The organism is Phycicoccus ginsengisoli (assembly GCF_054779295.1).
On sequence record NZ_BAAGYN010000001.1, the window covers coordinates 453024 to 508338 of the forward strand.

Below are 55315 nucleotides of genomic sequence, written 5' to 3' on the forward strand. Positions count from 1 at the left end.
CCACCACCAAGAGGACCGGCAAGCCCACGGCTCCCCCCGGGCGTCCGACGACTCCACCACCGCGGAAGTGAGTCGGGAGCCTGCCCGCCCGGCGCGCCGGCGGGCTGGTGGCGCTGGACACCAACGGCGCTGGACACCAACGGCGCTGGACACCAACGGCGCTGGACACCAACGGCGCTGGACACCAATGGCCCTGGACACCACAGCGTCGTGGCCGCCGCCCCCGGAAGGGCGGCGGCCACGGCCTCCACTGGTGGAGTCAGGCGGTGACCGGGTCGGTCACAGGTCCACGGGGCGCAGGACGCGCGAGATGCCGTGGGCGATCTGGACGTTGCCCTTGTTGATGTTCGGCCGCACGACCCAGGCGTTGGCGTCGTTCGGGTCGGCGTCGACCAGGGTCACCCAGCGGTGGTGGCGCACCTCCACCGTGAGGGTTCCGCCGGACGCGGTGGTGAGCACCGCGCCGTCGGACGCCCGGGCCGCGCGGTAGTCGACCGTCGCACCCGGAACCACGTGGTAGAGCAGGACCGCCTCGACCGTGTCGATGCCGAGCGAGGCGACCGCCGCGAAGACCGCGCTCTCGCTGGTGTAGTGCTGGCCGGTGAGGTCGGTCGCCAGCGCCCTGAAGGCGGCGTCCGTCGGCAGGAACGCCGTCAGCGGCACCGACCCGTCGGCGAGCACGCCGACCGGGGAGCCCGGCTTGGCGGCGAGCACGGCGTGCACGGCGTTGTCGACGATGTCGAAGTCGTTCCAGTTGCGGTCGAAGCCCGATCCGTCCTTGGCGAGCACCGCAGCGAGGCTGCGGGTGCCCGTGGGCGCCGGCTCTCCCGTCCCGTGGGCGGAGGCGGAGCCGGCCCCGACCAGGGACAGTGCGCCGGCGAGCGTGGCGGTGGCCAGGGCGGCCACGATGCGTCGTACGTGCATGAGGGTCTCCAGTGTGTGTGCGGACAGCGGCTGCGTCCGGGGTCCTGCCGTGGCCGCCGCCAGCACCACTCCCCGGTCATCCCTCGCCCCCTGTTCGGAACCACCGACGGACCGGATGGGTGGCGCCGAGCCGGTCCGCGGCGGACGGCCCGAGCGGCGCTCGCGGCGGACGGCCCGAGCGGCGCTCGCGGCGGACGGCCCGAGCGGCAGTCGCGGCGGAGGGGGTGAGCGGGCCGGCGGAATGGATGCGGGGTCCGCGGCTGTTGGAGGGTAGGCTGGTCCCACAACTCAACAGCGGATGTGTGAGCACCCCTGCACTCGCAGGAGCACGGGGGTGATCGGTTTCGACATTGGTCGGTTGTCCAGGGGAAGCGGGTCGAGGATGCAAGGTCATCTCGTCAACGCTCCTTGCAAACCAATAGGTGCCAATTCCAAGCGCACCGACTTCGCCCTCGCCGCCTGAGCGAGCCACGAAGTCCGTCAGCCTGAGCTAGTTCCCGTCTCAGTGTCTGGCGTCAGCTAGGGAACTCGCTGCGCAGTCATGCCGAGGGGCTGCGCGGGACTCTCACTCGGCTGGGCCTGTCAGGGGACGCGTGCGTGCGAGCCCTGGGGCCGAGAAAATCCGCAGCGCACTGCACCCGGAGAAGCCCTGGTAAGTCGTCAGTGGACGCGGGTTCGATTCCCGCCACCTCCACCACCGTGGTGCTCGCACATCGCCGTTGAGCCGCAAGGGCCCGGTCACGTCGTGACCGGGCCCTTGCGCGTCCCCCGGCTTAGGGTGGGGCATGGCCCAGACCCCGGTGCGCGAGCGGGCGCTGCACACCGCCGGGCGGTATGCCGAGCGGCTGGGCTGGTGGACCGTCGCGAACTGGGTGCTGCTCGTCACGGCCGTGCTGGGGCTGGCGCTGACGGCGTCCCTCACGACGCTCGCGGAGGACGTCTACGAGTCCGTCGTCGACGCGAACGGCGTGGCCGTGCTCGACCAGCCCGCGCTCGACCAGGCCGTCGCGTGGCGGTCGCCCGGGCTGGACCGGGTGGTCACGGCCTACACCGACGTCGGAGGGCCGGTGGGCATGCCGGTCCTGACCCTGGTCGTCGTGGCCCTCATGGTCTGGGCCTGGCGGTCGTGGACCCCGGTGGTGCTGCTGGTCCTGGCGGCTGCCGGGTCGTTGGCCCTCACGGTCGCCGGCAAGGACCTCGTCGGCCGGGCCCGGCCGCCCCAGATGTTCGCGGTCCCGCCCTACGAGTCGTCCCCGTCGTTCCCCAGCGGCCACACGCTCAACGCCACCGCCATCGGCGCCGTGGTCGTCTACCTGCTGCTGCGCAAGGTGCACCACGCCTGGGCGCGCACCACCGCGGTCGTGCTCGGAGCGGCGTTCATGCTCACGATGGGGCTCAGCCGGGTGTTCCTCGGGCACCACTGGCTGTCCGACGTGGTCATGGGCTGGGTCCTCGGGCTCGCCTGGGCCACGGTCGTCGTGACCGCCCACCGGATGTTCCTCGCAGTGCGTCGCGAGGCAGCGCGCAGGGGTGCACCCGCCACGACCTGACAGGCCGTGCAGGGCTGCTCAGCCCGGCTGGCTCCCCGCGCGCTGCTGCTCGACCTGGGCCCGGACCTCGTCCATGTCGAGCGCCTGCACCTTGCCGATGACGTCCGCGAGCATGGGCGCGGGGAGCGCACCCGCCTGCGCGAAGACCAGGATCCCGTCGCGGAAGCCCATCAGGGTGGGGATCGAGGTGATGTTGGCGGCGGCGGCGAGCGCCTGCTCGGCCTCGGTGTCGACCTTGGCGAAGACGATGTCGTCGTGCTGCTCGGACGCCGCCTCGTAGACGGGTGCGAAGCGCTTGCACGGCCCGCACCACTCGGCCCAGAAGTCCACGAAGACGGTGCCGCCCTCGAGGACGGTCTTCTCGAACGTGTCGGCGGTCAGCTCGACGCTTGCCATGTCAGCTCAGCTCCCATCGGACCGCGACGGTCGCGGTCACTGTGTTCTCGCCCAGCTCGAGCGAGGGACCCCCCGCGCCGGCCGCCATCCGGGCGAACCGGGGCTGGGCACCACCCTCGACAACGTCGCTCACGCGCACAACCTTCCCCAGGCCCCTGCCGGCCAGCGCGGCATACTGCTCGGCCTTCGCCTGCGCGTCCGCGAAGGCGGCCTCGCGGGCCGCCGCCAGCAGCGGCGAGGGGTCGGCGAGGTCGAGGCCGACGTGGTCGATGGTGAGGGCGTTCCCGGCCGCCCCGGCGAAGGCGTCGACGAGGGCTCCGACGAGGGCGGGGTCCCGCACGGTCAAGGCCAGTCCCTGCTGCGCGGTGTAGCCCACGACGGCGGTGCCGTCGCGGTCGTACCGCGGCTGCACGCCGCTGCTGGTGGTGCGCACGTCCCCCGGCGCCACCCCGTGGTCACGGGCCGCCTGGGCGAGGGCGGCCGCGCGGGCCGCGGCGTCCGCCAGGGCCGCGGAGACCTCGGTCGCCTCGCACCGGACGCCGGCGCTGACCCGCACGACGTCGGGCGGCGAGGAGGTCCGTCCCGAGCCGGTCACGTCGATGTGGTCCGTCATGGAGCAAGCCTAGGCTGGAGGACATGGACACCGAGCAGATCCGGCAGTACTGGGACGAGGCCGCGCAGGAGTACGACAGCTTCGCCGACCACGGGCTGCTCGACTCCGACGTGCGGTCCGCGTGGAAGGACCTGCTGCGGACCTGGCTGCCCACGACGCCCTCGGACGTGGGTGACCTCGCCTGCGGCACCGGCACCATGAGCGCCCTGCTCGCCGAGCTCGGCCACCAGGTCCGTGGGATCGACCTCTCGGGGGAGATGGTGGCCCGGGCCCGCGCCAAGACCGCCCCCTTCGGCGGTGCGGTCCGGGTCGAGCAGGGCGACGCCGGGGAGCCGCCGTGGTCCGAGGGCAGCCTCGACGTCGTCTTCGCCCGGCACATCCTGTGGACCCTGCCCGACCCGCAGGCCACGTTGCGCCGGTGGGCACGCCTCCTGCGGCCCGGCGGCCGGATGGTCCTGATCGAGGGCCGCTGGGGCGTCGAGGCCGCGGAGAGGGAGCCGGGTATGCCGTGGGCCGCCGGCGTCCCGTCGCAGGAGCTCGCCGCCGTCGTCCGCGAGCTCGTCGGCGAGCCGAGGGTGCTGCCCCTGTGGGACACCGTCTACTGGGGCAAGGAGCTGGAGCACGAGCGCTACCTGCTCACCGCCACGGCCCCGGGGTCGACTCCGGCAGGGGAGTCCTCCTCGACGACGCGGGCCGCTGCCGGGTCGGGCCGGTCATGAGCGAGGACGCGGCCACGGGGCCGGCCGAGGCCACACCCGTCCGGCGGGTCGGGTGGGTCTTCGGTGTGCTGGCGCTGCTCACCATCCCCTGGACCGTGTGGCTCGCCGTCCAGCTGCCCAGCTCGCGCCCGGCAGCCCACTACGACCTCGCCTGGGGCGGTTTCGACGCCGCCCTCGTCGTGGTGCTGCTCGCCACCGGCTGGGCCGCGGTCCACCTCACCCCCTGGCTGCCCGCCCTCGCCGCGGTGAACGGGACGATGCTCGTCGTCGACGCGTGGTTCGACGTGGTCACCGCCCCGACGACGACGGAGCGGTGGCTCGCGCTCGGCATGGCCGTCGTCGTCGAGCTGCCCCTGGCTGCCGTCTGCCTCTGGCTCGCCGTCACGGGACAGCACCTGCTGCGCCGGCGGCTGCTGCGCCGGGTGTGGCGGCTGCAGCGCAGGGCGATGCGCACCGGGGTGCTGACCCCGGCCGCCGTGGACGCGGGGGAGGTCCGGGAGCCCGGGGTCGTCGGGCAACCCGGCGCCGTCGATCCTCCTGACCTGCAGCGTTTGTAGCCCATTTGCGGCATTGGTCCGGAGGGTCCACGCTCACCGGGTGAGCGCGACGACGAAGTCCGAGGCCGAGGTCCCCGCCGACGAGCCGGGAGGTGGCCGGCTCCAGGCCGGCCTCAAACCGCGGCACATCACGATGATCTCGATCGCCGGGGTGATCGGTGCCGGCCTCTTCGTCGGGTCCGCGAACGCCATCGCGACTGCCGGCCCCGCCGTGCTCCTCGCCTACGCGCTCGCCGGCACGCTGGTGGTGCTCGTCATGCGGATGCTCGGGGAGATGGCCACCGCCCAGCCCGACACCGGCTCGTTCTCCACCTACGCCGACCGGGCCCTGGGGCGGTGGGCAGGCTTCTCGATCGGCTGGCTCTACTGGTGGTTCTGGGTCATCGTCATCCCCGTCGAGGCCACTGCCGGCGCCCTGATCCTCGGGGACTGGTTCCCGGCCGTGCCGCAGTGGGTGTTCGCGCTGGTCATCACCGGGCTGCTGGTCGGGACGAACCTGTTCAGCGTCGGCAACTACGGCGAGTTCGAGTTCTGGTTCGCGCTCATCAAGGTCGTGGCGATCGTGCTGTTCATCGGCGTCGGCATCCTCGCCATGCTGGGCGTCCTGCCGGGGTCGCACACCTCCGGGGTGGGCCACCTCTGGCAGGACGGTGGGTTCATGCCCAAGGGCCTCGGCGCCGTGTTCTCCGCGATGCTCATCACGATGTTCACGTTCATGGGCACGGAGATCGTCACCATCGCCGCCGCCGAGTCCCCGAACCCCGAGACCGGCATCCGCAAGGCGGTCAACTCGGTGATCTGGCGGATCAGCCTGTTCTACCTCGGCTCCATCCTCGTGGTCGTCGCGCTGGTCCCCTGGAACGACAAGGGACTCTCGGCCGGGGGGTCGGGCTCGTACCAGTTCGCCCTCGAGCGGATGGGGCTCGGCGGCCTCAAGACGGTCCTGGAGTTCGTCATCCTCACCGCGGTCGCGTCGTGCCTGAACTCCTCGCTCTACACGGCGTCCCGGATGGCGTTCTCCTTGTCGAGCCGTGGCGACGCGCCGTCGGCCTGGTCGCGCACGACCGAGCGCGGCGTGCCGGCCTGGGCGATCATCGCCAGCTCGGTGGTCGGCTTCCTCGGCGTCATCGGCAACTACCTGCTCCCGGAGGCGATCTTCGGCTACCTCCTCGCGAGCTCGGGGGCGATCGCCCTGTTTGTCTACCTCGTGATCGCCCTGTCCCAGCTGCGGATGCGGCGCCAGCTCGACGAGGCCGGCCACGACCCGGCGGTACGGATGTGGCTCTACCCGGGCCTGACCTACGCCACGATCGCCTTCATCGTCTTCGTCCTCGTCCTCATGCTCGTCCAGGAGGGCCACCGGCTCGAGCTGGCGCTGAGCCTGGCGCTCGCGGCCGTCATCGTGGCCGTGGGGGTGCTGCGGACCCGCGGGGAGCGACACGCGGAGGCCTCGCCTGCCCAGCAGCCGGTCGCGGTTCGGCGTACCACGGAGTAATCAGGAGAATGCCGGCATGACCGCCGTGCCCTCCGTGTCCAACTCCATCACCGTCCGGCTCACGCTGCCAGCCCGCGCGACAGCGGTCTCCGAGCTGACCGGGGTCATCGAGGCAGGTGGCGGCCTGGTCACGGGTCTCGACGTCACGGCCTCCGGGGCCGACCGGCTCCGGGTCGACGTGACGGCCGCGGCCCGCGACACGGCCCACGCCGACGAGCTCGTCGAGGCGATGCGCGGCGTGCACGGCGTGGACATCGGCAAGGTGTCGGACCGCACCTTCCTCGTCCACCTCGGGGGCAAGCTCAAGATCGAGTCCAAGGTGCCGATCCGCAACCGCGACGACCTGTCGCTGATCTACACCCCGGGCGTCGCCCGCGTCTGCATGGCGATCGCTGAGAACCCCGAGGACGCCCGGCGCCTGACGATCAAGCGCAACACCGTCGCCGTCGTCACGGACGGGTCCGCGGTGCTGGGGCTGGGCAACATCGGACCGCTCGGGGCGCTGCCGGTCATGGAGGGCAAGGCGGCCCTGTTCAAGCGGTTCGCCGACATCGACGCGTTCCCGATCTGCCTGGACACCCAGGACACCGAGGAGATCATCCGCACGGTCAAGGCGATCAGCCCCGTGTTCGCCGGCATCAACCTCGAGGACATCTCTGCCCCCCGCTGCTTCGAGATCGAGCAGCGGCTGCGCGACGAGCTCGACATCCCCGTCTTCCACGACGACCAGCACGGCACCGCGATCGTCACGCTCGCGGCACTGCGCAACGCGCTGCGGGTCGTCGGCAAGGAGCTCGCCGAGTGCCGGGTGGTCATGTCCGGGGCGGGTGCCGCCGGGACCGCGATCCTCAAGCTGCTGCTCAAGGCGGGAGCCCGTGACGTCGTCGTGGCCGACCAGTTCGGCGTGCTGCACCCCGACCGCGAGGACATCGCCTCCGGTGACCACCCGCAGCTGGCCTGGTCGGCGGAGCACACCAACCCCCGGGGCGTCAGCGGCACGCTGAGGGCCGCGGTCGCGGGCGCCGACGTGTTCATCGGCGTCTCGGCCCCGCACATCCTCACGGGAGACGACATCGCCGCGATGGCCGACGGTGCGATCGTGTTCGCCATGGCCAACCCCGAGCCCGAGGTGGACCCGACCGCCGCCGCCCAGCACGCCGCGGTCGTCGCGACGGGCCGCTCGGACTTCGCCAACCAGATCAACAACGTGCTGGTGTTCCCCGGCGTCTTCCGGGGGCTGCTCGACGCAGCCTCGCGGACCATCGACGAGGACGTCCTGCTCGCGGCCGCCACGGCCCTGGCGGACGTGGTGCACCCGGACGAGCTCAACGCGGCCTACATCATCCCCAGCGTGTTCCACCCGGACGTGTCGACCGTCGTCGCGGCTGCCGTCAAGGCCGCCGTCCTCGGCACGTCCCCCGAGGCCGTCGAGCGCGCGGCGCTCGCGACCGACGACGGCGAGCTCATCGGCTGAGCCCGGCCTCGCGACAGCCCGCCGCGGCGGGGTCCCCCTCGGAGCCCGGGCTCGGCCGGGGTCTGTGCCCCGGGCAGGGACTCGCGCGGTCAGCCGCGAGGGGTCAGGCCGAGCTCAGCAGCCAGCAGCTCGAGGCTGCGCAGCTTGGCGTCGAGGTCGGGCGTCGGGGCCACGAGGGTGACCTCGTCGGCCCCCGCCTCGTCGGCGAGCGCGATCAGGCCGGCGGCCACCTCGGCCGGCGGCCCGGCATACACGCGCCCCTCCAGGCTCGGCGCGACGGCTGCGAACTCCGGGCTGAGGCGGTAGGCGCGGATCTCCTCCGCGCTGGGGCGCGTCGTGGCGCCGCCCCGCAGGCGCTGCATCTGCAGCGCCCAGCCTGCGCGGAAGTCCGCGGCCACGTCGGGGTCCTCCGTGGCCAGGGCGAGGACCGAGATGATGACGCGCGGGGTGTCGCCGAGCGGTCCCGGCCGGAAGTCGCGGCGGTACGCCCGCAGCGCCTCGACCGCGAGCCCGGGGCTCATGTGGTGGGCGAAGACCGTGGTCATCCCGTTGACGGCGGCGAACGAGGAGCCCCAGCCGCTCGAGCCGAGCATGAGCAGCTCCGGACTGGTGTCGACGACGGGCGTGGCCCGGACGGCCTCGAAGGGGTGGTCGTCGGGCCAGCTGTCCGACAGGAACGCGATCAGCTCGGCGGCCTGCTGGGGGAAGTCGTCGGCGGTCAGGGCCTCCCGCGACCGCCGCAGGGCGAAGGCCGTGAGCTGGTCGGTGCCCGGCGCCCGCCCGAGGCCCAGGTCGATCCGTCCCGGGTGCAGCATCTCGAGGGTCTTGAACCACTCGGCGACCTTGAGGGGGGAGTGGTTGGGGAGCATGATCCCGGCCGCGCCGACCCGGATGCCCGAGGTGAGCGAGGCGAGGTGGGCGATGAGGATCTCCGGCGAGCTGCTCGCCAGCCCGGCGAAGCTGTGGTGCTCGCTGATCCAGTAGCGCGCGTAGCCCAGCCGGTCGGCCGCCCTGATCGTGCGCTCACTCCGGGCGATCGCCTGCTGCGCGGTCAGGCCCGACGGCACATCCACGAAGTCGAGGAGGGACAGCGGGCGCGGGCTTCCGGGGGTCGGCGAGGTCACGTCCGGTGCCAACACCGGTCACGCGCCGGCGATTCCGCCCGTCTACGCTGCACCGCGTGAGCGAGACGACGACCCGGACCTCCTCGACGCGGTCGACCTCGGTGGCGCGCGTCGGGTTCGCGCTGCTCCTGGTGGTCCACCTGTGCTGCCTGTACTGGCCGCGCGTCGACGTGCAGGGGCCGGTGACGTGGACCGACAAGGTCGTCCACGTCCTGCTGTTCGGTGTCCCGACCGTGGTCGGCCTGCTCGCGGGGCTGCGGCCCGCGTGGCTCGTGGGCCTGCTCGCCCTGCACGCCCCGGTCAGCGAGCTCGTCCAGCACTACCTGCTGCCGCACCGCGACGGCGACGTCTGGGACGCCGTGGCGGACCTGTCCGGCGTGGTGCTCGGCGTCACCCTCGTGCTGGTCTGGAGGGCTCGGCGCCGCTGGTAGACTGGTCGGGCTCAGTTCGGCGGCGCCTGGCAGCGCCACCCGTGGCAGTGGAGCCACACCGATGTCCCCGAGGCCGACTGACGCCCACCGGATGACGACCGTCGATCCGGTCCACCGGGCCCGTGTGGCCTGAGGCTCGTCTTCCCCGGTTGCCCTCGCCAGGTGGCTCGAGACGTGTCTACCTCGAGTACCTGAAGTGAGCTGAACACCTGTGCCCAAGAACCTGCGATCCGCCGCGCCCAAGAAGGCCCGCTGGACTGCCGACCAGAAGGCTGCCGCGAAGAAGGGTCCCAAGAAGGCCCACCGCGGACAGTCCACCACCCGTCCGGCGCGCGACGCCGACCGGCTCGTGCGTCGTGAGTACGACCGTGACGACCGCCCGGCGAAGCGGTTCGACCGTGACGAGAACCGTGGCCCGCGCCAGTACGACCGTGACGACCGCCCGGCAAAGCGGTTCGACCGTGACGACCGCCCGGCGAAGCGGTTCGACCGTGACGACCGCCCGGCGAAGCGGTTCGACCGTGACGACCGTCCCGCGAAGCGGTTCGACCGTGACGACCGTCCCGCGAAGCGGTTCGACCGTGACGACCGCCCGGCCAAGCGGTTCGACCGCGACGAGAACCGTGGCCCGCGCCAGTACGCCCGCGACGACCGCCCCGCGAAGCGGTTCGACCGCGACGACCGCCCGGCCAAGCGGTTCGACCGCGACGAGAACCGTGGCCCGCGCCAGTACGCCCGCGACGACCGCCCCGCGAAGCGCTTCGACCGCGACGAGAACCGTGGCCCGCGCCAGTACGACCGCGACGACCGTCCCGCGAAGCGCTTCGACCGTGACGACCGCCCGGCCCGTCGCTTCGACCGCGACGACCGTCCCGCCCGGTTCGAGGACCAGGTGGACCCGGAGGCCCAGCGCATGGAGGCCGACACCTGGGTCAAGGCGACCCGCAAGTCCGTCGAGGGCCCGGTGACGGTCGACGCCGACAACGGCTTCGCCGCCCTGGGTCTCGGCGAGCGTCTCGTCGAGCGGCTGGCCCGTGACGGCATCACCACGCCGTTCCCGATCCAGGCGGCGACGATCCCGGACGCCCTCGCCGGCCGTGACGTCCTCGGCCGTGGCCAGACCGGCTCCGGCAAGACGCTTGCCTTCGGCCTGCCGATGCTGGCCCGCCTGGCCGAGCGCCCCAAGGCCGCCCCGCGGCGCCCCCGCGCCCTGGTCCTCGTGCCGACCCGCGAGCTGGCGATGCAGGTGTCGGACGCGATCGAGCCGCTCGTGCACGTCGTCGGCCTGCGCCACAAGCTGGTGGCCGGTGGCCTGTCCTACACGACCCAGATCAACGCGCTGAACCGTGGCGTCGAGGTGCTCATCGCCACGCCCGGCCGGCTCAAGGACCTCATCGAGCGCGAGGCCGTCGAGCTCGGCGACATCGAGGTCGCGGTCCTCGACGAGGCCGACCACATGGCTGACATGGGCTTCATGCCCGAGGTCACGGCGATCCTCGACCGGATGCCGGAGGGCGGCCAGCGGCTGCTCTTCTCGGCGACGCTCGACAAGGGCATCGACTCCCTCGTGGAGCGCTACCTCACCGACCCGGTGACCCACTCCACCGATGACGCCAAGGCCTCGGTCAGCACGATGGAGCACCACGTGCTGCTCATCGAGCCGGTGCACAAGAAGGTCATCACCGCGGAGGTCGCCAACCGCGAGGGCCGCACCGTCGTCTTCGTCCGCACCAAGCTGGGCGCCGACCGCGTCGCGATGCAGCTGCGTGAGCAGGGCGTGTTCGCCGCGGCGCTGCACGGCGGTCTCGGACAGGGCGCCCGCAACCGCGTCCTCGGTGCGTTCCGCGACGGCAGCCTGCCGGTGCTCGTCGCCACGGACGTCGCGGCCCGAGGCATCCACGTCGACGACGTGTCGGTCGTCCTGCAGGTCGACCCGCCGGCCGACCACAAGGACTACCTGCACCGCTCGGGCCGCACCGCCCGCGCGGGCGACAAGGGCACCGTCGTGACCCTCGCCCTGCCGCACCAGCGCAAGACGATGGAGCGGATGGCGCGCGAGGCCGGCATCGACGCCATGCCCACCCGGGCCGTCCCGGGTGACGAGCGGCTCGCCGCGACCGGCGCCACAGCCCCGAGCGGGGTCCCGGTGTCCGAGGAGCGGTTCAAGCGGCTCCTCGAGGGCGAGAAGCGCCAGCACCGTGGCGGCCCGCGTGGGCCCCGCAGTGGCGGCCCGCGGGGTCGCCAGGGCGGGCGCACCTTCGGCGGCGCGCGTCGGGCGCCGCGCGACTGACCTCGGCGTCACCTGTTCAGCCACGGCCCCGGTCCTCGTGACCGGGGCCGTGGCTTTGTGGGCAGAATGGGGGAGTGGAGACCAGCGAGCTGTCCGGCAGCCTCGTGCTGGCGACACCCCAGATCGAGGAGGGGGTGTTCGCCCGGAGCGTCGTGCTGCTGCTCCACCACGACGCGGAGGGTGCGCAGGGCGTCGTCCTGAACCGGCCGCTCGACGCGCGCGTCGACGCCGTCCTGCCCGAGTGGCAGGACCACGTCACCTCGCCGCAGGTGCTCTTCGAGGGCGGCCCGGTCGGGCTCGACAGCGCGCTGGGTCTGGTGACGGTCCCGGGGGACGTCGAGCCCATGGGGGTCAAGCGGCTGTTCGGCGGGGTCGGCCTGCTCGACCTCGACACCCCGCCCGAGCTCGTCATGCCCGAGGTGGCCGGCATGCGGATCTTCGCCGGGTATGCCGGGTGGGCCCCGGGGCAGCTGGAGGACGAGATCGAGGCCGGGTCCTGGTACGTGGTCGAGGCGGAGGGCCGCGACGCCTTCGACGACGACCCGCGGAGCCTGTGGGTGCGGGTGCTGCGACGTCAGCGCGACCACCTCGCCTTCGTGGCCACCTTCCCGGTGGACCCGGAGATGAACTGAGCCACCCGGCATACACTCGGGGGATGAGCGAGCCCCAGATCCCCCTGGACGACCCGCACGCCCCACAGGCACAGCCGGAGCCGCAGCGGCAGACGAGCACCGCCGTGCTCGAGCGCGAAGAAGTGCAGGAGCAGCTGCAGGAGCCCGGCGACCACGAGCGGTTCTCGCACTACGTGCGCAAGGAGAAGATCCTCGAGAGCGCGTTGTCCGGCGAGCCGGTGACGGCCCTGTGCGGCAAGGTCTGGGTGCCGGGGCGCAACCCCGACAGGTTCCCGGTGTGCCCGACGTGCAAGGAGATCTACGAGGGCCTGCGGGCGCCGCAGGACGGCGAGGACTGAGCCACCGGCGCGGTGCGCCGAGGCCCTCCGGGGTCGCCGGCGCCCTCCGGGCAGCCACCCAAAGCATGGGCGACTCTTGACCTCCCGCTGTGGTTTGCCGCAGTGCCGCAGAGGTTCCGGCTCCTAGCGTGCGACGCAGAGCCGCCCGCCGCACCGGGCGTGGTGGTCATCCCGCGAAAGGACGCCCATGAAGCTTCGTTCCCGACTCGCGCTCTCCTCACTGGTGCTGGGCGCTGCTGCCCTCGCGCTCGGCCAGGGCAGCGCACTGGCCCAGCCCATGGCGGGGGAGTCCACCGTCGCTGCCGAGTGCGCGACGCACTCCGACCCCGTCAACGCCGCCCGCTCGGCCCAGGGCGGCAACCGCAAGGACGGCAACGAGCTGTCCGCGGCGCAGGTCCGGGCCTACGAGGACGCGTTCGCCAGGGCCATGGCGGCCAAGGGCTACACCAAGAACGCCAACGGGTCGGCCCGCAAGCCCGGCGGTGGCGGCGCCTTCAGTGCGACGACCGTCAACGTCTACGTGCACGTCATCACCAGCGGCACGACCGGCGACGTGTCGGGTCTGGTGGACCGCCAGCTGAGCGTCCTCAACAGCGCCTACAGCGGCACCGGCTTCTCGTTCGTCAAGGCCGGCGTGGACAGGACCAGCAACGCGTCCTGGTACAACCTCTCCCAGGGCAGCAGTGCCGAGCGGGCGATGAAGACCGCGCTGCGCAAGGGCACGATGGACGACCTGAACATCTACACCGCGAACCTCTCCGGTGGCCTGCTCGGCTGGGCGACGTTCCCCAAGTCGTCGTACGACGTCATGGACGGCGTCGTCGTCCTCGACCAGAGCCTGCCCGGCGGCACGGCCTCGCCGTACAACCAGGGCGACACCGCCACCCACGAGGCCGGTCACTGGTTCGGGCTCTACCACACGTTCCAGGGCGGCTGCACCGGTCAGGGGGACTCGGTGTCCGACACCCCCGCCGAGGCCTCGCCGGCGTACGGCTGCCCGACCGGGCGCGACAGCTGCCCGAGCTCGGCCGGCCTCGACCCCATCAAGAACTTCATGGACTACACCGACGACGGCTGCATGAACACCTTCACGGCCGGGCAGACGACCCGGGCGCAGAACGCGTGGGTGACGTACCGGCAGGGGAGGTGACCGCGGGCACGCTCGGCGCGATCCTCGGCGCGATCCTCGGCACGTCGCGCCGGGGCGACCCGCCCTAGCACACCCCCGAGGCCCCGGCGGACAGGCCGGGGCCTCGGCATGTCGTTGCCGGGCAACGGTTATCGTGGCTGGCCTATGAGTACCGCCGCTGCCTCCCACCTGTCACCAGCATTCCCGGAGCGGGCGGCCTGGGGGACGGCGTCCAAGCTCCGCGCCTGGCAGCACGAGGCGCTCACGACGTACCTCCGGGCGACCCCGCGCGACTTCCTCGCCGTGGCGACCCCGGGCGCCGGGAAGACGACCTACGCGCTGCGGCTGGCCACCGAGCTGCTCGGGCGCGGCGTGATCACCGCGGTGACGATCGTCGCCCCCACCGAGCACCTCAAGATCCAGTGGGCGGAGGCGGCAGCCCGGGTCGGCATCCACATCGACCCGAAGTTCTCGAACTCCTCGGCCCGGCACTCCAGCGAGTACGACGGCGTCGCCCTGACCTACGCCCAGGTCGCGAGCCGGCCGTCCCTGCACCGCACCCGCACCGAGGCCGCGACCACCCTGGTGATCCTCGACGAGGTGCACCACGGCGGCGACAACCTCTCCTGGGGGGACGCCATCCGCGAGGCCTTCGAGCCCGCGACCCGGCGGCTGGCCCTCACGGGGACGCCCTTCCGCTCCGACACCTCGCCGATCCCGTTCGTGCGCTACGAGATGGACGGGGCCGGCATCCGCCGCTCGGCCGCCGACTACACCTACGGGTATGCCGAGGCGCTGCGCGACGGGGTCGTGCGCCCCGTGCTCTTCATGGCCTACGGCGGCGCGATGCGCTGGCGCACCAAGGCCGGCGACGAGATCGCCGCACGGCTCGGCGAGCCACTGACCAAGGACGCCATGGCGCAGGCCTGGCGCACCGCCCTCGACCCCAAGGGCGAGTGGATCCCGGCTGTCCTCGCGGCCGCGGACAAGCGGCTCACGGAGGTGCGGCGCGGTGTGCCCGACGCCGGGGCACTGGTCATCGCCTCGAACCAGACGAGTGCCCGCGCCTACGCCCGGATCCTCGAGTCGATCACCGGCGAGAAGCCGACGGTCGTCCTGTCCGACGACGCCGGCGCCTCCGCACGCATCGAGGACTTCGCCTCGAGCGAGTCACGGTGGATGGTCGCGGTGCGGATGGTGTCCGAGGGCGTGGACGTGCCGCGGCTCTGTGTCGGGGTGTACGCCACGTCCACCTCCACGCCGCTCTTCTTCGCCCAGGCGGTGGGCCGGTTCGTCCGGGCGCGTCGCCGCGGCGAGACCGCCTCGGTGTTCCTGCCGTCGGTGCCCGTCATCCTCGAGCACGCGGCGCGGCTGGAGGACGAGCGCGACCACGCCCTCGACCGTGTCACCAAGGACGGCGACGATGCCTCGATGTGGGCGGAGGAGGACGCCCTCGTCGCCGCGGCGAACCGCACCGCCAGAACGGCAGGCCTCGACGAGAGCACGTTCGAGGCGCTGCAGTCCGATGCCGAGTTCGACCACGTCCTCTTCGACGCCAAGCAGTTCGGACTCGGCGCCGCGGTGGGGTCGCAGGACGAGCAGGACTACCTCGGGCTGCCCGGGCTGCTCGAGCCGGACCAGGTCGCCCTGCTGCTGCACGAGCGGCAGACGGCGCAGAGCAGCCGCCGGCCCAAGGCCGCGCCCCAGCCGGTGTCGGCGCACCGTGCCCTTGCGGCCCAGCGCAAGGAGCTCAACGGGCTCGTCGCGGCATACGCCCGCAAGACCAACGCACCCCACGGCGTGGTGCACAACGACCTGCGCCGCGCCTGCGGCGGGCCCTCCCTCGACGCGGCGACCTCCGACGAGGTGGCCGCGCGGATCGAGAAGGTGCGCGCCTGGCTCGTCGGGCGCCGGTAACCGCTCGCGAGGGGTGGAACCGTGGCCAACGCCTACGTCGAGAGCAGGATCACCGTCACCCGGACGGTCCTCGTGGTGCTGGGCGTCCTCGTCGCGGCCCTGTTCACCTGGGGCGCCGTCGCGGTGCCCGAGCCGAGGTGGTTCGCGGCCCTGCCGATGGACGTGCTCGGCATCGGCCTCGTCCTCGTGGGGAGCCGTCGGCGCGTCGTGACCCGGGGCGGCGCAGGGGGCGTGCTGCTGTCCCTCGGTGGGCTGGTCATCGCCGCCTCGGTCGTCGTCTCCTTCGCCCTCGGCAACGCCACCTGACCGCGAGCCGCGCGGTCGGGGACCGGCGGCGTGCGCCGACCTGCTGACGCGCCGGGCGCGCAGGGCTAGCGTGGGCCGGGACGGCGACTCCGTCGCCGAGGACGGAGCAGCGCCATGGCCAACCACGTGTACTCCATCTCCGAGGTCGTCGGCACCTCACCCGACGGCATCGAGGCAGCCGTCGACAACGCCGTGACGCAGGCCGCGCGGACGGTGCGCAACCTCGACTGGTTCGAGGTGCAGAGCGTCCGGGGCCAGATCGCCGACGGTGCCGTGGCGCACTGGCAGGTGACCGTCAAGCTCGGGTTCCGCCTGGAAGCCTGACGCCGGGCTGGGCCGGGCCGGGCCGGACTCGGCCGGGCCGGACCGGGCGCGCACCGGCGCGGGCGCGAGGTCGCCCCCCGTACTCGCGGGGCCCAGTTGCGGCCATTTCCGCACGCGGCGAGCCGCACGGGTGGAACGATCGGGGACGACGACGCCCAGTGCTCAGGAGGTCGGATGCGGCTCGGTGCGCTGGTGCTCCAGGAGCAGCCGTGGCGGGAGGCGCGGCACACGTGGACGTGCCTGGAGGAGGTCGGCTTCGACGCGGCCTACCTCTCCGACCACCTGACCCACGCCACGACGGCGGAGCCGTGGTGCGCCGACTGCTGGACCACCCTCGCTGCCGCGGCCGGCGTCACGACGACCCTGCGCCTCGGCACGCTGGTCGCCTGCCTCGCGGTCCGCAGCCCCACCGCCCTGGCCCGCTCGGCGGCGCGGCTGCAGGACCTCAGTGACGGCCGCCTCGTCCTCGGCCTGGGCCCCGGTACCCCCGCCGACGTGCGGGCCGACAGGGGCGAGGCCGTCACGGTGAACGACCTCTGGCGGCGTTACGAGGAGTCGGTGTCGGCGCTTCGGGCACTGTGGCTCGGCGGGTCGACCTGGGAGGGCTCGGTCGTCCGGGTCGACGGGGTGCACCCGCCCCCGCAGGCGACAGGGCTGGGGCCGCCGCCGGTCCTCATCTCGGGGGTCGGCCCCCGGGCCTACGACCTCGCCGCCCGGCAGGGCGACGGCTGGGTGGCCGTCGGGAGACCGGCCCTCGCCGCCCCCGACGGCGCCGGCTGGTGGGGGGCGCTGGCCCGCCAGTCGCACCGGGTCGGGGCGGCGTGCGAGCGCATCGGGCGTGACCCGGCGACCATCCACCGGGTCGTCGTCGTCGGATCGGGCCTGGTGCGTCCGCTGGCCACGGCCCAGTCGCTGGCCGACGTGGTGGGGGAGGCCGAGCAGGCGGGCTTCGACGAGGTGGTCGTCCACGCCCCGGCGAGCCTGCGGGAGGACCCCGCCTGGGCCGACCCCGACGTCGTCGCCGAGGCGGTCAGCTCGCTGCGTCGTTGACCGGGCCGCTCCCGGGCGGCGACGCCTGCACGAGCGGCAGGGTCCGCAGCGGTATGCGCGTGGCCAGCGAGATCGCGGTGCTGGCCCGGACGACGTGGCGGTCGTCGACCACGGCGTCGATCACCCGTTGGAGGTCGGCGTTGTCGCGCGCGACCACCGAGATGAACAGGTCGCCGGAGCCGGTGATGGTGTGGGCCTCGAGCACCTCGGGGATGCGGGCGAGGTGCTCGACGACGGGGGAGTGGCCCCGGCCCTGCCGGATCTCCAGGGTGCAGAACGCCGAGACCGGGTAGCCCATCGCCGCGGGGTCGAGCTGGGGGGCCCAGGACCGGATGACCCCCCGCGTGGCCAGCCGGTCGAGCCGGGCCTGCACCGTGCCCCGGGCGACACCGAGCTCACGGGACGCCCCGAGCACGCCGACCTGCGGACGCTCGGTGAACAGGGTGAGCAGGCGTCGGTCCAGGTCGTCCAGGGGCATGTGCACATTGTCCACTGGGATCCGCATCCCGGCGACCAGTCTGCGCACTCTGCGCAGCCGACCGGCACACGGTTGCACACCCTGCCCACGGGGCGGCACCCTGCCGCCATGACGACCACCAGCGACACCAACCTCGACCTCACGCCGCAGGAGCGCGAGGCCAACCTCGACCTCGAGCAGCTCAAGCAGCTCGTCGGCCTCGTCGAGTACGACGAGACGAAGGACCCGTTCCCGGTCACCGGCTGGGACGCCATCGTCTTCGTCGTGGGCAACGCCACCCAGGCTGCGCACTACTACCAGTCCGCCTGGGGCATGGAGCTGGTCGCCTACGCCGGCCCGGAGAACGGCCAGCGCGACCACAAGTCGTTCGTCCTGAAGTCCGGGTCCATCCGGTTCGTCCTCAACGGCGCCGTCAGCCCCGACAGCCCGCTGATCGAGCACCACGCGAAGCACGGCGACGGGGTCGTCGACATCGCCCTCGAGGTCCCGGACGTCGACAAGTGCATCGCCCAGGCCCGCTCCGCCGGCGCCCGCGTCGTGCGCGAGCCCGAGGACCTCACCGACGAGCACGGCACGGTCCGGATCGCCTCGATCGCGACCTACGGCGAGACGGTGCACACCCTCGTCGACCGCTCCCGCTACGACGGGCCGTACCTGCCCGGCTACGTCGCCACGGAGTCGACCTGGGTCAAGCGGGACGGCGCCCCCAAGCGGCTCTTCCAGGCCCTGGACCACATCGTGGGCAACGTCGAGCTCGGCAAGATGGACGAGTGGGTGACCTTCTACAACAAGGTCATGGGCTTCGTGAACATGGCCGAGTTCATCGGCGACGACATCGCGACCGACTACTCGGCCCTGATGTCCAAGGTCGTGGCCAACGGCAACCACCGGGTGAAGTTCCCGCTCAACGAGCCGGCGATCGCCAAGAAGAAGAGCCAGATCGACGAGTACCTCGAGTTCTACGCCGGCCCCGGTGCGCAGCACCTCGCGCTGGCCACCGGTGACATCCTGCGCACCGTGGACGAGCTGCGCGCCAACGGGATCGAGTTCCTCGACACCCCCGACTCGTACTACGAGGACGAGGAGCTGCGCGCTCGCATCGGTGAGGTGCGCGTGCCGATCGAGGAGCTGAAGGAGCGCAAGATCCTGGTCGACCGCGACGAGGACGGCTACCTGCTGCAGATCTTCACCAAGCCTCTGGGCGACCGCCCGACGGTGTTCTTCGAGATCATCGAGCGGCACGGCTCGCTCGGCTTCGGCAAGGGCAACTTCAAGGCGCTCTTCGAGGCCATCGAGCGCGAGCAGGACGCCCGCGGGAACCTCTGAGCCCCAGCGCCCTTCGGGGCCCGGAGCCGGTGCGCTGCGTGGTCACCACGCGGCACACCGGCTCTCCGCGTGCGGCCGGCGAGGGCGGCCCGGTCAGCCGACGGTTGCCGCCTCACGCCGGCCCGTCCTCGACGGGCTTGGCCTGCAGCACGGAGTCGTTGCCGCTCATGGCGTTTCACCCCACGCGCGCCACCATGCCGTCACGCGTCGAGTCGCGGTGCAGCGGGAGATCGAGCGCGTGAGAGGCTTGTCGTCATGAGCACGCCATCGAGCCCGGGCTGGTACGACGACCCGGAGGACGCCGCCCGGCTGCGGTACTTCGACGGCGTGGTCTGGACCCAGCACACGACGCCCAAGAGCACCCGCCCGGCAACCACGGCCGAGCAGGCGGCGGCGGCCGGAGCAGAGGCCGCCCGTCAGTGGGTGTCCCCCGGCGGGCACGGGTCGCACCCCGGGGCGCCGGGCGGTGGCCCGCGATCGGCCGCGGGCCCCCAGGCCGGTGTGCCGGGAGGTCAGGGGCGCGGGCCGGGCACACAGCCGGGCCGCCCCAACCCGCAGTTCCCGGGGGCGCCGCAGCAGCACCAGTGGAACGCGCCGCCGGTCGGCCAGGGCTGGGCGACGGGGCCGACCACGCCGGACGGACAGCCGCTCGCGAGCTACTGGCAGCGGGTGGGGGCCTACCTCATCGACGCCATCCTCACTGGGCTGGTCAGCGCCCTGCTCGGGGGCTGGATGCTCTACCGGGCGATGCAGCCGTTCTTCGACGGGTTCGGCGACGCCGTGCGCTCCGGTGACGCGGCGACGATGGAGCGGATCACCTCCGACATCGACTACGGCTACCTCGCCGGCTTCAGCCTGGTCGCGGCAGTCGTCGCGTTCGCCTACCAGGTCTTCTTCCTGACCCGCAGCGGTGCGACGCCGGGCAAGTCGGTGGCCGGGATCTCCGTCCGGCTGCGTGAGCGACCCGGTCCGCTGACGCTGGCGTCGGCGGCCCGGCGCGCCTCGGTGCAGACGCTGCTGGGCCTGCTGGGCAACGTGCCGCTCCTGGGCACGTTCGCCTCGATCGCCGCCCTGCTCGACCTGCTCTGGCCGGCATGGGACTCCCACCGGCAGGCGTGGCACGACAAGGTCGCCGCCACCAACGTCGTGGTCGGCAGGCAGCCGCGCGGCTGACCGGGCGCGACGGCCCTCGGGCCCTCAGGAACTCAGGCTCTCGGGCCCTCAGCCCCCGGCGACGACCGTCCCGCTCACCTCACCGAGGCCGATCCGCGAGCCTGCGGGGCCGGGCGCCCAGGCGCGCAGCACCAGGGTGTCGCCGTCCTCGATGAAGGACCGGGCGCTGCCGTCGTCGAGGGTCACGGGCTCCGTGCCATTCCAGGTGAGCTCGAGGAAGCTGCCGCGGGTGCGTGGTCCGGTGCCCGAGATGGTGCCGGAGCCGAAGAGGTCGCCGCTGCGCAGCGAAGCGCCGTTGACGGTCAGGTGGGCGAGCATCTGGGCGGGTGACCAGTAGATGTCGCGGTACTCGGGTCGGGACACCACCGTGCCGTTCCAGACCACCTCGTAGTGGATGTCCAGCCCCCGGGCCGCGTCGCCGGTTCCGCGCAGGTACGGCAGCGGCTCGGGGTCCTGGCCGGGCAGGTCGACACGGGCGGACCCCAGGGCGTCCAGCGTGACGACCCACGGCGAGATCGAGGTGGCGAACGACTTGCCGAGGAACGGGCCGAGCGGGACGTACTCCCACGCCTGGATGTCGCGGGCACTCCAGTCGTTGAGCAGCACGACCCCGAAGAGGTGGTCGCCGGCCTGGTCGATCGGCACCGGGTGGCCGACCCGGGACGAGCCGCCGACAACGAACCCGAGCTCGGCCTCGATGTCGAGCTTGCGGCTGGGCCCGAAGGTCGGGGCCGGGTCGCTCGGCGCCTTGCGCTGCCCGCTGGGCCGGACGACGTCGGTACCCGAGACGACGACGGTCCCCGCCCGGCCGTGGTAGCCGATGGGCAGGTGCTTCCAGTTGGGGGTGAGCGGCTCGGAGTCCGGTCGGAAGATCCGGCCGACGTTGGTCGCGTGGTGCTCGCCGGCGTAGAAGTCGACGTAGTCGGCGACCTCGATCGGCAGGTGCATCGTGACCTCGGCGAGCGGGACGAGGTGGGGCCGGGTGCGCGCCTCGTGCACCGGGTCGGTGAGCACCTCCCGCAGCCACGACCGGGCGACGGTCCAGGCCGGCCGGCCGAGCTCGAGGAACGCGTTGAGGCTCGGCTGCTCCCAGGCGGCCGTGAGGTCCGGGCCGTCGCCCACACCGACGCTGTCCCGTCCGACCCGCGCCACCTCGCTGACGTCCAGCACCCACTCGCCGACGCGCACGCCGACGCGGGGAGCGGTGCCTTCCGTCGAGAAGACGCCGTACGGTAGGTTGTCGAGGCCGAAGGCGTCGTCGTCGGCGAGGTCGATCCAGGACGTGGTCATGCGTGCTCCTCCAGGAGGCCCAGGGCGGCCAGCTCGGTGATCGGGTCGGTGACACCGCAGCAGCCGTAGGCCGGGAAGAAGGCGCGCACGATGGCGGCGTCGGCGGCACTCATGCGGGTGACGTGGGGGACCAGGACGGCCGGGTCGCGTTCTGCCAGCAGGGGCACCAGCTCGTCGACGTCGTCGCCGTTGAGGGCCCAGCGCACCGCGACCAGGACGTTGAGCAGCCCGTGCTGCTCCTGCCCGTCAGGGGTGCCACGCACGGCATGGTGCAGGCCACCGGTGAGCTTGAAGCCGAGGTCGTGGTCGACGGCGGTGCGCACGAAGGTCGCGAGCTCGCGTTCGTCGGGCCACGCCCACGTGTCGGTGGCCCCGGTGCGGAACTTCGCCTGCAGCGGTCGGTCGTCGGAGGCGTCGGCTGCGATGTCGGCGACCGCCTGGGCCTGCGCGTCACCGCGCGGCACCTCCAGCGTCAGCGGTATGCCGGGGGTGGGCGCCTCGCGCCACGACGGCTCCCAGCCGCGCTCGACCCCGACGACCTGGACCCCCGCGGTCGCCTGCAGCAGGGCCACGGCCTCGACCACCTGGTCGACGGGGACCCCCGGGCGGCCGATGACCGCCACCTCCACCGGGCGGGAGTCGGCGGCGGCGGCGCCCGCGCCCGCGCCGGCGACCAGGGGCGGCAGGTCTCCCGCCGCGGAGGCGGGGACGAGGAGCGGACCGACGAGCCCGGCATACCAGCTGGTGCGGTGCACCCGGTGCATCCGCACGGCCTCCTCGAGGGGGGCGTTGCCCGGCGGGAAGACCGCCGCGTCGTCGACGAGGCCGGCGAAGAGGCCGGGCTCGGCAGGGCGGGGTGCGGCGGCGTCCGACAACCTCGTCATGACGCGCACCCTACTGGCGCGCGTCGGCGCCGCGCGGACCGGCCGCGCGGCGCCGCCCCGGCCTCGGTGGGCCGGTGGCAGGACTCTCAGGCGCCCATGGTGTCGTCCATGTCGCCGAGCGCACGCGCCGCCTCGCGCAGCGACCCGACCGCGTCCACGAACGGCACCGGCTCGCCGGCCGGCAGCGGCCCCACGGCGGTCAGCGGGACGAGCTGGTCGCCCTCGCCGCCCTCGTAGCTGAGCCACAGCGCCTCGAAGTTGAGCGCGGGCACGCGGTAGAGCCGCAGCTGGCACTCCCGCTCGTCCTCCCCGGCCCGGGCGACCGCGACCTCGAGGGCGGCGCGGAACGGCTCGAGGTGGTGCGGGGACGCGGACATCCCGCGGACCTCGCCCTCCCGGCTGTCGTCGACGTCGAACCACGCCTGCGGTACGCCCTCCAGCGTCTCGTAGACCCGCAGGCCGACCTGCGTACCGGTGGGCGCCTCCTTGCGCCGGCCGGTGAGGGCGTCGAGCCCCACGACGTGGAGCGGCTGGGCCAGGCCGAGCGAGGCGCTGGTGTCGCCGGCGGACTCGCGGGCGGCCTCGGCGTGCGGTGCCTGCTTGAGCTTGAGCAGCGGCCGCACGTCCCAGATCTTCCGCAGGATCGGCTCGGCCACGAGGATCGGGATGATGGGCAACCTGAAGTACCTCTTCGTGTAGTACGTGTGGGTCCAGGTGCCGCTGCCCTGGTAGTTCGTGGAGAAGTCGGCGACGCTCAGGTGGGACGTGCCGTAGATCGGGTCGTCGATGTCAAAGTACTCGTGGCCGAGGAACCGGCTGTAGCCGTAGATGCACATGAAGTGGCCGCCGCCCCCGCTCCAGCCGATGCGGGCGCCCACGGGCCGGCCGGCGTCGATCTCCGCCTTCACCTGGGCGAAGGTCGCCGCGCCGGTGATGCTGACGAAGTTGTCCGTGCGGGTCAGGGCGCGGTCGAGGTACCACGGCACGTTGGCCGCGGCGGGGACCGGGGTGTTGCAGGCGTCGGTGCGCCCGAGCTCGGCGTTCGCGACCCGGCACTGGGTCCACGAGCTCCAGAACCAGTAGTAGTGCGACACGCTCGTCGCGGTCGCGGCCCAGCACCAGTTGGACTGGGTCTGCGGCTGCATGTGGAACCCGAGCTGGCGGGACTGGAACAACGTCCCCCACCAGTCGAGGTCCCACAGCAGCGATCGGTACGGTCGCGACGTCGCCGCGACCAGGTCGTCGATGGACATGGGTCGAACCCCTTTTCTCGAGGGTGCCGCCACCGCGTCGGTGGTCTTTGGAGGGGGTTGCCCCGAGTGTGGCCCGATCCCTTGCGGTTGGGCTCATGCAGGTGCAGTAGCCACGAGCCGGGACGTCACCCGCAGCCGCCGGCGGACTGGCGCCGGGAGGCAGCCCGGTCGGGCCACGAGGCCCGGCGCCGTCGTGACATGCTCGGACCCAGCACCCTTTCGACGACGAGAGAGCGAGCGATGGCGCACTACCAGGCGATGGGCAGCATCCCGCCGAAGCGGCACACCCAGCACCGGCGTCCGGGCGGTCGGGGCAGGCCCGGTGAGCTGTACTACGAGGAGCTGATGGGGGAGGAGGGGTTCTCCTCGGACTCCTCGCTGCTGTACCACCGCAACATCCCCTCGACGGTGTCCGGGGCGCGGGAGTGGGTGCTGCCGGACCTGGCGACGACGCCGAACCACCCGTTGCAGCCGCGGCACCTGAGGCTGCACGACCTGTTCACGCCCAGGCAGGTGAAGGACACCGACGTGGTGACGGGGCGCCGGCTGGTGCTGGGCAACGGGGACGTGCGGATCTCGTATGCCGTGGCCGGTGCGCCGAGCCCGTGGTACCGCAACGGGATCGGGGACGAGTGCGTGTACGTCGAGCGCGGCCGGGCCCGGGTCGAGACGGTGTTCGGGGCGTTCGACGTGGCCGAGGGCGACTACCTGGTCATCCCGCGGTCGACGACCCACCGTTGGATCCCCAAGCGGTCGACCAAGGACCCGCTGCGGGCGTACTGCATCGAGGCCAACAGCCACATCACCCCACCCAAGCGCTACCTGTCCAGGTTCGGCCAGCTGCTGGAGCACGCGCCGTACTGCGAGCGGGACCTGCGGGCGCCGCAGGGGCCGCTGCTTGCCGAGGACGTGGGGGAGAAGGCGACGGAGGAGTCCGAGGTGTTCATCAAGCACCGGGGGAACGGCCCGTCGGGGATCGTCGGCACGGTGCACGAGCTGCCGTTCCACCCGCTGGACGTCGTGGGGTGGGACGGGTGCCTGTACCCGTACGCGTTCAACGTGCGTGACTTCGAGCCGATCACCGGGCGGGTGCACCAGCCGCCGCCGGTGCACCAGGTGTTCGAGGGCTGGAACTTCGTGATCTGCAACTTCGTGCCGCGCAAGGTCGACTACCACCCGCTGTCGATCCCGGTGCCGTACTACCACTCCAACGTCGACAGCGACGAGATCATGTTCTACGTCGACGGCGACTACGAGGCACGCAAGGGCTCGGGCATCGGCAAGGGGTCGATCTCGGTGCACCCCGGCGGCCACGCCCACGGCCCGCAGCCCGGGGCGTCCGAGGCGTCGATCGGGGTGGAGTACTTCGACGAGCTCGCCGTCATGGTCGACACGTTCCGGCCGCTGGAGCTGGGGGAGGCGGGGCTGGCCGTCGACGACGGCAAGTACGCCCTGTCCTGGAGCGCCGGCACCTCCCGTGCCGGCGCCTCCCGCGACGGCTCGGACTACTCGATCGGCTGACCGTGGAGCAGCAGGGCGGCCCGGGCGCCGGAAGGACCTCGGTGGCGCTGGTCCGCCTCGTCGACTCCACCTGTGGCGTCGTCGTGCACGTGCTCGGTGCGCACCCGTCGCGGCCGGCGGACCTGGACGTCGTGGTCGAGGTCGTCGGCGCGGTGCGGGGGAGCTGGCCGGACGTCGTCTCCCGCGACGACCTCGCCGAGTGGTCGGCCGGCCTCGACGAGCTCGAGCAGGGGCGCCCCGTCTCGTGGCGTGACGGCGGCCGCGGCGTGGCCCTGCGGCTGACGCCGTGGCCTGACGGACGCGGCGTGGACGCGCACGTGTGGGACGAGGCGCGCACCGGCATCGAGGTCTCGCTGCCGGTGCGGCCCGGGGCCGGCTGGGTCGCCGAGCACCGGGCGCTGCTCGGCGCGGTGCGTGCGGCCCACCCCTGAGCCGCTCGGCCGGGGGCGAGCCGAGCGTGCTCGCCCGCGGCGGTGGGCCACGCCGGCGCGGCCGACCGGTTGCCGGCCCAGGGGGCTCCCGCGACGGTCGGCGCGCGGCTAGGGTGGACACTTCGTCCCGTCCCCGGCGAGGCAGCCGTACGCCGTCGCGGGCGCCGCCGGCCCACGAGGCCACCGAGGTTCCCAGGAGGTCCTGATGCCCAGTCCCGACTCCGCTGTCGCTCGTCTGGTCGCCGTCGAGCGCACCCGGAGGGAGATGCTGGCCCTCGCCGCCGTCGGAGGTGCCGGCGCGGGCGCCGCTTTCCTCGGCAGTGGCACAGCCCACGCCGCCCAGGAGAAGGGCCCGAACAAGGGCGGCGTCTCCTACCGGATCACGGTGATGGGGACCACGGACACGCACGGCAACGTCCTCAACTGGGACTACTTCAAGGACGCCGAGTACGACGACTCCAAGCACAACGACGTCGGCCTGGCCAAGATCGCCACCCTGGTCGCGGGCGTGCGCGCCGAGCGCGGCGCCGACCGGACCCTCATGCTGGACGCGGGCGACACCATCCAGGGCACGCCGCTGTCGTACTACTACGCGCGGGTCGACCCCATCACCGGGGGCTCCAAGCACCCGATGGCGGTCGCCATGAACCAGATCGGCTACGACGCCGCTGCGCTGGGCAACCACGAGTTCAACTACGGCATCGACACCCTGCGCACGTTCGAGTCCCAGTGCGACTTCCCGCTCCTGTCGGCCAACACCGTCGACTGGACCACCGGCGCCCCGGCGTTCAAGCCCTACGTGATCAGGAGCTTCAAGGTGCGGGGGCTGGGCAACCCCCTCAAGGTCGGGATCCTCGGACTCGTCACCCCGGGCGTGGCCATCTGGGACAAGGCGAACGTCGACGGGCAGCTGCGCTTCCCCGGGATCGTCGAGCAGGCGAAGGTGTTCGTGCCCAAGCTGAAGCAGGCCGGCTGCGACCTCGTCGTCGTGGCGTGCCACTCCGGCTCCGAGGGCACGTCGTCGTACGGCGACGCCCTGCCCTACCCGGAGAACGCCTCGACCCAGCTGGCCGAGCAGGTCGCCGGGATCGACGCCATCCTCGTCGGGCACTCGCACGTCGAGATCGTCGAGCGGTTCGTCGACAGCAAGGTTACGGCGGGCAAGAAGGTCCTGCTCACCGAGCCGCTCAAGTGGGGCATGCGGCTGTCGGTCATCGACTTCGACGTCACCCACGACGGCAAGCGCTACGTGCTGCAGGACGTGCACTCCCACCTCCTGGACTCCAGGAACGTGCCGGAGGACGACACCGTGGCGGCCCTCCTCGCGGACGACCACGCGGTGGTGCGCACCTACGTCAACTCGGTCATCGGCACGTGCACGCACGCCATGTCGGCGGCGACCGCCCGGTTCGAGGACACCGCCGCCCTCGACTTCATCAACCACGTCCAGGGCCAGGCCGTGAAGGCCGCGCTCGTCGGGACCCCGCAGGAGTCCCTCCCGGTGCTGTCGATCGCGGCCCCCTTCAATGCCGACGCCGCGATCCCCGCCGGTGAGGTGACCGTCCGCGACGTCGCCGGTCTCTACATCTACGACAACACGCTGCTGGGGATCGTCCTCACGGGCGCGCAGGTCAAGGACTACCTCGAGTTCTCCGCGCGCTACTTCCAGCAGGTCACCAGCACGGGTCCGTACGACCCCGACCAGGTGACCCGGGCCGTGACGTCCACGGCCCCCAACGGCACGCCGGACTACAACTACGACGTCATGGGCGGCCTGGACGCATCCCTCGCCTACGACATCGACATCGCCAAGCCCGTCGGCCAGCGGATCACCAACCTCACCTACGCAGGCAAGGTGGTCGACCCGACGGCGCAGTTCGTCATCGCGATCAACAACTACCGACAGTCCGGTGGTGGTGGCTTCCCGGGGGTCACGACGGCGCCGGTCGTCTACAACGCCCAGGTCGAGATCCGCCAGCTCATCATCGACTGGGTCACCCAGCAGGGGACGATCGACCCGACGACCTTCACGACCTACGACTGGAAGCTCGTCGCCGACGGGCAGCCGGTGCAGGTGAATGGCGCCGTCGAGGGCGGTCGCAGCTGACCCGTCTGCTCGTCACCGGCGCCAGCGGCGCGCTGGGGTGGGTCGTCGCGTCGAGGGCCCGGGCTGCTGGCCACGAGGTCGTCGGCACGTGTCTCACCACACGGCCGCCGGACCCCGTCGGCGAGTGGTCGTGGCGGGTGGACCTGCGCGACCTCGGGGCCACGGTGGCGTTGCTGCGGGAGGTCCGGCCCGAGGTCGTCGTGCACACGGCATACCGGCAGGACGACTGGGCGACCACGGCGGGCGGTGCCGCGCACGTGGCACTCGCCTGCGCCGACTCCGGCGCGCGGCTGGTGCACGTCTCCAGCGACGTGGTGTTCCGGGGCGACCGGGACCGCTACACCGAGGACGACGAGCCGGATGCCGTCGCACCGTACGGCCGGGCGAAGGCGGCGGCGGAGCAGGCCGTGCTCGAGTGTGCCCCGGGTGCGGCCGTCGTGCGCACGTCACTGGTCCTCGGGCTGTCGGGCGGGCGCCGGTCGCCCACCGAGCAGCTCGTCCACGCGCTCGCGACCGGAGCCCGTGAGGGCGCCCTCTTCACCGACGACGTGAAGTGTCCCGTGCACGTCGACGACCTCGCGGACGCGCTGCTCGAGGTGGTGGCCCGCGGCCTGGCGGGCGTCCTGCACGCGGTCGGCCCGGACGCCGTGAGCCGACACGAGCTGGGGCTGCTCGTCGCCGCGCGCGACGGGCTGGACCCCGCCCGGCTGCCGACGACGACGAGGGCCGCGGCTGGGGTGGACGGGGCGGCCCGGCTCGTCCTCGACGCGACCCGGACGCAGGCCGTGCTGCAGACCCGCCTGCGCGGAGCCCGCGAGTTCCTCGCGCAGCGCTGAGCGACCGCGTCCCTCACGCCAGTGCCAGCCGGTACCCGCGCTTGACGACGGTCTGCACCAGGGACCGGCCGCAGACCTCCCGGAGCCGGGCGACGGCGACCTCGGCGGCGTGCGGGTCACGCGAGTCCCCGGGGAGCACGGCGAGGACCTCCTGCCGGCTGACGACATCACCCTCGGCTGCCGCGAGGAGACGCAGGACCTCCAGCCCGCTGGGGCTCACCGGGAGCACGTGCCCGTCGAGCAGTGCCACCGTGCGGCGCACCTGGAGCGCACCGGCCACCGTCGTGACGGCCGCGGAGCGCGTCTGCTCGTAGTGGTTGACGAGGGCCCGGACGAGCGCCCCCAGACGACCGCGTTCCGGCACCAGCGGCTCGATCCCGTTGGCCTGCAACGGTCGCGCCGTCACGGGCCCCACGGCGGCGGCGACCATCCCACCAGCCGTGGTGCGCCGGACGACCGAGGCCAGGACGCCCTCGGCGTCGGCCGCGGCGAGCCACGCCGCCGCGCCGGGGGCAGAGGTGAAGACGACGGCGTCGATCTCCCCGGCCGCGGCGGAGCGGACCGAGCAGACCAGGGCCTCCGGCTCCGGCGGCGGACCCCACCGGTAGACGACGAGGCTCGCGACGTCGGCCCCAGCGGCTGCGAGCTCGGTGTCGAGGCCGTCGGCCCCGGCGCCGTGGTGCTGCACGGCGACCCGCTGCCCGGCCACCCCCTCGGCCAGCAGGAGGTCGAGGATCTCGGCGGAGGTCTCGGACTCGGCCACCCAGTCGGCCTGCAGCCCGGCGGCCTGGATGGCACCCCTGGCCTTGGGGCCCCGGGCCACGATGCGGGCCCTGCCCAGCACGTCGACGAGATCCTCGGCGAGGCCGACCGTGTCGGCGGCCTCGACCCACCCACGGAACCCGATGCCGGTCGTGACCACCACGGTGTCCGGAGGGTCGACGAGGAGTGCCTTGGTGTCGGCGACCAGCTCCTCGTCGTGCTCGTGCGGCACGATGCTCAGGGCCGGTGCGTGGCGCACCTGGGCACCCCGCCTGGTGAGGGCGGACGCGAGCTCGCCGGAGCGCCGATCGGCGGTGACGAGCACCACGCAGCCGGCCATCACCTGGCCCAGGGCCGGCCCGCTCACGGCGGCGGCTCGAGGAGGCCGGGGTCGGCGACGTCTCCGATGACCACGACGGCAGGGGCCTGCACGCCGGCGTCGTGGCAGCGGGTCACGAGCTCCCCCAGGGGGGCGGAGGTGAGCCGCTGGCCCGGGGTGGTCGCGCGCTCGACGACCGCGGCGGGGATCGACGGGTCGGCGCCCGCGGCCAGGAGCCGGTCGACGTGCTCGGGGAGGAGCGTCACGGCCATGAGCAGCACGAGGGTGGCGCTGCGGTCGACCACGCAGTCCACCGCGGCGCGGTCCAGCGGTGCGTGGCCGTGGACGACGTGCACGGCGGCCACGGTGCCGCGGTACGTGAGCGGAATCCCGGCGGCCAGGGGAGCGGCCAGCGCCGAGCTCACGCCCGGGACCACCTCCACCGGGATGCCGTGCTCGCGCAGCGCGAGCACCTCCTCGCCGCCCCGGCCGTAGAGGAACGGGTCCCCGCCCTTGAGGCGGACGACCGTGCGTCCGCGCTGCGCCTGCTCGACGAGGATGCGGTTGATCTCCTCCTGCGGCACCGCGTGCAGACCGGGCGCCTTCCCCACGTCGACCACCTCGACGTCGGGTGGCAGGTCGGCCAGCAGGCTGGTCGGTCCGAGCCGGTCGGTGACGACGACGTCGGCCTCGTCGAGGGCGCGCCGCCCCCGCAGCGTGATCAGGTCGGCGGAGCCGGGACCGCCCCCGACGAGGACGACGCGTCCGGTCGCGGTGCGTCCTCCACCGGCCGGTGGCGAGGGTGTCCCGGGCGCACCTGTGGCGCCACCTCGTCGCGACCGCAGGTCCAGCCCGTCGCAGGCCAGGGACGTGGCCAGCGCGTCCCGCACGGCCGCCGCCCGGGCGGGGTCGGGCGCGTCCCGGGACACGACACCGACGACCAGCCCGGCGTGGGTGGTCGTGGCGGGGGTCCGTGCGGTGCCCGCCCGCGCGCGGCCGGCGTTGACGCTCCACAGCCGTCGGGCGCTCGCCCACCGGCACACCTCGCCGTTGGCCCGCTCGTCGTCGGTCGCCGCGAGCACCAGCCAGGCGTCGTCGAGGTCGGGCTCGAGCACCTCCCGGGGCGACCACCGGACGCGCGCCTGCGCCACGAGGTCGTGCAGGTCCTCGCACAGGGCCGGGGCGACGACGTGCACCAGCGCCCCGTCGTCGGCCAGGGCCGCCGCACGGCGCGCGGCGACCGGACCGCCCCCGGCCACGAGGACCGGACGGTCGCGCAGGTCGAGCCCGAGCAGGGTGGTCATCCGGCGACCTCGATCGGGCTGGTCGCCACGCTCACGACGCCGTCGGCGACGCGCACGGCATACCGCGCGAGCGCCGCGGGCTCACGGCCCAGCGGGTCGAGGCACACGCCCGTGCGCAGGTCGAAGACGTGCTTGTACATGGGCGAGGCGATCGTCGGGGCGTCGCCTCGGGTGCCCACGATGCCGCGGGACATGACGTTGGCGCCGCTGTAGGGGTCGCGCTGCTGCACGGCGTGGACGGTGTCGTCGTGCGTGCGGAACAGGGCCACCTGGGTGCCGGCCACGAGGGCCGCCACCCCGCGCTCGCGGGGCAGGACGTCCAGGGTGCAGACCGCCACCCAGGCGGTCATCGCCGCACCTCCAGCGTGGTCCCGGCGACCAGGACCGCGCCGCTGCTCCGCTCCGCCTCGGTCGCCGGGCGGGCCTGGCCGCGCTCGGTGACGTAGGCGAGTGAGTCGTCCGGCTCCTCGGGGGCGTTGACGAACGAGCCGAAGCGTCGGAGCTTCTCGGGGTCGGCCAGCACGGCCGCCCACTCGTCCTCGTAGGAGTCGACGTGCACCGCCATGGTGGCGTCGAGGTCGGCGCCGATGCCGAGCGAGTCGTCCAGGACCACCGCGCGGATCGCGTCGAGCCCGCCCTCGTGCTCCTCGACCCAGGCCGCCGTCCGCTGCAGCCGGTCGGCGGTGCGGACGTAGTAGACGAGGAACCGGTCGATGGTCCGCACGAGGGTCTCGGTGTCGAGGTCCTCGGCGAGCAGCCGGGCGTGCCGTGGCGTGAACCCGCCGTTGCCCCCGACATAGAGGTTCCAGCCGTGGTCGGTGGCGATGATGCCGACGTCCTTGCCGCGTGCCTCGGCACACTCGCGGGCGCAGCCGGAGACACCGAGCTTCAGCTTGTGCGGGCTGCGCAGCCCGCGGTAGCGCAGCTCGAGCGCGATCGCGAGGCCGACCGAGTCCTGCACGCCGAAGCGGCACCACGTCGACCCGACGCACGACTTCACCGTGCGCAGCGACTTGCCGTACGCGTGGCCGGACTCGAACCCCTCGTCCACCAGGCGTTTCCAGATCGCGGGGAGCTGCTCGATGCGCGCCCCGAACAGGTCGATCCGCTGCCCGCCGGTGATCTTGGTGTAGAGCCCGAAGTCCTTCGCCACCTCGCCGATCGCGATGAGCCCCTCGGGCGTCACCTCGCCGCCGGGGATGCGTGGGACGACCGAGTAGGAGCCGTCCCGCTGGAGGTTCGCCATGACGTGGTCGTTGGTGTCCTGCAGCGTCGCGCGCTCGCCCTCGAGGATGTGTCCGGTGCCGAGCGAGGCGAGGATGGAGCCCACCACCGGCTTGCAGATGTCGCACCCGCGACCGCGGCCGTGCCGGGCGATGATCTCGCTGAACGTCGTCAGCCCCTGGACCCGCACGACGTCGAACAGCTGGGCGCGGGACAGGTCGAAGTGCTCGCAGAGCGCGGTGCTCACGGTGACGCCGGCCTGCTCGAGCTCGGTCGTCACGAGCTTCTTCACGAGTGGCAGGCACGACCCGCAGCTGGTGCCCGCGCGGGTGCAGGCCTTGACGCCGGCGAGGTCGGTGCACCCGCCCTCGGTGACCGCGCAGCGGATCTGCCCGGCGGAGACGTTGTTGCACGAGCACACGCCGGCGTCGTCGGGCAGGTCGCCGGCGGGGGCGGGCGCAGACCCCTCGGGGAGGAGGTGCGCGGCGGGGTCGCCGCCGAGGGCACGACCGACCATGGGGCGCAGGGCCGCGTAGGCGCTGGCGTCACCGACGAGGATTCCGCCGCGCAGGGTGCGGGCGTCGTCGGACATCACGAGCTTCTTGTAGACCCCGGCCACCGGGTCGGAGATGACGACCTCGAGGCTGCCGGGCTCGGTGGCGAAGGCGTCGCCGAAGCTGGCGACGTCGACCCCCAGAAGCTTGAGCTTGGTCGACAGGTCGGCGCCGGGGAAGGTGCCGGAGCCGCCGAGCAGCCGGTCGGCCACCACCTCGGCCATCGCGTACCCCGGGGCCACCAGGCCCAGGCACCGGCCGCCGATGCAGGCGACCTCGCCGACGGACCAGACGTGCGGGTCGGCGGTGCGGCAGGTGTCGTCGACGAGCACCCCGCCGCGCTCGCCGACCTCGAGCCCGGAGTCGCGCGCCAGCTCGTCCCGGGGGCGCACGCCGACCGCGAAGACCACGACGTCGACCTCGAGGGCGGGGGCGTCGGCGAACTCCATCCGGGCCACGCGACCGCGGTCACCGGCGATCCCGGACGTCGCGGTGCCGGTGAGCACCCGGACGCCGAGCGCCTCGATCAGCCGGCGCAGTGCCTCACCGCCGCCCTCGTCGACCTGCAGGGGCATGAGCCGCGGAGCGAACTCGACGACCGTGGTGTCGCACTCCAGCGCGCGCAGGGCGCCGGCGGCCTCGAGGCCCAGCAGGCCGCCGCCCACCACCGCGCCGCGGACGGGTCGGTCGAGCTCGCCGCGCAGCCGCTCGACGTGGGCGCGCAGGCCGGCCACGTCGTCGATCGTGCGGTAGACGAACGCGCCGCGCAGGTCGCGCCCGGGCACCGGCGGCACCGCGGCATACGAGCCGGTCGCCAGGACGAGCGCGTCGTAGGGCAGCGTCCGTCCGTCACTGGTGGCGACCGTCCGGGCCGTGCGGTCGACGGCCGTGGCCGTGACGCCGCGGCGCAGCGTGACCAGGGGGTCGTCCCACAGCGACTGGTCGCCGAGGGCGAGGTCCTCGGGGTCGCGACCCGTGAAGTAGGACGTCAGCGCGACGCGGTCGTAGGGGGCGCGCGGCTCCTCGGCGAGGACGGTGACCGCCCAGGTGCCGGCGGCGTCGCGGGACCGCATCGCGTCGACGAGGCGTCGGGCGACCATGCCGCCGCCGACGACGACGAGCTGGCGCGGGGTGCTCTGCTCGACCATGGCAGCCACGCTAGGGACCAGCCGTTTCGCTCTTGTGGTGCATGTGTTTCCCCTTCGTTAAACGGTTCTCACCGTGCGGTTGGCAGGTTGTGAGGCGTCGCGCCGGCCCAGCAGGGCGCACACGTCGTCGCGGCAGCCACCGCACCCGGTAGTGGCGCGGGTCGCGGCGGCGACCTCCTCGACCGTGTGGGCGCCGTCCTCGACCGCCGCCTCGATGTCGGCGCCGGTGACGCCGTTGCAGCGGCACACCGTCGCGCCCGACGCACCCACCGCCGCCGACTCGGTGGCGGGAGCCAGGGAGGTGAGCAGCAGGTGGGCCGGGTCGGCCGGCACGGGCGTCCGGCGTGTGTAGGTGGCCACGAGGTCGGCGGCGACTTGGCCGGCGCCGACGCACGTCGCGCCGACCAGTAGGCCGCCGGAGACGACCACCTCGACGTGCCGACCCTGGTCCGGGTCGCTGAGCCGCAGCCGGCGCAGCGCCGGCTCGTCCTCGCCGCGGGAGCCGCTGACACCCATGGTGACCACGTCGAGCCCGTGGCCCTTGAGCCGTACGACGTCGGTCGCCCCGGCCGCCGCGGACCGGGGCTGGCGCCCGGTGAGGTGGTCGACGAGGTGGCGGCCCTGCTCCCAGCCCTGGGCCACGAGGCCGGTGGCGCCCTCCGCTGGCTGGGCACAGTCGCCGATGGCATGGACGCGGCGGTCGGCAGGGCTGGCGAGGTCGGGCCCGACGAGGACGCCGCGGTCGGTGGGCAGACCCGAGGCGGCAGCGAGCCCCGTGGAGGGGACCGCGCCGGTCGCGAGGACGAGGAGGTCGGCGTCGAGGACGCTCCCGTCCTCGAGGCGCACCGCGGTGAGCCGGCCCCCGGCGGTCAGGCACTCCTCGGCGCCGACGCCCACCCGGTGGGCGATGCCGAGGCGGTCCATCGCGTCCTGGACCACGCGGCTGGCGGAGGCGTCGAGCTGGCGGTCCATCACTGTGTCCTGCGGGTGCACCACGGTGACGGCGAGCCCGCGACGGGTGAGCCCGCAGGCCACCTCGAGCCCGAGGACACCGGCCCCGAGGACGACCGCGGACCTGGCGTTCAGGGTCGCGGCCACCACCTCACGGGCGTCGTCGATGGTGCGCAGCGGGTGGACGCCCCGGGCGAGCGTGGCGCCGTGCTCCAGGCCCCTCAGGCGCGGCACCCGGGCCCTTGACCCGGTGGCCAGCACCAGGGCGTCGTAGCGGTGCCGTCGGCCGTGGCTGTCGAGCACGAGGCGGTCCTCGCGGTCGAGGACGACGGCCTCGGTGTCGCGGTGGACGGTGACGCGAGGCCCGGCGGGCGAGGGCAGGGTGATGCCCGAGAGGTCGTGCGTGCCCGCCACGACCTCGCTGAGCAGCACCCGGTTGTAGGGCTCGCAGACCTCGGCGCCCAGCACCGTCACGTCGAACCGGTCCGCCGTGTCGGCGGCGACCAGGTCCTCGACGAACCGGGACCCGACCATGCCGTGACCGACCACCACCACCCTGGTCATGCGACCACCGCCCTCGTGGAGTGGCCGTGCCGTGGCACGCCGTCGCCGTCGTGGTCCGTGTCGCCGTCGTGGTCCGTCTCGACGGCGCGGGTGACCTGGACGGCGCAGACCTTGAACTCCGGCATGCCGGAGACGGGGTCGGTGGCGTCCGAGGTGAGCGTGTTCGCGCTGCCCTCGCCGCTCCAGTGGAAGGGCAGGAAGACGGTGTCCGGTCGGGCGGTGTCCGTGACCCGGGCGGGGGCCGTGGTGGTCCCTCGGGCGGTGCGCAGCCGGACCCGGTCACCCTCGGTGACCCCGAGCCGGTCGGCGAGCAGCGGGTGCACCTCGACGTATGCCGTGGGCTGGGCCTGTGCGAGCGCCGGCACCCGGCGCGTCTGGGCGCCGGACTGGTAGTGCTGCAGGAGGCGTCCGGTCACGAGGTACAGGGGTGCCTCCGGCCGGACGTCGTCGGCGGGACCGAGGTGGTCGACCGGCAGCAGGCGGGCCCGCCCGTCGGCGGTGGGGAAGGAGTCCTCGAAGAGCCGCGGCGTCCCGGGGTGGTCCGGCTCGTCGTCGGGTGTCGCCGGGCACGGCCAGTGGATCGCCTCGCCCGAGTCGAGCCGGGCGTGGCTGAGACCGCTGTAGTCCGCGCGGCCGCCTGCACTGGCGCGGGCGAGCTCGTCGAAGACGGCCGAGGCGTCGGTGTGCCAGCGCCCGGGGGACCCGAGCCGGCGGGCGAGGTCGGCCCACACCTCCAGCTCGCTGCGCACGCCGGCCGGTGGCTCGACGACCTTGCGGCGGCGGATGACCCGACCCTCCAGCGAGGTCATGGTGCCCTCCTCCTCAGCCCACTGGGTGACCGGCAGGACGACGTCGGCGAGCTGCGCGGTCTCCGCGGGCACGAGGTCGCTGACGACCAGCAGGTCGAGGGAGCGCAGCCGCTCCTCGACGTGGCGGGCGTGAGGTGCGCTGACCACGAGGTTCGAGCCGTGGACGAGCAGCGCCCTCGGGCCGCCGGGCCGCCCGAGGGCGTCGAGCAGCTCGACCGCCGGCCGGCCCGGGCCCGGGAGGCCGTCGGGGTCGACGCCCCACACCGAGGCGACGTGGGCGCGGGCGGCGGGGTCGGTGACCATCCGGTACCCGGGCAGCTGGTCGGCCTTCTGCCCGTGCTCGCGGCCGCCCTGCCCGTTCCCCTGCCCGGTCACGGCCCCGTAGCCGCTCGCGGGACGGCCCGGCAGCCCGAGCGCCAGAGCGAGGTTGATCGCCGCGGTGACGGTCGCCGTCCCCTGTCGCGACTGCTCGACCCCCCGCCCGGTGAGGATGACCGCCCCCCGGCCGCCCCGCGAAGGGCTGGCGGCGGCGACGAGCCGGGCCGTGCGGCGGAGCAGCTCGGCGGGGACGCCGCAGACCTGCTCGGCCCGCTCCGGCCACCACAGGGCAGCCCCCCGTCGCACCACGTCGAGGCCGGTGGTGCGCTGGTGCAGGTATGCCGTGTCGGCCAGGCCCTCGGCGAGGACGACGTGCAGGAGGGCGAGGAGGACGACGAGGTCGGTGCCCGGCACCGGCTGGAGGTGCAGGCCGGCCCCCTCGGTGGTGAGACCCGCGGTGGCGCTGCGGCGAGGGTCGACCACGACGAGTCCGCCGCGGCCCCGGGCGCCGGCGAGGTGGGCGACCGCCGGGGGCATCGTCTCGGCGAGGTTGCTGCCGAGGAGCACGACGGCCTCGGCCCGGCCGAGGTCCGCCAGCGGGAAGGGCAGCCCGCGGTCGATCCCGAGCGACCGGTTCGCGGCGGCGGCGGCGCTGCTCATGCAGAACCGGCCGTTGTAGTCGATGTTGGCGGTGCCGAGGGCCACCCGCGCGAACTTCCCCAGCTGGTAGGCCTTCTCGTTGGTCAGGCCACCGCCACCGAAGACGGCCACGGCGTCGGGGCCGTCCTCGTCGCGGATGGCGGCCAGCCGCCCGGCGACGAGGTCCAGTGCCTCGTCCCACGCGGCCGGCACGAGCTTCCCGGCCGGCGAGCGCACCAGCGGGGTCGTCAGGCGGTCGGGCACGCGGAGCAGCTCGGCGCTGGTCCAGCCCTTCTGGCACAGGCCTCCCCGGTTGGTCGGGAAGTCCCTGCCCGCCACCTCGACCCCGGTGGGCGAGGCGGTGAGCGCCTGCGCGCACTGGAGCGCGCAGTAGGGGCAGTGGCTGGGGACGGCACCCATGGCGGCCTCAGACCCCCGCGGCGCCCAGGCGGGAGCCGCGGCGGGCGTACACGGCATACGTGGTGGCGGCCATGAGGACGTAGGCGGCGACGAACACCCACAGGGCCGGGACGAGGGAGCCGTACGACTCCTTGGCGACGGCGAAGCCGCGCGGGATGAGGAAGCCGCCGTAGGCCCCCACGGCGCCGGCGATCCCGATGCAGCCGGCTGCCGTCTTGCTGGCCGTCGGGAGGGCGTCGGCGGCGACGCCGGCACGGAAGACGGCAGGGATCATGCGGTACGTCGCGCCGTTGCCGATGCCGGCCCCGACGAAGAGCGCCATGAACGAGGCGAAGAACAGCCCGAAGTCGTGCGTCCGCAGCCCCGCGACCGCACCGACCGTGCCGGTCGTGAGGACGGCGAAGGCGGCGATGGTCACGCGGGCCCCGCCGAGCCGGTCGGCCACCATGCCGCCGAGGGGCCGGGTGAGGGCCCCGACCAGCGCTCCGAGGAACGCCAGGGACGTCGGGGTGTCGGGGAACTGGGTCCTCAGCAGGGTCGGGAAGGCGCCCGAGTAGCCGATGAAGGAGCCGAACGTTCCGATGTAGAGGAAGGAGACCAGCCAGGTGTGACGGTTGCGCAGGGCCGCGGCGAACGAGGAGTAGTCGGACCGGACGCCCGTGAGGTTGTCCATGCCGCGCCAGGCGAGGAGGGCCGCGAGCAGCGCCAGGGGTACGAACACCAGGCCGGCCCGCTCCAGGTGGACGCCGGCCCCGACGGTGATCACCGCCGGCACCGCGAGCTGGACGATCCCGGTGCCCAGGTTGCCGCCAGCGGCATTGAGTCCCAACGCCTTTCCCTTCTCCGCCTCGGGGAAGAAGAACGAGATGTTGGTCATCGAGGAGGCGAAGTTGCCGCCGCCGAAGCCGGCGAGGGCGGCACAGGCCAGCAGCAGCCCGAACGAGGAGTCCGGGCGGCTGACGACCCACGCGAGGGCGCTGGCCGGCACCACGAGCAGCAGGGCGGAGACGATGGTCCAGTTGCGGCCGCCGAACCTCGGGACCGCGAACGTGTAGGGGATCCGGACGGTCGCGCCGACGAGGCTCGGGACGGCGATGAGCCAGAACTGCTGGTCGAGGGTCAGCCGGAAGCCCGCCTCCGGCAGCAGCGGCACGACGACGCTCCACAGGGCCCACACGCAGAACCCGAGGAACTCGGCGACGACCGAGATCGCGAGGTTGCGGCGGGCGGTCCGACGGCCGCCGTCGTGCCAGAAGGTGGGGTCCTCGGGGTCCCAGTGGTCGATCCAGCGGCCCGGGCGGCGCAGTGCCGGGGCTGCCGTGCTGGTGGGGGTCGGGGTGAGTTGTGTGGTCACGCGAGGAGCGTCACTGAGCGGTGTTTCGGGTCCCTGCGATCGTCGTTAAGCGTCCGTAACGGTCACCGCACACCGGTGGAGGGGAGGGTGTGAGAAGCGCAGGGGCGGCTGCGCGACGCTGGGAGGCTGCGGGAACACGCCTCAGTCGGTGTCGGTGACCGCGCCGGCGGTGACCGGGCTGCCCGTCAGGATGACGCCCGCGGCCGTGAGCTGGTCGAGGGCGGCGGCCGTGGTCACCGGCGCCACTCCCGCGGTGAGGTCGAGCAGCACCGACGTCCCGAACCCCGCGTCCGCCGCGTGGAGGGCGGTCGCGCGGACGCAGTGGTCGGTCGCGATCCCCACGACGTCGACCTGCTCGATGGCGCGGTCCCGCAGCCAGTCCGCGAGCCCGATGTGCCGGTCGGCCTCGACCGTGTAGCCCTCGAACCCGCTGTACGCCGCGCGGTCCCGACCCTTGCGGAAGACGGCCACGACGTGCTCGAACGCCTCCTCGGCGCCGGGGTGGAACAGGGCGCCGTCGGTGCCGACCCGGCAGTGGAGGGGCCACGAGTCGACGTGGTCCGGGGCCTCGCTGAAGTGCGCACCCGGATCGTCGTGCCAGTCCGCGGTGGCCACCACGGCGGCATACGCCCCGCGGTGGTCGCGGACGTGCAGGCTGATCCGGCGTGCCACCTCCGCGCCCCCGGCCACGGCGAGCGAGCCGCCCTCGCAGAAGTCGTTCTGGACGTCGACGATGACGAGGGCGCGCGGGGCGGGGGCCATGGGCTCGACGCTACTGGAGGTGCTCATGGAAGGCGTTCCTGGAAGGCGCTACTGGAAGGCGTCGATCCGCTCGACGGTGTCGCTCAGGGCGGCCATGCCCTCGACGACCTCGGCGAAGCTGGTGCTGAGCGGCGACAGGCCGATCCGGATGCCGTCGGGGTCGCGGTAGTCGGGGATGACTCCTTCCTCCCAGAGGGTCGCCGTCACCGCCCGGAAGCCCCGGCGGCGCAGCGTGACGTGGCCGCCGCGCAGGGCCGGGTCGCGCGGGCTGGCCACCTCGACCCCGAGCGGGGCGAGCTGGGCGTCGGTGATGCGCAGGACCAGCTCGGTGAGCTCGACCGACTTGGCCCGGATGGCGTCCATCCCGGCCTCCTCGATGAGGTCGAGCGTCGTGTCGAGCGGGACCATGGCCAGGATCGGGGGAGTGCCGGACACGAACGAGCGCAGGCCGGGGGCGGGCTCGTACCCGGCGGCCATGTCGAAGGCGTCCCGCCGCCCGAGCCAGCCCCAGACGGGCTGCTGCAGCGCGTCCTGGTGACGGGTGGCGACGTAGGCCCAGGCGGGGGCCCCGGGGCCCCCGTTGAGGTACTTGTACGAGCAGCCGACCGCGAGGTCCGCCCCCCAGCCGTCGAGGTCGGCGGGCACCGAGCCGACGGTGTGGCTGAGGTCCCAGAGCACGAGGCCGCCCGCGTCGTGGACGGCTGCGCTGATGCCGGCGGCGTCGGCGATGTGACCCGACCGGTAGGCGACGTGGCTGAAGACGGCGAGCGCCGTCCTGGACCCCACCACCTCGCGGACCTGCTCGAGGGTCACGCCGGCGGTGGGGTCGGTCTCGATCCAGCGGAGGGTCAGGCCGCGCTCGGCGGCGATGCCCTCGAGGACGTAGCGGTCGGTCGGGAAGTTGTCGGTGTCGAGCACGACCTCGGTGCGGCCCTGCTCCGCCATGGCGTCCACCGCGGCCCGGCACAGCTTGTAGAGCAGCACGGTCGTGGAGTCCCCGACGAAGACCTGGCCGGCCGCGGCCCCCAGGCACAGCCGCCCGAGCCGGTCGCCGACCTGCATCGGCCAGTCGAGCCACCGCTCGTCCCAGGACCGGATCAGCCGGTCGCCCCAGGGCCCGGCGACGAACTCGGCCAGCCGCCGCTGGACGTCGGCCACCGGCCGGCCGAGGGAGTTGCCGTCGAAGTAGGCCACCAGGTCGGTGCCCTCCGGCGTGAGGAACCGGTCGCGGAAGGCGGCGAGCGGGTCGCGGGCGTCGAGCGCTGCGGCCTCGGCGCGGAAGTCGGCGGTGACGTCCGGTGCGGTCATGAGCGCATCCTACGGACGCGCGTGTAACGGTGGGCAGCCGTCCGGACATGGGGGTGGTGTCAGACTTCGTCGTCGTGGAGGGGGACCGATGAGCTCGCCCGAGGAGCGGTTCTCGGCGCTGTTCGAACGCACGCACCCGGCACTGCTCGGGTATGCCGTGCGGCGCGTCGCCGACCCGGCGGACGCCGCGGACGTGGTCGCCGAGACCTACCTCGTGGCGTGGCGCCGCCTCGACGACGTCCCGGGAGGGGACGAGGCGCGCCCGTGGCTGTTCGGGGTGGCGCGCCGGGTCCTCGCGAACCACTACCGCGGAGAGCGGAGGCGGCACGCGCTCGCCGACCGGCTGCGGGACTCGCTGCACGAGGTGGTGCCCGCGCCGGACCAGCACGCATCAGCCCGTCGCGGCACCGAGGAGACCTCATGAACGACCTTCGTGGAGACGAGCTGGCGGCCCTGCGGGCGATGCGCCGGGTCGACGACGCAGAGCTCGCCGCGGTGACCGACCGGCACGCGCTGAGCGCGTTGCGAGAGGGGATCACCATGACCGACAGGAACGCCGCACCCACCGTCGAGGCGCCTCGGAGGGGGCGGCGCCTCGGCCGGCGGGGGATGGCCGCGGGGGCGCTCGGGCTGGTGCTCGTCGGAAGCGGCGCGGCCTACGCCACCTACCAGCACTGGTATGCGGGCGGCGCCCTGGACGGGCTCACCTGCATGACCCGGTGGCAGGACCCCGGCAGGCCCGGGCTGGACGCGACCGGCGGTCCGACTCTCAGCGGTGACCCGGTGGCGGACTGCCAGCGGTACCAGCAGCTGTCGGGACGGCCGGAGATCCCCGACCCCGTCGCCTTCACCCGGGGTGGTTCGACGTCGGTGTTCGTGGCTCCGCACGGCCAGGTGCCCGCCGACGGCACCCCGGTGGCGACGTCGGCGGCCGGGCAGGCCGACGCGGCCGGGGCCCTGCGCCTGGACGCTGGGCTGGGGGACTGGGTCGACGGCGGGGCCAGCAGGTGCTTCACGCGGGAGAACGCACCCGCGTACCTGAAGGGGGAGATCGCCCGTCTCGGGCTGCGTGGCTGGACGGTCACGGTGATGCCCGACAACCGTCCCTACGAGGACGGGCCCTGCGGGTTCTTCGACACCGACCCCGCGACCCGTACCGCGCGCTTCTACCCGGACCGGCGCCCCGACCCCAGCACTCGCAGGCCGGAGCAGGACGTCGCCGGCTCGGTCTACGACGTCCGGGACGCCCTGCGCACCGGAATCGCCGACACGTGCGTCTCGACCACCCGAGCCGAGCAGGTCGCCGCCAAGGCGTTGGGCGCCGAGCACCACTGGCCCACGCCGGTCGTGCCGACGGACGCCCGCTGCGCCAGCGTGGACCTCGTGGTGGGCGGCAGCATCCAGATCTGGATCTACGGCCCGGCCGTGGCGAAGCCGTGACAGGCGGGTGACCGTCGTGCGTGGTGTCCGGCCCCCGCGGCGCGGGCGGCCGGACACCACGGACCGCCTGCGCGGTCAGTCCTCGTAGACGGTCGGGATCGCCGGCTCCCCGCGCTGCAGGCGCAACGCGGCCGGGGGGAGCTCCGCGCGGGACCGCTCGTGCCGGTCCCTCGCGGCGGCCAGCCCGAGGTGGGGGCCGTCCACCACGTCACCGCCCCGCATGAGGGGGACGAGCAGCGGACGGTCGTCACCGTCGTCGGCGGGCGGCTCCCCGATCCCGATCAGCTCGGCTTCGGCCATGCCGCCCGGGGTCCGGCGCCGCAGCGCGTACTTGCGCCCTGCCACCGAGGCCTTGTCCTTGCTCCGCTTGGCCACGCCGACCAGCTCGCCCGTGGCGTCCTCGCGGGCGACCAGCTTGTAGACCATCCCGGCAGTGGGGGCCCCGGACCCGGTGACGAGCGACGTGCCGACGCCGTACCGGTCGACCGGTGCGGCGCCGAGCGCGGCGATGGCGTGCTCGTCGAGGTCCGAGGTGACGACGATCTGGGTGTCCGTGGCGCCGAGTCGGTCGAGCTGGGCCCGCACCTCGCGGGCCTGGGCGAGCAGGTCGCCGGAGTCGAGCCGCACGGCCCCGAGCCCCGGCCCGGCCAGCTCCACCGCCGTCTCGACCGCCCGGGGGACGTCGTAGGTGTCCACGAGCAGCGTCGTGGACTTCCCCAGCGAGGCGATCTGCGCCGCGAACGCCTCCCGCTCGTCGTCGTGCAGGAGGGTGAAGGCGTGGGCGGCCGTGCCGCCCGTGGGCACGCCGTACCGGCGGCCGGCCTCGAGGTTGGACGTCGACGCGAAGCCCGCCACGTACGCCGCCCGGGCGGCTGCCACCGCCGCCTCCTCGTGCGTGCGCCGCGAGCCCATCTCGATGCACGGCCGGTCACCTGCCGCCGCGGTCATGCGGGACGCCGCGGAGGCGACCGCGCTGTCGTGGTTGAGGATGCTGAGCACGACGGTCTCGAGCACGACCGCGTGCGCGAAGTCGGCCTCGACCACCAGCACCGGCGAGCCGGGGAAGTAGCACTCGCCCTCGGCATACCCCCACACGTCGCCGTCGAAGCGGAAGTGTGCGAGGAAGTCCAGCGTCGGCGCGTCGACGACGTCGCGCAGCCACTCGAGCTCGGCCTCGCCGAACCGGAACGCCTCGATCGCCTCGAGCAGCCGCCCGGTGCCCGCCACCACGCCGTACCGTCGTCCGTCGGGCAGGCGCCGCGCGAAGACCTCGAACACGCACCGGCGGCCGGCGGCCCCCGAGCGCAGGGCGGCCTCGAGCATGGTGAGCTCGTAGTGGTCCGTGAGCAGGGCGCTGCTGGGGCTGGGGAACGGTGCGCTGCCGGGTGTTCGGGAGGTCACTCCGGCAGCCTATGGTGGTGCCGTGTCCATCGCCCCCGTCGAGCAGGAGAGCGTCTCCACCGACGAGGTGGCCGAGGTCGACGTCCCCTGGATCACGCTGGTGTGGAACGACCCGGTGAACCTCATGTCGTACGTGACGTTCGTGTTCCAGTCCTACTTCGGCTACCCCAAGGCGAAGGCCGAGCGGCTCATGATGGACGTCCACGTCAAGGGCCGGGCCGTCGTGTCCACCGGGTCGCGGGAGAAGATGGAGACCGACACCGAGGCACTCCAGGGCTACGGGCTGTGGGCCACCTTCCAGAAGGACTCCTGAGTGGCCAGGGGCTTCAAGCGCCGTGACGGCCGGTATGCCGCGAAGCTCGACGCCGTCGAGCGTGGCCTCGTCGTCGGGCTGATGGAGCAGGTGCTCGAGCTCGTCGCGCCGGTGCAGGACGACCCACAGCCGGGCTCGGACGACGCAGACGGCGCCGGCGGCCCGGACGAGTTCGACCAGATCGTGGCCGGGCTCGGTGGCATCGGCATGGGGGTCTCGCTGTCGGCCGAGGACCAGGTGCCCGAGCTCGGCGGCTCCGTCCCGCAGCCGCGCGACCCCGCGCTGGACCGGATCTTCCCCACGGCGAATCGGCAGGACGAGCAGGTGGCGGCCGAGTTCCGGCGGCTCACCGAGGACGGACTGCGCTCGCGCAAGGCCGCCAACCTCTCCACGGCCATCGCCGCGCTCTCGACCGTCGAGGACCAGCGGATCAGCCTCGACCAGGAGCAGGCGCTGGCCCTGCTGGTGGCGCTCACCGACGTCCGGCTGGTGCTGGGGGAGCGGCTCGGGCTGCGCACGGACGAGGACTTCGACCTGCTCGAGGAGAAGGCCCGGAGCCTGCCGGGCGACGACCCGGCCGTGTACGCCCTCGCCGTCTACGACTTCCTCACCTGGCTGCAGGAGACCCTGGCCCACGCCCTGACCCCCTGACCTCCTGGCCCCCCGACCCCCTGACCCCTGACCTCCCGGCAATCTTCGCCCAAGATTCCCTGCGCTGGTGAACCTTCGCCCGCTCAGCGAATCTTGGCCCAAGATTCGCAACCGGGGACGGGCTGGGGCACGTGTGTGAGCAAGCAGACGGGGCGTCGATGCCGGGCCTCGGCTGACGCAGCCCTAGCCTTGACCCCGTGGCTGATGCACCCATCGGGATCTTCGACTCGGGCTACGGCGGGCTGACCGTCGCCCGGGCCGTGCTCGACCAGCTGCCGCACGAGTCCATCGCCTACTTCGGCGACACCGCCCGCGCGCCGTACGGACCACGACCGATCGCCCAGACCCGCGAGTACGCCCTCGAGTGCCTGGACCGGCTTGTGGACCACGGGGTCAAGGCGCTCGTCATCGCCTGCAACACGGCCAGCGCCGCCGTGCTCCACGACGCGCGCGAACGCTACGACGTGCCGGTGGTCGAGGTGATCCGCCCGGCCGTCCGCCGGGCCGCGCGGGCCACGCGCAACCACAGGGTCGGCGTGATCTCGACGAAGGGCACGCACCAGTCCGGGGCCTACCTGGACGCCTTCGCCGCGGCTCCGCACCTCGACGTGACCAGCGTGGCGTGCCCGCGCTTCGTCGAGTTCGTCGAGGCCGGCGTGACCAGCGGGCCCGAGGTGATCGCCACCGCCCGCGAGTACCTCACCCCGCTGCTGGAGCGAGACGTCGACACCCTGGTCCTGGGCTGCACGCACTACCCGCTGCTCACCGGGGCGATCTCGTACGTGATGGGTGACGGCGTCACCCTCGTGTCGTCCGCCGACGAGACCGCCAAGGACGTCTACCGGGTGCTCGCCGACCGCGACGCGCTGCGACCCGTGGACCTGCCGCCGCCGAGCCACGGCTTCACCACGACCGGCGACGCCGAGGAGTTCCGGTCGCTCGCGCGCCGGTTCCTCGGGCCGGAGGTCGGCGACGTGTACGGCGGCTCGGTCGTCCGCCACTCCGCGGTGGTGGGCTGGTGAGGCTCACCGTCGTCGGCTGCTCCGGCTCCTTCGCCGGCCCTGACTCACCCGCGTCCTCCTACCTCGTGCAGGCCGAGCACGAGGGCCGCACCTGGTCGGTCCTGCTCGACCTCGGCAACGGTGCGCTCGGTCACCTTCAGCGGCACGTCGACCCGGCCGACCTCGACGCGGTCTTCATCAGCCACCTGCACCCCGACCACTGCGTCGACGTCACCGGCCTCTACGTCACCCGCAAGTACCGCCCTTCCGGCCCGGTGCCGGGGCAGCTGCCCATCCACGCGCCGACGGGGGCGGGGGAGCGGTTCGCGCTGATGTACCACGGGCTCGAGCACGGTGGCATGACGGCCGAGTTCGCGGTCCACGAGCTGGCGGACACCCTGGTGACCCGGATCGGGCCGTTCACCGTCACCTCGCACCGGGTCAACCACCCGGTCGAGGCGTACGGCTTCCGCGTCGAGGCCGACGGTGCCGTGCTCGCGTACACGGGCGACACCGACTCGTGCGAGGCGCTCGCCCCTCTGCTGACGGGCGCGCACCTCGCCCTGGCCGACAGCGCCTTCGTCGACGACCGCGACACCGCGACGGGGATCCACCTCTCCGGCAGCCGTGCGGCCGCTGCGGCGGTCGAGGCCGGTGGGGTGCAGCGGCTGGTGCTGACGCACATCCCCGCCTGGAACGACCCGGAGGTGTGCCGGGCCCAGGCCGCGGCGGTGTGGGACGGCCCACTCGACGTCGCCGTCGCCGGGGCCGTCTACGAGGTCTGAGGGTTGCCCTCGCCCGTCCTCCGGGGCTCGATGAGGCCGGCCAGGCCGTCGAGGGTGCAGGCCAGTCCGAACCGCCAGGCGTGCTCGGCCGACCAGGCGCCCGCCTGCGCCGCTCCCGCAGCGGCGCCCACCCTCACGGCGCGGGGGTAGGCGTCCGGGTCGAGCACGGTGGCGAGCAGGGGCTGGTTGGCGGCCCACCACTGCTCGTCCGTCTGCGTGGAGTCGCGCACCGCCCGCTCGGCGTCGTGGGCGGCGCGGCCGTGCGCGACGACGAAGCCGAGCAGGTACGTCAGGGCGGCATCGACCGTCACGTCGTCGAGCCCGCTGTCGTCGAACGCCGCGAGCTCGTGCTCGTACTTCGCCAGCTGGCCGGGCCCGAGCGGCGGCCGGCTGAGCGAGGCGATCTCGGCCAGCCACGGATGAGCGGCGAGCAGGGACCGGTTGTCCTCGGCCACGCGGGTGAGCCGGTCGCGCCAGCTCGAGCCGCGACGCCAGGGCTCCCTCGGCATCGCCAGGTAGAGCGAGTCGGCCATGAGGTCGAGCAGCTCGGGCCGGCCCGGCACGTAGGTGTAGAGGGTCATGGGGGAGGTGCCGAGCCGGGTCGCCAGTGCCCGCATCGTCACCGCTGCGAGCCCCTCCGCGTCGGCGAGGGACAGCGCCGCGTCGACGACGTCGTCGACGGTGCGGGCCCGTCGGGGACCGCGCCGGCGCCCGCTCGGTCCGGAGTCGGCGGGGCTCCGGTCCCGCCACAGCAGCGTGAGGGTCCGATCCGGTCGTCCGGCGCCGGTCTGCTCCATGGGAACAAGTCTCCCGTGCTCGACGTTCGGATCTTATACCGTACAGCGTACGATATAAGGTCCCGGAGGAGCCCCGTGCAGATCCTGCAGTCCACCATCAGCCTCAACGTCGACGACGTGGAGGCTTCCTCGACCTGGGCCCAGCGACACCTCGGCTACGAGGTCGCCATGGCCGCCGAGGGGTTCGTCTCCCTCACCCATCCCACGGCGGGCCTGGCGCTCGTCTACCTCGCGACCGGCCTGCCCACCTTCCGGCCGTCCGCGGCCGCCGGCCACGCGGACGGGCTGCTGGTCGTCTTCACCGTCGAGGACGTCGATGCCGAGCACGAGCGGATGCGCGCGCAGGGGGCCACCGTGGTCACGCCACCGGAGACCGAGCCGTGGGGTGAGCGGTACGCCCAGTACGCCGACCCCAACGGCGTCGTCTACCAGCTCGTCACCTGGGTGACGTCACCGGACGCGCCGGACGCGCTGGACGCGCCGGACGCGCAGGTGTCCGCGGGCGCGTCCCACCCCGGCTGAGACGTGTGGCTGGTGCTGCGTCTCTGATCCGGATGCGGATCAGGGACGCAGCACCGGCGCCTAGGGTGGCGGCCATGAGCGAGCCCGTCCCCATCGACCAGGCCGCCGGCGCGGCGATGTTCGCGGCATACCGCGACGCGACCCCCGGCCTGCCGCCGGAGGACGACCTCGTCGTGGCGTGCTTCGGGGACAGCCCCGAGTTGGCGGACGAGCTCATCGCCTTCGTCGTCGACGGCCCCAAGCGGGCGACGGCCGGGCTCGTGGCCGGGTATGCCGCGGACGCGGAGCCGTTGCCGCGCATCGGCGCGCACTGGGTCGCCTGCGACGGGAGCGGTCGGCCGTGCGCCGTGCTGCGGGCCACCGAGCTCCGGGTGGGTCCGCTGAGCAGCGTCGACGCGCAGTTCGCCTGGGACGAGGGCGAGTACGACCGGTCCCTGGAGACCTGGCTGGACGGGCACCGCGGCTACTTCCGGCGGGAGTGCGAGCGGATCGGCATCGAGTTCTCCGACGACCTCGAGGTCTGTTTCGAGCGGTTCCGGGTGGTCTGGCCGCCCGAGCTGGCCGACTGACCCGCCTCCTCCCACCTCGGGTGCCGCAGCGCTCGCGTTTCCGCGCGCCGCAGCACCCGAACCCGGCCGTCGGACGCCTACGCTTCGGTCATGGCGAAGTCGGCGACCGTCCAGCTCGCGCCCGGCGTGTGGCGCATCCCCCTCGGGGGGGACTACGTGAACGGCTTCATCCTGCGCGACGACGACGGCCAGGTGACGCTCGTCGACATGGGGGTCAAGCAGTCCGGCCCGAAGGTGCTCGCCGCCCTCGCCTCGATCGGCTCCGGCCCCTCGGACGTGACGCGGCTGCTGCTGACACACGCCCACCCCGACCACGCCGGTGGCGCGGCCCACGTGTCGGAGGCGACCGGGCTGGACTTCGGGATCCACGAGGACGACGCGATGTATGCCCGGGCCGGCACCTCGCCGCCGCGTGACCCGCGGATCGCGCTCGGTCGGCTGATGAACCGCCTCGGGGGAGGGAAGTTCGACGCGGTCCGGGTCGGCGAGACGTTCACCGACGGCGACGTCGTGCCCGTGGCGGGCGGCCTCGAGGTGGTGCACACGCCGGGGCACTCACCCGGCCACGCGGCATACCTGCACCGCTCGTCGGGGGTGCTGATCACCGGTGACTCGATCTTCAACGTGCGCGGCCTGCGGTGGCCGATCAAGTCGTTCTGCTCGAGCTTCCGCCTGACCCAGCAGACCGCGCACCGCCTGGCCGAGCTCGAGTACACGACCGCCGCGTTCACCCACGGGCCGGAGATCCGGCTCACGGCGCGTGAGGAGATCCGCGGCTTCCTGGCGAGGCAGCCGGTGCCGCAGGACTGAGCGACCGCGAGGGGCGCGGCCTGCGGTGCTAGAGCCGCTCGCGCAGCCAGTCGAGGTCCGCGATCTGTCCCTCGAGGCCGCCGCGGGTCTCGATGACCACGGGTGACCCGGCCGAGCGGACCGCGGCCACGAGATCGTCGGGGTCGATGAGGCCCTCGCCGAGGTTGGTGTGGCGGTCGGCGCCGGAGTCGAACTCGTCGCGACTGTCGTTGCAGTGCACGAGATCGATGCGGCCGGTGATGGCGCGAACCTGGTCGGCCGCGGTTGCCAGCGGGATGCCGCCGGCGTGGGCGTGGCAGGTGTCGAGGCAGAACCCGACGTTCTCCGAGCCCTCGGCGGCCGAGATCGCCTCCCAGGTGCGGGCGATGCGGTCCAGGGTGCGTGCCATGGCGTTGTCGCCGCCGGCGGTGTTCTCCAGGAGGAGCGGCACCTTGAGGTCGGTGGCGTCGACCGCCTTGCGCCAGTTGTCGAAGCCCTTCTCGACGTCGGCCTCGGACTCGACGTGGCCGCCGTGGACGATGAGGCCCTTGGCGCCCACCTCGGCCGCCGCGTCGATGAACTGCTGGAGCAGCTTGCGGCTCGGGATGCGGATCCGGTTGTTGGTCGAGGCGACGTTGATGAGGTAGGGGGCGTGGACGTAGAGGTCGACGCCTGCGGCCTCGGCGGCGTCGCGCAGGGCAGCCGCGCCGCCGGCATACTCCACGACCGGCCCCTTGTAGCTCTGCGGGTTGCCGAGGAAGAACTGGCTCAGCCCGGCGCCACGCTCCTGGGCGGCGGCGACCGGGTCGGCCGAGTCGACGTGGGCTCCCATGCGGACGGTCGTGGCTGCCATGGGGCCAGCCTAGGGCGGCCCACCGACGCGGCTAGCCTTGGCCGTGTGACTGACACGACCACGCAGCAGGCCCGCCACGACGGGCGCACCCCCGACCAGACGCGGGAGGTGCGGATCACCCGCAACTGGCTCGACCACGCCGAGGGGAGCGTGCTCGTGGAGTTCGGGCGCACCCGCGTGCTGTGCGCGGCGTCCTTCACCGAGGGCGTGCCGCGCTGGCTCAAGGGCAAGGGGACCGGCTGGGTGACGGCGGAGTACGAGATGCTGCCGCGCTCGACGAACACCCGCTCGGACCGCGAGTCCCGCAAGGGCAAGGTCGGCGGACGGACCCACGAGATCAGCCGCCTGGTCGGCCGGTCGCTGCGCGCGATCATCGACACCAAGGCGCTGGGGGAGAACACGATCGTGCTCGACTGCGACGTCCTGCAGGCCGACGGCGGCACGCGCACGGCGTCGATCACCGGCGCCTACGTCGCCCTCGTCGACGCGATCGAGGACGCCCGGGCCAAGGGGCTCATCGCCAAGGACGCGAAGCCGCTGACGGGGTCGGTCGCGGCCGTGTCGGTGGGCATCGTCAACGGGCAGCCGGTGATCGACCTGGACTACCCCGAGGACTCGACCGCCGAGACCGACATGAACGTGGTCATGACGGGCGACGGCCGGTTCGTGGAGGTGCAGGGCACTGCCGAGAACGGCGCCTTCGACCGCGCCATGCTCGACGCGCTGCTCGACAAGGCGACGGCCGGGTGTGCGGCCCTGACCGCCGCCCAGCAGGCCGCGCTCGCCGCGACCCCGCGCACGCGCGAGCTGTGAGCGCTGTAGTGGCCAAGGTCGTCCTCGCCACCCGCAACCAGCACAAGGTCGTCGAGCTGCGCCACATCCTGGCCGACGTCGTCGAGGAGCTCGGGCTCGAGATCGTCGGTGCCTCGGAGTTCGAGGGTGCGCCGGACGTCGTCGAGGACGAGGTGACGTTCGAGGGGAACGCCCGGCTCAAGGCCGTGGCGCTCGCCCGGCACACGGGGCTGCCCGCGCTCGCCGACGACTCGGGCCTGGCGGTCGACGTGCTCGGCGGGGCACCGGGCATCTTCTCGGCGCGCTGGGCGGGGCGGCACGGCGACGACCTCGCGAACCTGCGGCTGCTGCTCGACCAGCTCGCCGACGTCAAGGACCAGCACCGCCAGGCCGGGTTCGTCTGCGCGGCGGTGCTGGCCCTGCCCGACGGGACGATCCGAGCGGCAGAGGGCCACTTCCGCGGGACGCTGGCGCGGGAACCCCGTGGTGCCAACGGGTTCGGCTACGACCCGCTGCTCGTCGTCGAGGGCGACACGCGTACCGCCGCCGAGCTGAGCCCTGAGGAGAAGAACGCGATCTCCCACCGCGGCAAGGCGTTCCGTGCCATGGTGCCCCACCTGCGCGAGCTCCTCGGTTGAGCTGACCTTGCGGATGCTGCGTCACTGATCAGCCAGCCTGATCAGTGACGCAGCACCGCGCGCATACAATCCACACCGCGCGCAAGTGGCGAAACAGGTATACGCGCCAGGTTTAGGTCCTGGTGCCTTCGGGCGTGCGGGTTCGAGTCCCGCCTTGCGCACTCCTCAAACCCGCGGACAGGGCGCACCCCTTCCCTTGTGGGCGTCGCGCGGTCGGAGTCGGGCGGTGCAGTCAGGTGACTGATGACCGCCTCACCGGCCGGCTGCACAGTCGGAGACGGGTCCAGGACTGCACCGGTCGGTGCCTGTCCGCCCGGATCCCGGCGGCGTCAGCCCTGCGTCGCCGTCATCGCTCCCCAGGAGGTTCCCCATGCCCACCGTCACCGTCGGTCACGAGAACGACCACGACATCGACCTCTACTACGAGGACCACGGCAGCGGCCAGCCCGTGGTGGGAAGGTCGTCGTCACCGTCACTCGGTGAGCACGCCCCGTCCACACCGTGACGACCTTTCCCCCGGCAGTCCGCTGCGATTCTCCGGCGACCGCCGCCATAGACTCCGGCGGGTGAGCAACCCTCCGGCATACCCCACGATGGAGGACGTCATCGGCGGTACCCCGCTGGTGCGTCTGCAGCGCCTGCCTGGGCCGGAGAACGAACGCCGCGGCAACGTGCTGCTCGCGAAGCTGGAAGGGAACAACCCGGCCGGCTCGGTGAAGGACCGGCCAGCGATCAGCATGATCCGGGGTGCCGAGGAGCGAGGGGAGATCTTCCCCGGCGACACCCTGCTGGAAGCCACGTCCGGCAACACCGGGATCGGCTTGGCGATGGCGGCAGCGATCAGCGGCTACCCACTGGTCATCGTGATGCCCGAGGACGCCTCCACCGAGCGGATCCGGACGATGAAGGCGTACGGAGCCGACCTGGTCCTCACCTCGGCAAAGGGCGGCATGGAAGAGGCCCGCGACGTCGTGGCGCGGATGGAACGGGAGGGCCGCGGCCGGGTCCTGGACCAGTTCGGCAACCCGGACAACCCGCGTGCCCACGAGGAGGGCACCGGCCCGGAGCTGTGGCACCAGACCGAGGGTCGGATCACGCACTTCGTGTCCGCGATGGGCACCACCGGCACGATCACCGGGGTCTCGCGGTTCCTGAAGTCGCGCAACCCCGGTGTCCGGATCGTCGGGGCGCAGCCCGCGGAGGGCTCGAAGATCCCCGGGATCCGTGCCTGGGCACCGGAGTACGTGCCGAAGATCTTCGACCCGTCGGCGGTGGACCGGACCATGGAGGTCACCCAGACCGACGCGGAGGAGACGGCCCGCCGGCTGGCCCGCGAGGAAGGCATCTTCGGCGGTGTCTCCGCAGCCGGCGCTTGCTGGACCGCCCTACAGGTGGCCAAGGAGGTCGAGGGGGCGACGATCGTCTTCGTGGTCTGCGACCGCGGCGACCGTTACCTCTCCAGCGGCGTGTTCCCCGCCTGAGAGTCTCGGCTCACGCCCGGCGCGAGCCCCAACCGTCGTAGAGACGGCTGAAGTGACGCATGCGCGCATCTCGGCCAAGGCGGTGGTCGACGGGGGGTTTGAGCAGTCGGGCCGTGGGATCTCAGAGCTGGGTGTTGAGGTAGCTCTGCAGTTGCGTCGAGGTCCGAGAGTCCCACGTCCGCGCGCCGTTGGTGGCGATGCCCAGGTAGAGCTGGAGTGTGTGCATGGACGCGGGTCCCCACGCGCCATCGGGCGTCGTGCCGATCCGCGTCTGCAGCACCCGGATGGTCGTCGGGTTGAGCGTGCCGGTGGCAGCGACACCGAGCCAGCGCTGGAGTGCGGAGATGGTGCGGGGGCCGAGGGATCCGTCCAGTGAGAGTCGAGCGCCGAGCAGCCCCTCGGCAGCCTTGGCGGTGAGCACCCTCATGGCCGCGGCCGCGACCTTGCCGCGGAAACCGGGGTCGGTCGCGACGCGCACCGTCACCGCTTTCACCATCGCCGGGATGGTTGCGGCGTTGACGGTCAGGACCTCGTCCCCACCGGCGTTGATGAAGCGGACGGCGCGATCACCGGGCGACCAGGCGGCGACGGCCTTGGCGTTGCCCAGGTCGTCGCTCATCACGACGCCACGGAAGCCGAGGTTGTTGCGCAGCAGGCCGGTAACGACTGTCGGCGAGAACACCGCCGGTCGCGACCCGTCGATCTTGGTGTAGATCGCGGACGACATCATGACGACCGGGACACCGGTGCTCACCGCCGACCTGAAGGGGGCCAGCGACCCGGAGGTCGTTGTCGTGACGTAGTCCTTCACCCCCGGGGTGGTGTCGGTGTTGGCGGTGACGTAGCCCAGCCCCGGGAAGTGCTTGGCCGTCATGGCGAGGTCAGCCGAACGCTCGCCGGAGAGGAAGCCGCAGCCCTTGGTCGTCACGACGCTCGGCGTGTGACCGAATTCCCGGTGCCAGTAGCCGATCGGCGGGTTGGTCGAGGCGGTGGCAGCGGGGACGGTGTCCAGCACCGGGGCGAGGTTCATGTCCACACCCGAGCGGCGGAGCTGCCCACCCCAGGTGCGCGCCGACGAGGTCAGGGTGGTCGTCGACCACGTGCCCATCGTCAGCGCGGTCGGCATGCGTAAGAACCCGCTGCCCTGCAGGACCTGGACGTAGCCGCCCTCCTGGTCTGTGGAGATCCACAGCGGAACACCAGCCGTGGCGGTGCCCGTCGCCAGCCGGTCGAGGTGGGCGGTCAGCGCACGGACCGGTGCGGCGCCGGCCGTGGACCGTCCGGTGAGGATGACGTTGCCGACGTGGTAGGTCCCGATCGCGCTAGCTGCGGCAGAGGACAGGCCGGTGGCCGGTGTGCCGACCATGAACAGCTGGCCGATGCGCTGAGCGTTGCTCATCCGGTTGTATGCCGCGTGGGCCAAGTCGGCTGCAGTGGCCGCCTCCGCTCGGGGAACGGCCGGGGCGCCGACCGCGACCACCGCTGCTGCGGCGACCACGCCGCGAATCAGAAAGGAACGGGTCTGCATCAGGACCACCACCCCGGTTCGGCGGAACTCGTCGACCTTTACGACGTCCCGCAGCCCGCGAAGGTTGGTCTCACGACACCCAACCCCACTGTTGGGAGGGACCGCAGCCACAGCCCGCCCCACCGCTGATGGACCGGCCTCGCCCTCCGGCGTCGGCGACAGGCCGTTGCTGGGGGAGTCCGCGACCTCCCCGCGGGAGATGCCGCCCAGCTTCATGAGCGGCGTGACCAGCACGTCGAAAGTCTTGGGAACACACGGAACCCGGCCACCGTGATTGGGTTTCGTCACGCATGCCCTGCCAGGTCAGTGCCTTCACGGGAGTCCCCTTCGTCGGTGGCCGCGACCCGAACGGGCGGCTCCCCTCCAACCTCTCCCGGCCTGACCAACGGGGCAATCCGAGCAGGCGCCACGACCTGGCAGGGCAGCCGTCACTTCACCTCTGCCCGACGCACGAGCAGCAGGCCCACGAGCAGGGGCAGGACGAGCCACAGGGCCCCCGACGCGGCCAGGTGCTGCCACTGCGTGCCGGTCGCCACGCCGTCGAAGAGTGGCCGCTGGGCGTAGTTGAAGTCCACCCACGGCTGCGCGTCCGCGAACCACGTCTGCGTCGAGGCGAGCAGCCCGAGCAGCGGCGGCAGCACGAGCGTGTAGACGAAGTACGTCACGATGGCGCCCGCGGAGTTGCGGATGAGCAGGCCGAGGGCGAAGCCGAACAGCATGCCGAGGACGCTGCCGAGGACGATGAGCGCGA

56 protein-coding genes, 1 tRNA gene and 1 other RNA gene (2 of these 58 only partly in view) are annotated in these 55315 nt (G+C 73.2%); 35 read left to right on the forward strand and 23 right to left on the reverse strand.

Annotation, left to right across the window (positions count from 1 at the left end):
• Together ACYVDO_RS02070 and ACYVDO_RS02075 are read right to left on the reverse strand one after the other, a co-directional pair.
• A protein-coding gene (locus tag ACYVDO_RS02070; RefSeq protein ID WP_460932511.1) for a hypothetical protein crosses the window boundary here: on the reverse strand, nt 1-22 show its beginning. It extends 335 nt beyond the left edge of the window; the window shows 22 of its 357 coding nt (coding positions 1-22); its start codon is at nt 20-22; its stop codon lies off the left edge, out of view.
• 257 nt (nt 23-279) lie between these two features.
• Complete coding sequence (locus tag ACYVDO_RS02075; RefSeq protein WP_460932513.1) at nt 280-924, reverse strand: fasciclin domain-containing protein; 645 nt, start codon at nt 922-924, stop codon at nt 280-282.
• 330 nt (nt 925-1254) lie between these two features.
• Here ACYVDO_RS02075 and ssrA point away from each other — a divergent pair.
• Nucleotides 1255-1621: a transfer-messenger RNA gene (gene ssrA, locus ACYVDO_RS02080) on the forward strand.
• 88 nt (nt 1622-1709) lie between these two features.
• On the forward strand, nt 1710-2474 hold the full coding sequence (locus ACYVDO_RS02085) for a phosphatase PAP2 family protein (RefSeq protein ID WP_460932515.1): 765 nt from the start codon (nt 1710-1712) through the stop codon (nt 2472-2474).
• An 18-nt stretch (nt 2475-2492) separates the two neighbouring features.
• Here ACYVDO_RS02085 and trxA read toward each other — a convergent pair whose 3' ends face one another.
• The gene (gene trxA, locus ACYVDO_RS02090) at nt 2493-2870 is read right to left on the reverse strand and encodes a thioredoxin (RefSeq protein WP_460932517.1); all 378 of its coding nucleotides are present in this window, start codon (nt 2868-2870) and stop codon (nt 2493-2495) included.
• A gap of 1 nt (nt 2871) precedes the next feature.
• The gene (locus ACYVDO_RS02095) at nt 2872-3483 is read right to left on the reverse strand and encodes an SIMPL domain-containing protein (protein WP_460932519.1); all 612 of its coding nucleotides are present in this window, start codon (nt 3481-3483) and stop codon (nt 2872-2874) included.
• A 23-nt stretch (nt 3484-3506) separates the two neighbouring features.
• Here ACYVDO_RS02095 and ACYVDO_RS02100 point away from each other — a divergent pair, with 23 nt between their 5' ends.
• The 4 genes from ACYVDO_RS02100 to ACYVDO_RS02115 all read left to right on the forward strand — a co-directional run bounded on the left by ACYVDO_RS02100 (nt 3507) and on the right by ACYVDO_RS02115 (nt 7728).
• Complete coding sequence (locus ACYVDO_RS02100) at nt 3507-4202, forward strand: class I SAM-dependent methyltransferase (protein ID WP_460932521.1); 696 nt, start codon at nt 3507-3509, stop codon at nt 4200-4202.
• Nucleotides 4199-4759 carry a hypothetical protein gene (locus tag ACYVDO_RS02105; RefSeq protein ID WP_460932523.1) on the forward strand — a complete coding sequence of 187 codons (561 nt, stop codon included), beginning with the start codon at nt 4199-4201 and terminating at the stop codon, nt 4757-4759. The genes ACYVDO_RS02100 and ACYVDO_RS02105 overlap by 4 nt, the downstream gene beginning before the upstream one ends.
• A 133-nt stretch (nt 4760-4892) precedes the next feature.
• Nucleotides 4893-6254: an amino acid permease gene (locus tag ACYVDO_RS02110; RefSeq protein WP_460932671.1), complete on the forward strand. Its 1362-nt coding sequence runs from the start codon at nt 4893-4895 to the stop codon at nt 6252-6254.
• Between the two features lie 16 nt (nt 6255-6270).
• Nucleotides 6271-7728, forward strand: a complete 1458-nt coding sequence (locus ACYVDO_RS02115) for a malic enzyme-like NAD(P)-binding protein (RefSeq protein WP_460932525.1) — start codon at nt 6271-6273, stop codon at nt 7726-7728.
• Between the two features lie 89 nt (nt 7729-7817).
• Here the strand turns inward: ACYVDO_RS02115 and ACYVDO_RS02120 are convergent, their stop codons facing one another.
• Nucleotides 7818-8852 (reverse strand): LLM class flavin-dependent oxidoreductase, encoded by a 1035-nt coding sequence (locus ACYVDO_RS02120; protein WP_460932527.1) that lies wholly within the window; start codon nt 8850-8852, stop codon nt 7818-7820.
• A 56-nt stretch (nt 8853-8908) separates the two neighbouring features.
• Between ACYVDO_RS02120 and ACYVDO_RS02125 the strand changes: the two genes are divergently transcribed.
• From ACYVDO_RS02125 to ACYVDO_RS02165, 9 genes are all read left to right on the forward strand, one after another.
• On the forward strand, nt 8909-9283 hold the full coding sequence (locus ACYVDO_RS02125) for a VanZ family protein (RefSeq protein WP_460932529.1): 375 nt from the start codon (nt 8909-8911) through the stop codon (nt 9281-9283).
• A 211-nt stretch (nt 9284-9494) separates the two neighbouring features.
• Nucleotides 9495-11573, forward strand: coding sequence for a DEAD/DEAH box helicase (locus tag ACYVDO_RS02130; protein ID WP_460932531.1), 2079 nt, complete (start codon nt 9495-9497; stop codon nt 11571-11573).
• A gap of 74 nt (nt 11574-11647) precedes the next feature.
• On the forward strand, nt 11648-12205 hold the full coding sequence (locus tag ACYVDO_RS02135) for a YqgE/AlgH family protein (RefSeq protein ID WP_460932533.1): 558 nt from the start codon (nt 11648-11650) through the stop codon (nt 12203-12205).
• Between the two features lie 23 nt (nt 12206-12228).
• Complete coding sequence (locus ACYVDO_RS02140) at nt 12229-12543, forward strand: DUF3039 domain-containing protein (RefSeq protein ID WP_460932535.1); 315 nt, start codon at nt 12229-12231, stop codon at nt 12541-12543.
• 187 nt (nt 12544-12730) lie between these two features.
• Nucleotides 12731-13693: a zinc metalloprotease gene (locus ACYVDO_RS02145; RefSeq protein ID WP_460932539.1), complete on the forward strand. Its 963-nt coding sequence runs from the start codon at nt 12731-12733 to the stop codon at nt 13691-13693.
• Nucleotides 13694-13837: 144 nt separating this feature from the next.
• Nucleotides 13838-15589: a DEAD/DEAH box helicase gene (locus tag ACYVDO_RS02150; RefSeq protein ID WP_460932540.1), complete on the forward strand. Its 1752-nt coding sequence runs from the start codon at nt 13838-13840 to the stop codon at nt 15587-15589.
• 21 nt (nt 15590-15610) lie between these two features.
• Complete coding sequence (locus tag ACYVDO_RS02155; RefSeq protein ID WP_460932542.1) at nt 15611-15895, forward strand: hypothetical protein; 285 nt, start codon at nt 15611-15613, stop codon at nt 15893-15895.
• 114 nt (nt 15896-16009) lie between these two features.
• Entirely contained in the window at nt 16010-16219 is a 210-nt protein-coding gene (locus tag ACYVDO_RS02160; RefSeq protein ID WP_460932544.1) for a dodecin, read from the forward strand.
• Between the two features lie 174 nt (nt 16220-16393).
• Nucleotides 16394-17269 carry an LLM class flavin-dependent oxidoreductase gene (locus ACYVDO_RS02165; protein WP_460932546.1) on the forward strand — a complete coding sequence of 292 codons (876 nt, stop codon included), beginning with the start codon at nt 16394-16396 and terminating at the stop codon, nt 17267-17269.
• Here ACYVDO_RS02165 and ACYVDO_RS02170 read toward each other — a convergent pair.
• The gene (locus ACYVDO_RS02170) at nt 17250-17747 is read right to left on the reverse strand and encodes an Lrp/AsnC family transcriptional regulator (protein WP_460932548.1); all 498 of its coding nucleotides are present in this window, start codon (nt 17745-17747) and stop codon (nt 17250-17252) included. The genes ACYVDO_RS02165 and ACYVDO_RS02170 overlap by 20 nt on opposite strands.
• Nucleotides 17748-17855: 108 nt before the next feature.
• On the opposite strand from ACYVDO_RS02170, the gene hppD reads away from it, so the two are divergent.
• Nucleotides 17856-19073, forward strand: a complete 1218-nt coding sequence (hppD, locus tag ACYVDO_RS02175; RefSeq protein WP_460932550.1) for a 4-hydroxyphenylpyruvate dioxygenase — start codon at nt 17856-17858, stop codon at nt 19071-19073.
• A gap of 255 nt (nt 19074-19328) precedes the next feature.
• A complete protein-coding gene (locus tag ACYVDO_RS02180; RefSeq protein ID WP_460932552.1) occupies nt 19329-20246 on the forward strand; it encodes an RDD family protein in 918 nt (305 codons plus the stop codon).
• Between the two features lie 48 nt (nt 20247-20294).
• On the opposite strand, the gene fahA is transcribed toward ACYVDO_RS02180, so the two are convergent.
• From fahA to ACYVDO_RS02195, 3 genes are all read right to left on the reverse strand, one after another.
• Nucleotides 20295-21536 carry a fumarylacetoacetase gene (fahA, locus tag ACYVDO_RS02185; protein WP_460932554.1) on the reverse strand — a complete coding sequence of 414 codons (1242 nt, stop codon included), beginning with the start codon at nt 21534-21536 and terminating at the stop codon, nt 20295-20297.
• On the reverse strand, nt 21533-22420 hold the full coding sequence (locus ACYVDO_RS02190) for a hypothetical protein (protein WP_460932556.1): 888 nt from the start codon (nt 22418-22420) through the stop codon (nt 21533-21535). The genes fahA and ACYVDO_RS02190 overlap by 4 nt, the downstream gene beginning before the upstream one ends.
• Before the next feature lie 86 nt (nt 22421-22506).
• A complete protein-coding gene (locus tag ACYVDO_RS02195) occupies nt 22507-23673 on the reverse strand; it encodes a papain-like cysteine protease family protein (RefSeq protein ID WP_460932558.1) in 1167 nt (388 codons plus the stop codon).
• Nucleotides 23674-23913: 240 nt separating this feature from the next.
• Between ACYVDO_RS02195 and ACYVDO_RS02200 the strand changes: the two genes are divergently transcribed.
• From ACYVDO_RS02200 to ACYVDO_RS02215, 4 genes are all read left to right on the forward strand, one after another.
• The gene (locus tag ACYVDO_RS02200; RefSeq protein WP_460932560.1) at nt 23914-25194 is read left to right on the forward strand and encodes a homogentisate 1,2-dioxygenase domain-containing protein; all 1281 of its coding nucleotides are present in this window, start codon (nt 23914-23916) and stop codon (nt 25192-25194) included.
• Between the two features lie 41 nt (nt 25195-25235).
• Nucleotides 25236-25625: a DUF5959 family protein gene (locus tag ACYVDO_RS02205; protein ID WP_460932562.1), complete on the forward strand. Its 390-nt coding sequence runs from the start codon at nt 25236-25238 to the stop codon at nt 25623-25625.
• A 205-nt stretch (nt 25626-25830) separates the two neighbouring features.
• Entirely contained in the window at nt 25831-27732 is a 1902-nt protein-coding gene (locus ACYVDO_RS02210; RefSeq protein WP_460932564.1) for a bifunctional metallophosphatase/5'-nucleotidase, read from the forward strand.
• Nucleotides 27733-27737: 5 nt separating this feature from the next.
• A complete protein-coding gene (locus tag ACYVDO_RS02215) occupies nt 27738-28568 on the forward strand; it encodes an SDR family oxidoreductase (RefSeq protein ID WP_460932672.1) in 831 nt (276 codons plus the stop codon).
• A 13-nt stretch (nt 28569-28581) separates the two neighbouring features.
• Here the strand turns inward: ACYVDO_RS02215 and ACYVDO_RS02220 are convergent, their stop codons facing one another.
• The 9 genes from ACYVDO_RS02220 to ACYVDO_RS02260 form a co-directional block, all read right to left on the reverse strand.
• A complete protein-coding gene (locus ACYVDO_RS02220; RefSeq protein ID WP_460932673.1) occupies nt 28582-29670 on the reverse strand; it encodes a uroporphyrinogen-III synthase in 1089 nt (362 codons plus the stop codon).
• A gap of 23 nt (nt 29671-29693) precedes the next feature.
• Nucleotides 29694-30953 (reverse strand): uroporphyrinogen-III C-methyltransferase, encoded by a 1260-nt coding sequence (gene cobA, locus ACYVDO_RS02225; protein WP_460932565.1) that lies wholly within the window; start codon nt 30951-30953, stop codon nt 29694-29696.
• Entirely contained in the window at nt 30950-31303 is a 354-nt protein-coding gene (gene nirD, locus ACYVDO_RS02230) for a nitrite reductase small subunit NirD (protein ID WP_460932567.1), read from the reverse strand. Before nirD ends, cobA begins: the two co-directional genes overlap by 4 nt.
• Complete coding sequence (gene nirB / locus ACYVDO_RS02235; RefSeq protein WP_460932569.1) at nt 31300-33879, reverse strand: nitrite reductase large subunit NirB; 2580 nt, start codon at nt 33877-33879, stop codon at nt 31300-31302. Before nirB ends, nirD begins: the two co-directional genes overlap by 4 nt.
• 57 nt (nt 33880-33936) lie before the next feature.
• The gene (locus tag ACYVDO_RS02240) at nt 33937-35394 is read right to left on the reverse strand and encodes an FAD-dependent oxidoreductase (protein WP_460932571.1); all 1458 of its coding nucleotides are present in this window, start codon (nt 35392-35394) and stop codon (nt 33937-33939) included.
• Entirely contained in the window at nt 35391-37580 is a 2190-nt protein-coding gene (locus ACYVDO_RS02245; protein ID WP_460932573.1) for a molybdopterin oxidoreductase family protein, read from the reverse strand. The genes ACYVDO_RS02240 and ACYVDO_RS02245 overlap by 4 nt, the downstream gene beginning before the upstream one ends.
• Nucleotides 37581-37587: 7 nt before the next feature.
• A complete protein-coding gene (locus ACYVDO_RS02250; RefSeq protein WP_460932575.1) occupies nt 37588-38934 on the reverse strand; it encodes an MFS transporter in 1347 nt (448 codons plus the stop codon).
• Nucleotides 38935-39075: 141 nt separating this feature from the next.
• On the reverse strand, nt 39076-39723 hold the full coding sequence (locus tag ACYVDO_RS02255; protein WP_460932577.1) for an isochorismatase family protein: 648 nt from the start codon (nt 39721-39723) through the stop codon (nt 39076-39078).
• 21 nt (nt 39724-39744) lie between these two features.
• Nucleotides 39745-41004, reverse strand: a complete 1260-nt coding sequence (locus ACYVDO_RS02260; protein WP_460932579.1) for a kynureninase — start codon at nt 41002-41004, stop codon at nt 39745-39747.
• Nucleotides 41005-41092: 88 nt separating this feature from the next.
• Between ACYVDO_RS02260 and ACYVDO_RS02265 the strand changes: the two genes are divergently transcribed.
• Together ACYVDO_RS02265 and ACYVDO_RS02270 are read left to right on the forward strand one after the other, a co-directional pair.
• Nucleotides 41093-41428: an RNA polymerase sigma factor gene (locus ACYVDO_RS02265; protein WP_460932581.1), complete on the forward strand. Its 336-nt coding sequence runs from the start codon at nt 41093-41095 to the stop codon at nt 41426-41428.
• Complete coding sequence (locus tag ACYVDO_RS02270; protein WP_460932583.1) at nt 41425-42444, forward strand: hypothetical protein; 1020 nt, start codon at nt 41425-41427, stop codon at nt 42442-42444. Before ACYVDO_RS02265 ends, ACYVDO_RS02270 begins: the two co-directional genes overlap by 4 nt.
• 75 nt (nt 42445-42519) lie before the next feature.
• Here the strand turns inward: ACYVDO_RS02270 and ACYVDO_RS02275 are convergent, their stop codons facing one another.
• Nucleotides 42520-43845, reverse strand: coding sequence for a nicotinate phosphoribosyltransferase (locus tag ACYVDO_RS02275; RefSeq protein WP_460932585.1), 1326 nt, complete (start codon nt 43843-43845; stop codon nt 42520-42522).
• A gap of 22 nt (nt 43846-43867) precedes the next feature.
• On the opposite strand from ACYVDO_RS02275, the gene clpS reads away from it, so the two are divergent.
• The 4 genes from clpS to ACYVDO_RS02295 all read left to right on the forward strand — a co-directional run bounded on the left by clpS (nt 43868) and on the right by ACYVDO_RS02295 (nt 46595).
• Nucleotides 43868-44158, forward strand: coding sequence for an ATP-dependent Clp protease adapter ClpS (gene clpS / locus ACYVDO_RS02280; RefSeq protein ID WP_460932586.1), 291 nt, complete (start codon nt 43868-43870; stop codon nt 44156-44158).
• Entirely contained in the window at nt 44159-44809 is a 651-nt protein-coding gene (locus ACYVDO_RS02285; RefSeq protein ID WP_460932588.1) for a DUF2017 domain-containing protein, read from the forward strand. It begins immediately after the preceding gene.
• Nucleotides 44810-45006: 197 nt separating this feature from the next.
• Nucleotides 45007-45831, forward strand: coding sequence for a glutamate racemase (gene murI, locus ACYVDO_RS02290; protein ID WP_460932590.1), 825 nt, complete (start codon nt 45007-45009; stop codon nt 45829-45831).
• Nucleotides 45828-46595: an MBL fold metallo-hydrolase gene (locus ACYVDO_RS02295; protein ID WP_460932592.1), complete on the forward strand. Its 768-nt coding sequence runs from the start codon at nt 45828-45830 to the stop codon at nt 46593-46595. The genes murI and ACYVDO_RS02295 overlap by 4 nt, the downstream gene beginning before the upstream one ends.
• On the opposite strand, the gene ACYVDO_RS02300 is transcribed toward ACYVDO_RS02295, so the two are convergent.
• The gene (locus ACYVDO_RS02300; protein WP_460932594.1) at nt 46583-47392 is read right to left on the reverse strand and encodes a TetR/AcrR family transcriptional regulator C-terminal domain-containing protein; all 810 of its coding nucleotides are present in this window, start codon (nt 47390-47392) and stop codon (nt 46583-46585) included. The genes ACYVDO_RS02295 and ACYVDO_RS02300 overlap by 13 nt on opposite strands.
• A 75-nt stretch (nt 47393-47467) precedes the next feature.
• On the opposite strand from ACYVDO_RS02300, the gene ACYVDO_RS02305 reads away from it, so the two are divergent.
• The 3 genes from ACYVDO_RS02305 (at nt 47468) to ACYVDO_RS02315 (ending at nt 49293) form a co-directional block, all read left to right on the forward strand.
• Nucleotides 47468-47914, forward strand: a complete 447-nt coding sequence (locus ACYVDO_RS02305; RefSeq protein ID WP_460932596.1) for a VOC family protein — start codon at nt 47468-47470, stop codon at nt 47912-47914.
• A 74-nt stretch (nt 47915-47988) separates the two neighbouring features.
• Nucleotides 47989-48483, forward strand: coding sequence for an ASCH domain-containing protein (locus ACYVDO_RS02310; protein ID WP_460932598.1), 495 nt, complete (start codon nt 47989-47991; stop codon nt 48481-48483).
• A 90-nt stretch (nt 48484-48573) separates the two neighbouring features.
• The gene (locus tag ACYVDO_RS02315; protein WP_460932599.1) at nt 48574-49293 is read left to right on the forward strand and encodes an MBL fold metallo-hydrolase; all 720 of its coding nucleotides are present in this window, start codon (nt 48574-48576) and stop codon (nt 49291-49293) included.
• Between the two features lie 28 nt (nt 49294-49321).
• Here the strand turns inward: ACYVDO_RS02315 and ACYVDO_RS02320 are convergent, their stop codons facing one another.
• Nucleotides 49322-50125 (reverse strand): deoxyribonuclease IV, encoded by an 804-nt coding sequence (locus tag ACYVDO_RS02320; RefSeq protein WP_460932600.1) that lies wholly within the window; start codon nt 50123-50125, stop codon nt 49322-49324.
• A gap of 45 nt (nt 50126-50170) precedes the next feature.
• Here ACYVDO_RS02320 and rph point away from each other — a divergent pair, with 45 nt between their 5' ends.
• The 5 genes from rph to cysM all read left to right on the forward strand — a co-directional run bounded on the left by rph (nt 50171) and on the right by cysM (nt 53036).
• Nucleotides 50171-50938 (forward strand): ribonuclease PH, encoded by a 768-nt coding sequence (rph, locus tag ACYVDO_RS02325; protein ID WP_460932601.1) that lies wholly within the window; start codon nt 50171-50173, stop codon nt 50936-50938.
• Nucleotides 50935-51555, forward strand: coding sequence for an RdgB/HAM1 family non-canonical purine NTP pyrophosphatase (gene rdgB / locus ACYVDO_RS02330; RefSeq protein WP_460932602.1), 621 nt, complete (start codon nt 50935-50937; stop codon nt 51553-51555). The genes rph and rdgB overlap by 4 nt, the downstream gene beginning before the upstream one ends.
• Before the next feature lie 79 nt (nt 51556-51634).
• Nucleotides 51635-51716: transfer RNA gene (locus ACYVDO_RS02335), tRNA-Leu, on the forward strand.
• Nucleotides 51717-51925: 209 nt separating this feature from the next.
• Nucleotides 51926-52060 (forward strand): hypothetical protein, encoded by a 135-nt coding sequence (locus ACYVDO_RS02340; RefSeq protein ID WP_460932603.1) that lies wholly within the window; start codon nt 51926-51928, stop codon nt 52058-52060.
• A gap of 61 nt (nt 52061-52121) precedes the next feature.
• Nucleotides 52122-53036: a cysteine synthase CysM gene (gene cysM, locus ACYVDO_RS02345; protein ID WP_460932604.1), complete on the forward strand. Its 915-nt coding sequence runs from the start codon at nt 52122-52124 to the stop codon at nt 53034-53036.
• 121 nt (nt 53037-53157) lie between these two features.
• Here cysM and ACYVDO_RS02350 read toward each other — a convergent pair whose 3' ends face one another.
• A complete protein-coding gene (locus ACYVDO_RS02350) occupies nt 53158-54798 on the reverse strand; it encodes a glycoside hydrolase family 3 N-terminal domain-containing protein (protein ID WP_460932605.1) in 1641 nt (546 codons plus the stop codon).
• Nucleotides 54799-54992: 194 nt separating this feature from the next.
• A protein-coding gene (locus ACYVDO_RS02355; protein ID WP_460932606.1) for an ABC transporter permease crosses the window boundary here: on the reverse strand, nt 54993-55315 show its 3' portion. Its footprint extends 559 nt past the window's final position; only the last 323 of its 882 coding nucleotides appear in the window; the start codon falls outside the window, past its right edge — the gene reads right to left on this strand; its stop codon occupies nt 54993-54995.

Bases quoted from the DNA above. Each gene is read 5' to 3' on its own strand.
- ACYVDO_RS02075 (WP_460932513.1), bottom strand. From the start codon at position 924: ATGCACGTACGACGCATCGTGGCCGCCCTGGCCACCGCCACGCTCGCC.
- ACYVDO_RS02085 (WP_460932515.1), top strand. From the start codon at position 1,710: ATGGCCCAGACCCCGGTGCGCGAGCGGGCGCTGCACACCGCCGGGCGG.
- trxA (WP_460932517.1), bottom strand. From the start codon at position 2,870: ATGGCAAGCGTCGAGCTGACCGCCGACACGTTCGAGAAGACCGTCCTC.
- ACYVDO_RS02095 (WP_460932519.1), bottom strand. From the start codon at position 3,483: ATGACGGACCACATCGACGTGACCGGCTCGGGACGGACCTCCTCGCCG.
- ACYVDO_RS02100 (WP_460932521.1), top strand. From the start codon at position 3,507: ATGGACACCGAGCAGATCCGGCAGTACTGGGACGAGGCCGCGCAGGAG.
- ACYVDO_RS02105 (WP_460932523.1), top strand. From the start codon at position 4,199: ATGAGCGAGGACGCGGCCACGGGGCCGGCCGAGGCCACACCCGTCCGG.
- ACYVDO_RS02110 (WP_460932671.1), top strand. From the start codon at position 4,893: ATGATCTCGATCGCCGGGGTGATCGGTGCCGGCCTCTTCGTCGGGTCC.
- ACYVDO_RS02115 (WP_460932525.1), top strand. From the start codon at position 6,271: ATGACCGCCGTGCCCTCCGTGTCCAACTCCATCACCGTCCGGCTCACG.
- ACYVDO_RS02140 (WP_460932535.1), top strand. From the start codon at position 12,229: ATGAGCGAGCCCCAGATCCCCCTGGACGACCCGCACGCCCCACAGGCA.
- ACYVDO_RS02145 (WP_460932539.1), top strand. From the start codon at position 12,731: ATGAAGCTTCGTTCCCGACTCGCGCTCTCCTCACTGGTGCTGGGCGCT.
- ACYVDO_RS02150 (WP_460932540.1), top strand. From the start codon at position 13,838: ATGAGTACCGCCGCTGCCTCCCACCTGTCACCAGCATTCCCGGAGCGG.
- ACYVDO_RS02160 (WP_460932544.1), top strand. From the start codon at position 16,010: ATGGCCAACCACGTGTACTCCATCTCCGAGGTCGTCGGCACCTCACCC.
- ACYVDO_RS02165 (WP_460932546.1), top strand. From the start codon at position 16,394: ATGCGGCTCGGTGCGCTGGTGCTCCAGGAGCAGCCGTGGCGGGAGGCG.
- ACYVDO_RS02170 (WP_460932548.1), bottom strand. From the start codon at position 17,747: ATGCCCCTGGACGACCTGGACCGACGCCTGCTCACCCTGTTCACCGAG.
- hppD (WP_460932550.1), top strand. From the start codon at position 17,856: ATGACGACCACCAGCGACACCAACCTCGACCTCACGCCGCAGGAGCGC.
- ACYVDO_RS02180 (WP_460932552.1), top strand. From the start codon at position 19,329: ATGAGCACGCCATCGAGCCCGGGCTGGTACGACGACCCGGAGGACGCC.
- fahA (WP_460932554.1), bottom strand. From the start codon at position 21,536: ATGACCACGTCCTGGATCGACCTCGCCGACGACGACGCCTTCGGCCTC.
- ACYVDO_RS02190 (WP_460932556.1), bottom strand. From the start codon at position 22,420: ATGACGAGGTTGTCGGACGCCGCCGCACCCCGCCCTGCCGAGCCCGGC.
- ACYVDO_RS02195 (WP_460932558.1), bottom strand. From the start codon at position 23,673: ATGTCCATCGACGACCTGGTCGCGGCGACGTCGCGACCGTACCGATCG.
- ACYVDO_RS02200 (WP_460932560.1), top strand. From the start codon at position 23,914: ATGGCGCACTACCAGGCGATGGGCAGCATCCCGCCGAAGCGGCACACC.
- ACYVDO_RS02210 (WP_460932564.1), top strand. From the start codon at position 25,831: ATGCCCAGTCCCGACTCCGCTGTCGCTCGTCTGGTCGCCGTCGAGCGC.
- ACYVDO_RS02220 (WP_460932673.1), bottom strand. From the start codon at position 29,670: ATGGCCGGCTGCGTGGTGCTCGTCACCGCCGATCGGCGCTCCGGCGAG.
- cobA (WP_460932565.1), bottom strand. From the start codon at position 30,953: ATGACCACCCTGCTCGGGCTCGACCTGCGCGACCGTCCGGTCCTCGTG.
- nirD (WP_460932567.1), bottom strand. From the start codon at position 31,303: ATGACCGCCTGGGTGGCGGTCTGCACCCTGGACGTCCTGCCCCGCGAG.
- nirB (WP_460932569.1), bottom strand. From the start codon at position 33,879: ATGGTCGAGCAGAGCACCCCGCGCCAGCTCGTCGTCGTCGGCGGCGGC.
- ACYVDO_RS02240 (WP_460932571.1), bottom strand. From the start codon at position 35,394: ATGACCAGGGTGGTGGTGGTCGGTCACGGCATGGTCGGGTCCCGGTTC.
- ACYVDO_RS02245 (WP_460932573.1), bottom strand. From the start codon at position 37,580: ATGGGTGCCGTCCCCAGCCACTGCCCCTACTGCGCGCTCCAGTGCGCG.
- ACYVDO_RS02255 (WP_460932577.1), bottom strand. From the start codon at position 39,723: ATGAGCACCTCCAGTAGCGTCGAGCCCATGGCCCCCGCCCCGCGCGCC.
- ACYVDO_RS02260 (WP_460932579.1), bottom strand. From the start codon at position 41,004: ATGACCGCACCGGACGTCACCGCCGACTTCCGCGCCGAGGCCGCAGCG.
- ACYVDO_RS02265 (WP_460932581.1), top strand. From the start codon at position 41,093: ATGAGCTCGCCCGAGGAGCGGTTCTCGGCGCTGTTCGAACGCACGCAC.
- ACYVDO_RS02270 (WP_460932583.1), top strand. From the start codon at position 41,425: ATGAACGACCTTCGTGGAGACGAGCTGGCGGCCCTGCGGGCGATGCGC.
- ACYVDO_RS02300 (WP_460932594.1), bottom strand. From the start codon at position 47,392: ATGGAGCAGACCGGCGCCGGACGACCGGATCGGACCCTCACGCTGCTG.
- ACYVDO_RS02310 (WP_460932598.1), top strand. From the start codon at position 47,989: ATGAGCGAGCCCGTCCCCATCGACCAGGCCGCCGGCGCGGCGATGTTC.
- ACYVDO_RS02315 (WP_460932599.1), top strand. From the start codon at position 48,574: ATGGCGAAGTCGGCGACCGTCCAGCTCGCGCCCGGCGTGTGGCGCATC.
- ACYVDO_RS02320 (WP_460932600.1), bottom strand. From the start codon at position 50,125: ATGGCAGCCACGACCGTCCGCATGGGAGCCCACGTCGACTCGGCCGAC.
- ACYVDO_RS02340 (WP_460932603.1), top strand. From the start codon at position 51,926: ATGCCCACCGTCACCGTCGGTCACGAGAACGACCACGACATCGACCTC.